Origin of the sequence: Kocuria sp. HSID16901, assembly GCF_003989425.1 — a bacterium.
Classification (GTDB): Bacteria; Actinomycetota; Actinomycetes; order Actinomycetales; family Micrococcaceae; genus Rothia; species Rothia massiliensis.
This window is the reverse complement of the sequence record NZ_RBLM01000009.1, coordinates 1-57,671: the sequence shown is the minus strand read 5'-3', so window position 1 is coordinate 57,671 and position 57,671 is coordinate 1. Positions and strand designations below refer to the sequence as shown.

Below are 57,671 nucleotides of genomic sequence, written 5' to 3'. Positions count from 1 at the left end.
AGTTCGGCGGCGGCGTCGAAGAGAGCCACCGACGTGGGCGCGAGATATCGGATGGCCGGTCGAGTTCCATTGATCGCCGCGTGCATGCGCAAGGCGTTGGATTCGGTCAACTCTCCGACGCGTGTGTAGTCGCCAGCGGTGAGTGCGGTCTGCATGTCGTCGAGGTCTGCCGTCGTGCCCGAGACCCATCCGTCAAAGAACGGGGAAGATTCCGCGGTGAGTTTCATGGCGACGCGCGAAGAGATCGATTTCTGGGCTGCCGAAACCACGGCAATAACCATCGCGAGCCGTGGCCCGGGCACCTGTTCCGCGTACGACGTCGCGTCGGCGGCGTGGCCCTCACCGTCGCCGGCGTGCCACACCGCGAGGTCCGCGATCACCGAACGGCAGGCCGAACCGGAACCGCGTCGGGCCAATCGGGAGAGGGCCGTGCTGTCCGTGGGAAGGCCATAGGCGGAGCTGGCGGCCGTCGCTAGTGCGGCAAAACCCGATGCGCTCGAGGCGAGGCCTGCGCCGGTAGGCACGGAGTTTCGGGACTCAACGTGAGCGTAGGCAGCCTGACCCGACCTCTCCCGGACGATGTCCAAAAAGGAACGAACCCGCTCGAGGGCATTTCCGGTGACCTCTTCCTCGTTGAGGATCAGGCGGTCGTTCGTGAGCTCCGGGTCGAGCCGCACGCTGGTGCGCGTCGGAAAGACGTCGAGGGTCAGGGAAAGACTTCCCGTGCAGGGAAGCACCAGGTCGTGATCGCGCTTGCCCCAGTACTTGATGAGGGCCAGGTTCGGGTGGGCGACGGCGGTCGCGTGCGGCGAGGTCACTTCTCGAACTCCTCAGGGTTCAGAATCCAGGTTTGGAGGGCTCCGGCCTGCTCCATGCTTCGCGCGAGATCTTGCCCGTGCTGGGCATCACGTGCGAGGGCTATGATGCATCCGCCACGACCTCCACCGGTCAGCTTGGCACCGAGGGCACCTGCTTCACGAGCGGAATACACCAATTGGTCGAGATGCGGACTCGACACGGACAACGAGCGCAAGGCTTCGTGTACCTCGTTCATGCGCCGGCCCAGCGTGGCTCGCTCATCCTTGAGCAAGTTCTCGCGTGCCGCGATGGTGTGATCACGAATGGTCGCGAAGTATCCGGCCACTTCTTCCGGATTGGTGCGCATCATGGCCGTCACTGCGCCCACGGCGGAGTGGGTATCGCCGGGTTGCCCGGAATCGGCCACCACGATGGGCGCGCCGAGGTTCACCTCGATGTTTTCGGCCTGTCCGTCTTGGAACCAGATCGGCGATCGGCTGAGAACGGTGTACGCATCGAGCCCGGACGGATTGCCGTGGGCCACTCGCTCGCCGGTTTGCACCAGGCTGTGACGCACAGGACGGGAGAGGTCATCGCCGGTGAGATCGGCGATCGCGTTGACAATACTTGCAGCGCCCGCGGCGCTGGATCCTAAGCCCCGTTCCAAGGGGAAGTCCCCGATGCACGTGACGTGCAGGTTCCGAGGTTCGCGGCCGATGAGGTCCAGGGTCGCGATGATCGTCGCTCGCAAGGGCGCCAGCATCGGGGGCGCACTGGCGAGGGGCCCATCGTAAATGTCGACGGTGAGCCACAGGGGTCCTGGCGACGGCGTCGCCGTGGCAGTCAGGCCAACCTGAGGCAGGGGGAAGGCGATGGCCGGATGGCCATGCACCACCGCATGCTCACCGAAGAGAATGACCTTCCCCCAGGCAACCGACTGGCCGACAGTCGAGGCCTGCAAGGATTCATCCTCTTTCAACTTGTGCAAAATTCAGTACTCCGATGGACAGGAATAGATACTTTCCGAGACGGGTCAAGCATATTCCGTGTTCCCCAAGAGTCACATTTGCGTGACCTCGGTACGAGCCCCGACGCGGACCTCGGTGGTTGACGGTGACATACGAAGCCGTCCTGGCTGGTCCCTACCGCGACGGGTCGACGTCGTCGTCGATGGGCGACCTGGCGCGGCTCTGTTCAGGATATCGAACTTCGGCAGAGACGGGCTCCATGATTCTCGCGAGATCGGCTCAACCCACACGACGCGTGGCCGTTCTCATAGTCCTCAATGTCCCGATGAGGCCGTATCGCCTAGGCCGGGACCACGAGGTTCAACAACAACACCCCACCGAGGCCCAGGACGGAGAGAACCGTGGTGTAGGTGGTGCGAGCCCGGATTGTCTCCATCACACTGAGGTTGAAGTATTCCTTGAACATCCAGAACCCGGGGTCGTTGACGTGACTCACGGCAATCGATCCACACGCCGTCGCCAGGACCATGAGCTCCGGCGACACCCCGCTCGAGGCCACCAGCGGTGCAGCGATGCCTGCCGCCGTCGTCACGGCGACCGACGCCGAACCAAGAGCCACACGAAGGATCACGGCGGTCACCCAGACCAGGATGATCGGGTGAACGGGCCAGCCCGAGGTCATATCTGCGATGTACTGAGCAATACCCGTCGAGACGAGGACTTCCTTGAACGCGCCGCCGGCGGCGATCACCATGATGATCATGGCCATGGCTCGCGCGGATTCCGACATCGACGTCGCCACCTCGGCCAGCGGCCGGCCGCTCATCGGTCCGAACACCACGATCGCCACCAAGAGCGTGATGAGGAGCGCCACCATCGGAGAACCCACAAACGTCACCACTTTCATGAGGGTGCCTTCGGGGCCGACCATGATGAAGATTTCGGCTCCCGCGATCATGATGACGGGCAGCAACGCCACGAGGAGCGAACGGCCCATGCTCGGCATCTCATGGTCCTCGAATTGCTTATCCGAGATCATGCCCTGAGGGATACTCGGATTCATCTTCTTGACGAAAGCCAGGCGCGGCCACAGCATCGCAACCAGCGCGCCCGCCGGCACCGCAATGAACAAGCCGTATAGGAGCGCCAAACCGGGCGAGGCTTCGTAGATGCCTGCCGCGGCCGTGGGGCCGGGGTGAGGAGGCAGAAAAGAATGCATCGTGGACAGCGAGATCGACATCGGCAGGCCAACCCAGAGCAGATTCGTTCGGGTCGCACGAACCAAGGTGAAGGCGATCGGGACCACGATCACGAAGGCCGCCTCGTAGAACATCGTCACGCCGATGAGCATCGAGGTGATGACCATGGCCCATTGGACGCGCTTCTCACCCAAAACATCGACCACTCGGAGAGCTATGCGCTGCGCAGCGCCGGCGTCACCCAGAATGCGGCCAATCATGGCACCGAGACCGATCACCGCAAGGGTCTCTTCAAGCTGACCCCCGATGCCGGATCCGATGATCTTGGGAATATCGGCGATCGTGGCCGGTTTGTCCTCCAGCGTCAGCATTCCCGTGGCGGCACCCCAGCTTGCGACGAGCACCGAGACGACCAGCAACGAGACGAACCCGTTGAGTTTGAACCTCGTCATCAAGACGAGCAAGAGGGCCACGGCCAGCGCGACAATAAAGAGGGGCATCGGTTTCTCCTTCGAACCCAGAATGGCGGGAACAGATTCGCGACGCCCCACAAAAGGTTCGCCGTGTCCTGCTTCACATCGACTGAGCCTATGAGCCATGTTTCAATATTGTCTATAACTAGGTTTGCATTTTGTAATACCTAATCTGCATCAATCGTTTGGGGACGCATGTACACCTTTGACCAGCTACGATGCTTCATCGCCGTCGCAGATCATCTGCACTTCGGACGGGCAGCCGAAGAACTCGCCATGACGCAGCCGCCTCTTAGCCGGCAGATCCAAAAGCTCGAGAAGTCGGTGGGCACCCAATTGATCGCGAGAACTCACCGAAGGGTCCAGCTCACCCCGGCCGGCCAGGCATTTTTACAACAGGCTCGAATTGTCCTCGAGTCAGCTCAACGGGCTGGGGAATTTGCCGTTGAAGCATCCAGGGGTCGACAAGGGCACTTAAGTCTGGGATTCACGGCGGCGGCCGGTTATACCGTCCTTGGTCCATTACTGTCGCTCGTCCACGAACACATGCCGGCGGTCGGCGTCGAGCTCCACGAAATGGTCACCGCCCAACAGCTCGAGGGGCTCAACGACGGCCGCATCGACATCGGCCTGGGTCGCCTCGCCGCACCCCCAGAGTCGTACACCGCGACCTTGCTTCATTCCGAGGGCCTTGTACTGGCCGCACCCGAGGGGCATCAGCTCCTGTCCCAACGCCATCTTCACCGAGAAGATGTCGAAGGGCATCCCATGATCATGCACTCACCGCAGGGTGCCCGATACTTTTATGACCTCGTCATCAAGAACTTCACGATCAACCATGCAGACGTCTCGCATTCCCTCAATCAAGTAGCAACCATGATCAGCTTGGTCGCCGCGGGCCACGGCATTGCCCTGGTCCCCCACTCGGCCTCAAAACTCAGCATCCCCGGGGTGCAATACCGGGCCTTCGACGACCTTCGCAAGGACTTGGTGGAGCTCCACGTCATCACCTCGCAAGAGTCCATGGGGCCCACCGCTCGGAGGCTCAGCTCGATTCTCAGAGAATTCCCCGAAGGTTTGAGTCTCTGACGGAGGAAACTCAATTCATGCTTTATCAGTATCAATACATGCAGAATATAACTTAGACAGGTATGAGACCTGGCTCATAGACTCCGAATAGTCTCAGTCACTTGACCACTAAGGAGTCCACATGGCCCGGTATTCCCCACGGGAGTTGGCAACGCACCTCAAAGACGGGCTGCTCTCATTCCCCGTGACGGCCTTTCGCGCCGACGGCGAGCTCGATGAATCCGCCTACCGCCAACACATCGAATGGCAGTCAGCACATGGAGTCACCGGCCTCTTTGCGGCCGGTGGAACCGGCGAGGGATTCAGCTTGACCCCCGAAGAGAACGCGACGGTGACCGGTTGGGCCGTCGATACCAGCAGGCCCGAGGTTCCGGTGCTCGGCTCGGCATCGGGTTCGACCCGCCAGGCCGTCGAATGCGCGCGAGGCGCGGAAAAGGCCGGGGCCGAAGGCATTTTGCTCCTACCGCCATACCTGACCGAATGTAGCCAAGAGGGACTGCTCGCGCATGCCTCCGCGGTGTGCGCATCCGTCAACATTGCCGTGATCGCGTACAACAGGGCGAACGCGATCTACAGCGCCGAAACCGTTGCCACGCTGGCCGAACGCCACCCCAACTTCGTCGGCTTCAAGGACGCGGTCGGAGACATCGAGCACCTCGCCAAGGTGACCGCCCTCAATGGCGATCGGTTGTTCTACCTCGGTGGCCTGCCCACCGCCGAGACCTATGCGCTACCCCTCCTCCAAATGGGGATGAGCACCTACTCTTCCGCGATCTTCAATTTTGCGCCCGAGTTCGCTCTGGCCTTCTACCGGGATGTGCGGCGTCAGGACGGCGCCGCGGTCCAAGAGAAACTGCGCCGATTCATCCTCCCCTACCTGGACATCCGGGATCGCGGCCGGGGATACGGCGTATCGATCATCAAGGCAGGCCTTCGGGCAGTGGGCCGGGATGCCGGTCCAGTCCGGCCTCCCCTCAACGATCTGCCCGCCGCCGACTTCGAGGACCTACAACGCCTCATCGAAACATCGGGCGTCGCCAAATCACTCACGAAAGGTGCGACTCAATGACCATCACTCTCACTGGAACATCCCTCATCAACGGCCGGTCCACACCGGGTGCCGGCGCAACGACCCGCGCCATTAACCCCGCAACCGAAGAACCCCTCGACCCCGCATATTCGCTGGTCGACGCGGCCCAGTTGGACGAGGCGACCTCGGCCGCCGAAGAGGCCTTTCCCAGCTACAGCGCCCTGCCCCCGACGCAACGCGCCGATTTCCTCGACGCGGTCGCCGCGGGAATCGAGGACGCTAGGGAAGCCATCGTCGATCGGGCACGCTCAGAGACAGGGTTAACCGAGGCTCGACTCAACGGCGAGGTTTCGCGAACCGCCGGGCAGCTGCGTCTGTTTGCCACCGTTGTGCGCTCCGGTTCGCACCACCGCGTTCGGGTTGACCCCGCGCTCCCTGACCGCTCGCCAGCCCCGCGTGTGGACATCAGGCAACGCATGATCCCACTCGGCCCGGTCGCGGTCTTCGGGGCCAGCAATTTCCCCCTCGCATTCTCAACGGCCGGAGGCGACACGGCGTCGGCCCTCGCCGCGGGGTGCCCCGTGGTTTTCAAAGCGCACAACGCACATCCAGGAACCGCGGAGCTCGTCGGTCGGGCAATCATCGACGCCGCCGAGGCCCACGGCATTCACCCCGGGGTCTTCTCCCTGGTCTACGGCACCGGAGCCGAGATCGGTCAACGTTTAGTTGCCGACCCGGCGATCCACGCCGTCGGCTTCACGGGCTCGCGATCCGGTGGCCTTGCCATCGCGAGAACCGCCTTCGAACGGGAGACGCCGATCCCGGTATACGCCGAGATGAGCTCGATCAACCCGGTCTTCGTTTTCCCTGGCGCGTTGGACAATCCTCAGCCGCTTGCGGAGGCATTTGTCGGCTCGGTGACGGGTTCCGCCGGGCAGCTGTGCACCGAACCGGGAATCATCTTCGTCCCCGAAGGCTCGGCGGGTGACGACTTCATCGCGGCCGCCGCCAGCGGCATCGACCAGTCGGTCGGACAGACCATGCTGACCCCGTCGATCGCCCGCTCCTGGCACGACGGCGTCGAACGCTTGGCCGCCCAGAACGGTGTGACCATCGCGGCCCGAGGAACGGACGGCGAGGGCCTGAACGCCCCCGGACCGGTGCTCTTTGAGGCCGACCTGGATACCTTCCTGACCAATGGCAACCTTCAGCAGGAGATCTTCGGGGCGACCTCGCTCGTCATCCGGTACTCCTCCCCGGATCGGTTGGCGGAAGCCGCCGCAGGCCTCGAGGGACAGTTGACCGCGACGATCCACGCCGCGGCCTCCGACCACAGCGACGTCGTCTCGCTGCTCCCCCGCCTCGAAGGCATCGCCGGACGAATTCTCTACGGCGGCTGGCCGACCGGTGTCGAAGTAGGCCACGCGATGGTCCACGGCGGGCCTTTCCCCGCCACGAGCGACTCCCGCACGACGTCGGTCGGAACGCTCGCGATCGAACGATTCCTCCGGCCCGTCGCCTACCAGTCCTTCCCGCAAGACCTCCTGCCGGAACCGGCCCGTGACGACAACCCCTGGAACGCCACCCAGTCCATCGACGGTCAGTAGCCCGGAGAAACGAGGAACGCATGTCTACGAACACCCAACCGACCATTGACAAGATTGAGGTCGTGCCGGTCGCCGGTCACGACTCAATGCTGCTCAACCTCTCCGGCGCTCACGCGCCGTTCTTTACCCGCAACATCGTGCTGCTGACCGACAGCGATGGCCGCATTGGCCTGGGCGAGGTGCCTGGCGGCGAACCGATTCGCTCGACCATCGAGCAGGCCACCGAGCTCCTCATCGGGCAACCTGTATCCCGCTACAAAACCCTGTTGCGCCAGGTCTCACAGCGGTTTGCGGCCCAGGATGTTGCCGGGCGCGGAAACCAGACCTTCGACCAGCGCGTCACCATTCACGCCGTCACGGCGCTCGAGTCCGCTCTGCTCGACGTGACCGGACAGCGCCTCGATGTCCCCGTGGCCGAGCTCCTGGGCGATGGCCAACAGCGTGAGAGCGTCCCCATGCTCGGATATCTCTTCTACGTCGGCGATCCCGATCGCACCGACCTTCCCTATCTTCGGGAGCCGGATGCCAACGGGTGGGACCGCATTCGTCGCGAGGAAGCCGTGACCCCGGAAGCCGTCGTGCGCTTGGCTCAGGCAGCCCACGAGAAATACGGATTCAAAGACTTCAAGCTCAAGGGCGGAGCCCTGGCCGGAGAGGATGAGGTCGAGACCATTAAGGCTCTCAGCCGAGAGTTTCCCGACGCCCGCATCACGTTGGATCCCAACGGGGGTTGGCTGCTCGAGGAAGCGATCCGGTACGGACGCGAAATGGCTGGCCACATCGCCTACGCCGAGGATCCCTGCGGAGCGGAGGGACGCTTTTCCGGGCGCGAGGTCATGGCGGAATTCCGCCGGGCCACCGGTCTCAAGACCGCGACCAACATGATCGCGACCGACTGGCGGGAAATGGCCCACGCCATTCGCGAGGCGTCCGTGGACATTCCCCTGGCGGATCCGCATTTCTGGACGATGTCCGGCTCGACCCGCGTCGCGCAGCTCTGCCACGACTTCGGACTGACGTGGGGATCCCACTCGAATAATCACTTCGATATTTCCCTGGCGATGTTCACGCACGTCGGCGCGGCGGCGCCCGGCAACATCACGGCATTGGATACGCACTGGATCTGGCAGGACGGCCAACCCCTCACCGAAAAGCCATTGGAGATCCGTGGCGGTCAGATCGAGGTTCCTCGCGAGTCCGGCCTGGGCATCCGCATCGACCGCGAGCGCCTCGAGGAAGCTCATCAGCTCTATCTCGAGCACGGCCTGGGTACCCGTGACGACGCCGTGGCCATGCAATACCTCGTCCCCGGCTGGACCTTCGACCCCAAATGCCCCGCCCTGGCCCACTAGGAGAAACCGTGAATACCACCCCCGATTCCATCCGCCACGTCGCACTCTCGACCGTCCGGCTCCCATTGGCCGTCCCCATTTCGGATGCCAAGGTCTTCACGGGCCGGCAGAAACCCATGACCGAGGTCATCTTCCTGTTCGCTGAGATCACCACGGAACAGGGCCACGAGGGTCTTGGCTTCAGCTACTCCAAACGCGCCGGCGGTCCGGCGCAGTACGCCCACGCCCGGGAAGTGGCCGAGGGCCTGATCGGCCACGATCCGTCGGACATCGCCAAGATCTACACCCAGTTGCTCTGGGCAGGCGCTTCCGTGGGGAGATCCGGCGTCGCCACACAGGCTCTCGCCGCGATCGACGTCGCCTTGCACGATCTCAAGGCAAAACGCGCGGGGCTCCCTCTGGCCAAATTGTTGGGAAGCCACCGCGACTCGGTGCGGACCTATAACACCTCCGGCGGGTTCCTCAACGCTTCGATCGAAGAGGTCAAAGACAACGCCACCCGGTCCCTAGAGGCCGGAATCGGCGGGATCAAGATCAAGGTGGGCCTTCCGGACACCGCGGAAGACCTTCGGCGCGTAGCTGCGGTGCGCGAGCACATCGGGCCCGACGTTCCCCTCATGGTGGACGCAAATCAGCAGTGGGACCGCACGACGGCCCTCCGCATGGGCCGTGCCCTGGAGGAATTCGACCTGACGTGGATCGAGGAGCCCCTGGACGCCTACGACGTCGAAGGCCACGCCCGCCTCACCCGATCCCTCGATACCCCCATCGCGACCGGCGAGATGCTGGCTTCCGTCGCGGAACACGAGCGGCTGATTGACGAGCGCGCCTGCGACATCATTCAGCCAGATTGCCCGAGGGTCGGGGGAATTACGCAATTCACCCGCCTGCTGACTCTGGCTGACCGTGCCGGTTTGGATCTGGCGCCGCATTTCGCGATGGAAATCCACCTTCATCTGGCTGCCACCTATCCGCGGGAGCCCTGGGTCGAGCACTTCGACTGGCTCGACCCTCTGTTCAACGAAACCCTCGAGACCCGTGACGGTCGCATGATCTTGCCGGAGCGCCCCGGGTTGGGAGTCACCTTCAGCGATCAAGCGAGGGCTTGGACCACCGACGCCGTGGAATTCGGAATTCGGTAGACCATTACATCCCATAACTCCTCAAGAACGGGGGCCGCCTATTCCGGGCGGCCCCCGTTCTGCGTTACCGGACGGCCCGCGGTCAATACGGCAATGGTGATGTACTAATTTTTATCAATATTTGTTCGAATTTACGGAGATATTCACGGATCGTTCCAGAGCAAAACCTTATAGCTTTAAATTTTGAGATAGCGTGGGGTGACCGATGGCAAGACATTTATATGTCTTCTGGCGATTCACAGGCCTCATTCCAGGGGAAACTGTGCACCCTTCTCGGGGTCGGCAGCTGGAACTCGCCAGGCCTCTTTTCGTCTCGTCTCAGAAACAGGAACACAGTGAAGAAATCCACACCTTTCTCCGCCGCCGCCCTGGCCGGCCTTCTCGTCGTGGGCGGATCAGCCGCCGCACATGCCCACGGGTATATCGGAAATTCGAAGTCCGACGTCGTCGCCCGGGCCGCTATGACGTCCAACACCAACCTCGGGGCGGTGCAATACGAACCCCAGTCCATCGAGGCGCCCAAGGGCTTCAGCCTCGACCCGTCGACCGGTGGCCCAGCCGACGGCAAGCTCGCCTCCGCGGGTACGTCCCTCGCCAAGAATTTGGACGAGCAGTCTCCCGAGCGTTGGCACGAAAACGAGGTCAACGTCGGCCAAAATCTGAATCTCGGCTGGAAATACACCGCCAAACATCCGACCTCGAAGTGGCATTACTACATCACCAAGAACGGCTGGGATCAGAACGCCCCGCTCACCCGATCGGAGCTACAGCCCCTCGCGACGGTCGACCATGACGGCTCTCTTCCCACCGACGACACGGCCCACCAGATGAAACTCCCCGAAGACCACACGGGCGACCACGTTATTTACGCGGTATGGGACGTAGCGGACACCTCGAACGCCTTTTACAACACCGTTGATATCCACATCAATGGCGATGCGAAGCCCGAAGATCCGGACACCGAGGCCCCCTCAGCACCGGGGAATCTGCACGCCGAGACCGTCACATCACAGGGTGTTAACCTCGCTTGGGATGCTTCCCAGGACAACATGGACGTCGACCACTACGACGTCCGGCGCCGCACGCCCGGTGGAGATTTCACCAAGGTGGGATCCGTTGCAGGAACCTCGTTCAAAGACAAGGATCTGACGGCTTCCACCGAGTATGAGTACCAGGTGACCGCCGTGGACGCTGCGGGGAATTCCTCCGATCCGAGTTCAACGAAGGCCACCACCAAGGCCGAGGACGCCAACCCCGGCCCCGACTCCGAGGCCCCAGAAGCGCCCAGCCACGTACATTCGATGGAAACGACGCCTCACTCCGTGGACCTCATGTGGAGCCCGGCCGATGACAATGTCGGCGTCGACCACTACGAGGTGCAGCGGGCGACGAACGGAAAGCCTTTCGAGACGGTTGGCACCACGTCATCGACCTCGCTTCTGGACGACGGCCTGACCGCATCGACTAGCTACGACTATCGGGTCATCGCCGTCGACGCGGCCGGAAACCGCTCGGACGCCAGCGACGTCTTCACCATCCGTACGCACGACGAATCGGAGCCCGACCTCAAGGCGTGGTCACCCACCGCGGCCTACACCAAGGGCGACCGCGTCACTCACGACGGATCAACCTACGAGGCCGTGCAGGATTACCAGGGCAAGGGTGACCCCACCTGGATCAACTCGCAGTCCCTGTGGAAGAAGATCGACTAGCTTCCGGGCGACCTGCCACCGTTCGATGCTCCATCACGGTCCTCGAACGGTGGCGGGTCGCGGCCCCACCCCGGACGCGAGACCTCCTCGCCGACAGTCCGAACGGCCCCCTCATGATTGCCACGGTCCTGGCAAGAAAATCCTTGATTCATCAAGTATTGAATTTTTGCGATGGTATCCGTCGCCCGAAAATACGTAAATAGCTCCTCGCATTTTTACATCGTGAAATTTTCGTAAACCGCGACACACTGCACCTTCACAAGCGGCAATCATCCACTGGTACTAATTCTTTATGGCGCTCGATCGCCACCAGAATAGCGCTCTAACATACCCATGGCCCATCTGGTTATATATTCCATCGAGGCACCTTCCGGGCGGGATCCCATACAAAATTGAGATTAAGCGCCGCAACGGTGATGACCAGATTTTTTAGAGGAATCGTTGACCTCCCATTGCGGGAATTCATAACGTTTTTGTTGTCCGAGGCACACCAAAACAACTGATAAAGGAGTCAAGGATGACCTCGATCAAGAACAAGCTCATTGCAGGTACCGCCGCCGCATTTGTGGCGACCGGTGCGATTGCGGGCACGGCCACCGCCGCGACCGCCGCACCCCAGAGCGATGGCGTTCAGGTGCAGGAGGCTGCCCAGAAGGAACACAAGTTCCAGTACATCAGCCAGGTTCAGGGACAGGATACGCAGTACTATGACTGCGCCCAGGCTTCGATGCTGATGGCCATCCTGCAGAACGGCGGCGACTTGCCGAGCAAGTACAGCGACTCGGATCAGTCCGCGGCCATGTCGCAGCTTCGCGCTGAAGCCGGCGGCGGGACCGGAAATATTCAGAGCAGCGCAATCCCCGGCGTCTTGAGCAACCACGGCGTTAAGGGCACCGAATACGTCAACGGCAATGCCTCCAAGGTGATCGACCAGATCAAGGACGGCAAGCAGGCCATCATTCTGACTCAGACCGGTGTGATCTCCGGCGAGGATGCCAACCCGGGTTACGGCCACTTCGTCTACGTCTCGGACTACAACAAGGACAAGGGCACCTTCACGGTCAATGACCCGCTGCAGAAGTCCAAGAAGTCCTACCAGGCCACCAAGGCAAACATGGACGCGATCATCAACAACCCCGCCCAAGGCAACACCCCCTGGGCCTACGCGGTCTAATGAATTGACCGTTCAGCGGTTCGCGCACGACGCCGGCGTTCGGAGCTTTCCGGACGCCGGCGTCGTCATGTTTTCCCACGCTGACTAGTCTGAAGTCATGGCTGAGCAAAAATTTCACGCAGAACACAAGGTATCCGGCGGCAAGCTGGTGGTCGCGGATATCGCCACAGACGGCGAGCGCATCACCGAGGCCAAGATTTCTGGTGACTTCTTCCTCGAGCCTGAGGAGGCGTTCTTCGAGATCGCACCGGCACTCGTCGGTTCATCCGTGAACGACGACGGCACCACCCTGACGGCACGGCTCAACGCGGCCCTCGCACCATTTGGGGACGAACTCAACCTCCACGGGTTCTCCACCGACGACGTCGCCCTTGTGGTCCGCCGAGCCGTCACCGACGCCCGAGACTTCGGGGACTTCGAGTGGACCATCATGAGGCCCGGCCCCCTCCCGACGAATCTCAACGTCGCCCTGGACCAGTACCTTCTGGACGAAGTTGCGGCAGGTCGTAGGGGTCCGACGGTCCGTTTTTGGGACTGGAATGACAAGGCCACGGTCATCGGCTCCTTCCAGTCGTACGTCAACGAGCTCCATCCCGAGGGGATCGCGAAGCACGGCATTGACGTGGTGCGTCGAATTTCCGGGGGCGGGGCGATGTTCATGGAGGGCGGCAACTGCGTGACCTACTCGCTCTATGCTCCGGAATCCCTCGTGGCGGGGCTGAGCTACGAGCAGTCGTACGTATTTCTCGACCAATGGGTCCTTCAGTCGCTCAGCCAACTGGGCGTGAATGCTTGGTATAAACCGATCAACGACATCACCTCCTCCGGCGGAAAGATCGGAGGGGCCGCCCAGAAGCGGGTTCGCGGCGCGATCTTGCATCACGTGACGATGTCCTACGACATTGATGCCGACAAGATGACCGAGGTCTTGCGTATCGGTAAGGCCAAGATTTCCGATAAGGGTATCCGGAGCGCCAAGAAGCGCGTCGATCCACTCCGTCGACAGACCGGTGAAAGTCGCGAAACGATCATCCACACCATGATTGAGACCTTCCAGGCGCGGACGGGTGCAGCTTGGGACGAGCTGACGCCAGCTGACTTAGAGGCCGGCCGGCGCTTGGTGAAGGAGAAATTCGGCACCGAAGAGTGGACGCATCGTGTCCCGTGACGTGCCGGGTTATTGTCCACAAGCCCACGGAATGACGCGGTTTTAAGGCCCACGCTGAGTAAGCTAGTGAAGCGCCCATCAGCATCTTGATGGGATCCGAGATCCGTTCGACGAACCACATCTGAGGAATCCGATGACCCAGAATCCCCACGGGCCACAACGCGGTAATCCGCAGTTTGGCCACGATGCACACACGTACGGCGCCCCGGGAACTCACCGTCCCGAGGAATCGATTCCTCCTCAGCCGCTCGCCGACGACGTCAGCAATGGTTGGATACCCGAGGATTCTCGGCAGAAGGCTCATAGCCCGCTTCCTCAACCAACGCTATTTTCGCCCCAGTCCCTCCTCGACGAAGGACTCCGTAAGAAACTCCGTCACCCGGGGGAACTCCCGTGGCTGATCGTCGGTATTTGCTTCACGTTCGCGGCGTACACCTTCGCGTTCTGGGTGCTTTTCATCCGGACCTTCATGCCGATGATGACGACGCCCACGAGCTACGCGGAAGCCGATACGGCGTCGACCATTGATCAGCTCTTGGCGATCCTCTGCATCTTGCCGATCATCATCTTCTTTAGCCGCGGCATGCTTTACGGACAAATGCGCCTGACCGGCGTGCGCATCACGCCGACGCAGTTCCCCGAGGCCTACAAAATGCTCGTCGAGGCCGCTCGCGCTCACGGGTTGCGCAGGGTTCCGGACGCGTACGTCGTCTTGGGTAACGGCATGATCAACGCTTTCGCTTCGGGTCACGGTCATCGCCGTTTCGTGGCGATTTACTCGGACCTCTTCGAAATTGGTGGCGAGGCACGAGACCCCGATGCGTTGCGCTTCATCATCGGCCACGAGGTGGGCCACATCGCCGCGGGCCATGTCTCGTACTTCCGACTGCTGGGCATTTCGGCGTTCCAGAACGTTCCGTTCCTGTCCTCGATCCTGTCACGTGCCCAGGAATACACCGCAGATAACTTTGGCTTCCGCTACTGCCCGTCAGGTGCCGAGGGAACCATCCGCACGTTGTCTGCCGGTAAGTACCTGAACAAGGAGGTCAACTTTCAGGAGTTGGCCGACCGCGCCGTTTACGAGCGCGGCCTGTTCACGTGGCTGGCCAACCTCAATATGTCGCACCCGGCCACCACCTGGCGCGCCCACGCCCTCCGCGATCGCACCCGTCCGGGCCGTCTCATTTGGCGGCCGCGGACCAATCCGGAGAACACTCCGTTGTCGATGGTTCCCGCCGCCGAAGCCGCGGCCTTGTGGCCGGATCCCCTGCAGGGCACCTCCTTCATCTCGAACTACCCGGAGAAGGCAGAGAACCAGCACTGGGGCGTGAACATCGTGGAAGACAAGGCCAATACCGAGAAGCGCGACCGGAAGATTCCGGACCTGCTGGACATCCAATGGGCTGGCCCGGGACGCCGCGGATTCCCGGGAACCAACGGCCCGCAGGGACCTGGTTCACATGGTGGGCCCCAGAACTTCGGCCCACAGAGCGGCGGTCCTCACGGCGACGCCCCCTTCGGCGGCAATCCATCGAAGCAAGCTGATGGTGGCCAGAGTTGGTCCTCTTCGCATCAAGACGGCCCGTCGTCATCTGAGGGGCAGACTTTCCGTGGGTCTCACGGAGCGCAGAGTGGCTACGGCATCAACCCGGATCGCACCCGGGGCAGTTATGGCATTGATCCCGAGCCTCGGGAAGGCGACGAGAATTCGTCCACCAAGGACTAGCTCTCGCTCCATAGGGAGAACGGCCGGATACCTCGCTGAGGGGTATCCGGCCGTTCTGTTTCTGCTGCAACCGGGTCGGCCTACGCGACTCGACGTCGGCTGCCAGAAGGACCGTTGCGGCAAGTGGGGGGGGTGCTGGCCCTGGCCGGGTACGGGGGCAGTTGCCGGGTTCGGGGTGGTTGCCGGGTACGGCGGCGGTTACCCAATTCGGGGGCGCGCACCGCCGTTAGGTGGCGGTCTAGCCACCACCTAACTGGGTTAATCGCCTCCAATGACGGGAACCACCACCAAACAGCACTGCTTTGCCACCCGAAAAATGGCGATAAATGACGGTAAGGGCCACGCATACGGGTAACCGCCACCTGAGAGGCGTATTCCGCCGTCGTCCTACTGGGTAACCACCCCTTAAGAGCCCGATTCCGACCTCCACACCGACGACGGCGCCCACTCCAACCGGGCAACCGCCCCCTGAGAGCCGGATTCCGCCGGCAAGTAGCCCACTTCCGCCCTCGTCCACCCGGTAACCGCCCCCGAATCGGGCAACCGCCCCACCTGATCCACCGTCCGCCCCGATCGAAAGCCCCCCCCGGCCGCCAACCACCACCCAAGAGCCCCCAACCCGCTCCTGTGCTACGGTGGACGCGTTTCTGTCGCCGAACATGGGATCCTTCGTGAAGAGTGCATTCGTCTCCGCCATCAGCTGAGTGAGACGCCGCGTCCGCTCAGCCGCCATTCACGCTGAGAAGGATGCATCATGCCTACCCAAGTTCATATTTCTTTAACCCGTATCGGCCTGACCTGGCCTAACGGCGCCGAATGCCTCACCGACATCACCGCGACGTATGGTCCCGGACTGCACGGGGTGATCGGCTCCAACGGCTCCGGAAAATCGACCCTCGCTCGCCTGCTGACGGGGGATCTCGAACCGTCGACGGGCTTCGTTCGCGTTCCCGGCCGAGTCTCGATCCTTCGTCAGGATCTGGGGATATCCTCCTCCACCTCAGTGGCCGAGTTGCTCGGAATCGCCCAGATTCTCCAAGCCATCGACGCCGTGGCCAGGGGCGACGTCGCCGTCGAAACCTTTGAAACGATCGGCTCCGACTGGGATATCGCCGAGCGGGCCGAGGCCGAATTGCACCGGGCTGGTTTGGACGACGTCGCACTCGACCGACTCGTGTCCACCCTTTCGGGTGGTCAAGCTGTGCGGGTGGCACTCGTCGGTCTGAGATTGGCTCACGCAGAAGCCGTCATCTTGGACGAACCCACCAATAATCTCGACGGACCCGCGCGGGCACAATTGTTCAGTTTCCTGGAAGAGCTACGGCAAACGACTCCGACGCTGGTCATCAGCCACGACCGTGAACTCCTCAACCATTGCGCCACGATCAGCGAATTGCGTCCCGCTTCGCCGCATTCGTCCGCATCGACCCTGACCCACACGCCGGGAAACCTCTCCGAGTGGGAAGAAGCCGCTGCGGCCGCCGAAGCCGTGGCCCAACGCCACCTCCGCGAGGCCGAGGCCGCATTCGCCCGGGAGAAGCGCGAGCGCATCGCCCAGCAGACGAAGCAACTCAGGGATGAGCGACGCGGCAGAAAATTCCAAGAAAACCATCGCAAGCCGCCCATCGCGATGAACAACGACAAGATGGCCTCCCAAATCTCCGCAGCCAAAACCCGAGCCACGCTGGCCGCCAGGGAACAGGCCGCTCACGCGCAACTCGTCGAAGCGGAAGACTCTCTCAGAAACGATGCATCGGTGTACCTCGATCTCCCGGACACGGCGGTCGGTCACGGCTCCACGACATTGGAATTACAACTTATCGAGGACCAACAACCGCACGACGGCGACGTTCTAGGGACCGAGGAACGCCACGTCATCGTCACGGGTTCAGAGCACGTGAGAATTGCCGGCCGCAACGGGTCTGGAAAGAGCACACTGCTGCGCACGATCGTCGAGGCCCACGGCCCGGGCCCACACCTTCCCACGGTCTACCCCGGGATGGAACGCACATATCAGGTGGTTCGGCGGATAACCCCCGTGGGGTATCTCCCGCAGAACATCGAACTCGAGCCTCACCACACGGTGCTCGACGTCGTCGCCGCTGCCAATCCTGGAGCCACGGAACAACGATTGAGAGACGATTTAGCTCGCTTACTGTTCCGCCGTGACCGAGTATTCGCCCCCGTCCAGGAACTCTCGGGCGGTGAACGTTTCCGGGTGGCCCTGGCACGGATCCTGCTCTCCGCGCCGGCCCCGAAACTTCTCTTACTCGACGAGCCGACGAATAACGTGGACATGGCGACCGTGGACTGGCTCGTGGGTGCCCTGGATTCATTCCACGGTTGCCTCGTCGTCGTCAGTCACGACGAGGCGTTCCTGGAACGAATCCGCGTGGATCGCACGATCGAACTCTCCCCAGCGGATCGGAGCCCGTCGGGTGGTGAAGCCTCAGACCACTCCTAGTTCATGGCTTCCAAGGCGGCGTCCACCGCAGACACCAACGCAATGTGGGCCAGAGTCTGCGGGAAGTTGCCGGTCATGCGATCACCGCGCACCGAGTATTCCGCGGAGAAGAGGCCGAGATCGTTGGAGCGGTCCAAAACGGCGTCGAGCACGGCCCGGCCCCGCTCGACCTCACCGGCTCGGAAGTGCTGTTCCGCGAGCCACAACGACGACGCGAAGTGGGGGTTGTCTTGCCCCTCGAAGCCATCCAGGCCATCGGCGTTGCGGTACCGGTAGATGAGTTCCCCACCCGCGGCGAGCTCCTGCTCGATACGCTCCACCGTGCCGCGTAGTTCCGGGGAGTCAAATTCGACGAAACCGGTGTGGCCGATGTTCAGGAGTGCGGCATCCACGGTCGTGCCACCGTAGTACTGCACAAAGGAATTCAATTCACGGTTGAATCCGTGGGCCCAAATCTGGTCCGCCAGACGGTCTCGGGCGGCCTCCCAGCGTTCGGCGTCGCCTGCCAGGCCATGGACCCGAACGCCTCGGATTCCCGCCTGAAGGGCTGCCCACAGCATGATCTGGGAATGCGTATATACGTGGGTCCCTCCGTGCATCTCCCAGATCCCTTGGTCCTCTTCACCCACATGTTCCACGGCCGAACCCAGCAAAGCCTGCTGAAGCGGCCAGGAGAGGTGGTCTTCGGTGTATCCCAGTCGGCGTAGCTTTTCCAGAGTGATCATGAGCTGGCCCATGGCATCTCCCTGGAGCTGCGTCGCCGCACCACTTCCCCGGCGCACGGGCGAAGAACCTTCATAGCCGGGAATCTCGATCTTGCGCTCGAAGTCATCGCTTTCGCCCGCCACGCCGTACACGTTGTGCAAGCGCGTCGGATCGTTGGCGATCGCGCGCAGTAGCCAGTTGCGCAATTGCGAGGCTTCGCGGTCGTGGTCGTGCGTTATGGCCACTTCCACGGCCTGCGCGACGTCGCGCAACCAGCAGAATCGGTGGTCCCAATTGCGCTGTCCGCCCATGACTTCGGGGAGGGACGTCGTGGGCGCGGCAACGAGCCCACCGGTTTCGCGATTAATGAGCCCACGAATCACCAGCAAGGAACGCAACCGAGCCTCACGGTACTCCTGGAGTCGCTCCTGTTTTTCGTCGTCGACGGCGCCCATCGGTACCGCTCCGGTGGTGGCGCTGACCATCGGCATGGCCGTGGTGGTGGGCACAGGGCCGGTGCTGACCTGAACGGGTTCCGTGGGGTCATTGAACTGGTCCGACCATTCGCTCCACTGATCGGCAGTCCGATGCAAGGAATCGTTAAAGTCCACGGGCGGCGGCGGGTTCCGATGGGACGCAAAGTAGGAAAGGGAGAAATCCCGCACCTGACCGGCGGAAATATCGAACTGCCCAGCATGGCAGCGATGCACCGCCTCGGGAATGGGGTCGCCTCGGTACACGAGGGCGTCGGGTCCGGCCATCGCGACGAGCATGCCTTCGTCCGGATTCGGGTAGCCGGTTTGCGGGTCCGGGGCGCCGTCGTACCTGGTCACCCACGGGACGGTGCGCCCAAAATTGAAGCGCAGGGCGAGCTCCTGGTGCATCGTGACCTCGCCCGTCAGCCCTTCGACGCGTCGGGAAATTTCGGCCCGGTTGCCCAGCGGCATGAAGTCCGTGACGCGCACGGAGCCCGTCTCGGTCACCCACACGGTGTGGAGCACGAAGGAGTTTTCCCCGTAGAAGCGTTCCGCGACGCGGGCGGCCGGTTGGTCGCCCTGAGTCGCGTCGCTATCCGCAGGAGGAAAGACCGCGGCGGCTGGGGCCATGAGCCACCGTCCGTGGTCGTCGTTGCCGAGGAGTGCGGCAAAGGCCGCCTCGGAATCGAACCTTGGCGGGCAGAACCAATCGACGGATCCCTCACGGGAAACGAGCGCGGCGGTGCTCATGTTGGTGAGCAGAGCGTAGTCCTCAATCTTTGAAGCCATGGGTCAACTCTCCCACAAAGACGGCTCCGCTTCTCTCCGACCGGGGAAGACGCCGTGTTCATCCCAGTTTTTTACACTTTTGACCGATACCCCCTGGGGGTATAAGTTGGCCCTATGAGCGAAACCGATAACCAGACCATCGCCGACGCGACGACCGCCCCTCACGGGTACACGCATGACAAGCAGGCGTACCTCAAGCGGCTGCGTCGCGTGGAAGGTCAAGTGCGCGGAATTCAACGGATGATCGACGAAGACCAATACTGCATTGACGTCCTCACCCAGATATCCGCGATCAATAAAGCGCTCAATGCCGTTGCGGTCGGCTTGCTGGACGAACACCTCGGCCACTGTGTCGTCGGAGCAGTTCGGGCGGCGTCGGAAGGCGGGGACGAGTCGATCATCGACGAAAAAATTGCCGAAGCCACCGCGGCCATCACCCGCTTGGTTCGTAGCTAAGCCCTCTCTCAGAAAGGAATCTCCATGAACACCACCGATATTTCCGTCCAGGGCATGACGTGCGGCCACTGCGTCGCTTCCGTCACGGAGGAACTCCAGGAGATCGGCAATGTCACCGACGTCACGGTGGACCTCAACGCCGGCGGGGTCTCCCCCGTAACCATCACTCACGAGGGACCCCTCGATGAGGCCGCAGTTCGAGCCGCCGTCGACGAAGCCGGGTACTCCCTCGCCTAGTCCACACCTTTTTCTCACCCCCTCGGGAAGGCACCATGTCACCCCAAAACTCCTCCTCCACAGAACCGTTCGACCGCACAGGAACCCGCGTCCTTGATCTCTCGATCGAGGGCATGACCTGCGCTTCGTGTGTGGGACGCGTGGAACGCAAACTCGGAAAGCTCGACGGCGTCGAGGCCAGCGTCAACCTTCCGCTCGAGTCTGCCCGTGTGACCGTCCCGGAGGATCTTCCCGACGAGGAGGTCCTGGAGGCCGTCCGCAAGGCCGGGTACATCCCGTCCTTGCGGCGCCCCGGTGGGCATGGTTCGCAGTCCACCTCTGACAACGACGACGCGCCACGGGATGAGGACACCCCCAGCAGCTCCGGCCATCATGAGAATCACCAAGGTCACGCCATGGCCATGCCCCCGGAGAAGGTGCTCAAGCGTCGCATCTGGGTAGCGCTGATCTTCACCGTCCCCCTGTTTGCGATCTCCATGATCCCGGGACTCCAATTCCCGCACTGGGGGTGGGTCGCAGCGCTCCTCGCCCTGCCGGTCTCCACCTGGGCGGCCTGGCCCTTCCACGTCACCGCGGCACGTTCGGCCCGCCACGGCGCCTCCACGATGGACACCCTGGTTTCCCTCGGCGTCGCCATCACGTACATCTATTCGCTGGTTCGCCTCGTGGCGGACCCCATGATGACGGCGCACGCGCACTTCGGCGAGGCGATGAGCATGTCCTCCCACCAGGTGTACTTTGAGTCGTCCGCGGTGGTCACGCTGTTCTTGCTGCTGGGTCGGTTTCTCGAAACGAGGGCGCAGTCCAGATCGAGCGAGGCACTGCACAAGCTCCTCGATATGGGGGCGCGCGACGTCGAGGTCCTGCGGGATCAGAACGATTCCAGCGGAACCCGCCTCCCGATTGACCGGCTGAGCACCGGCGACCTCTTCGTAGTCCGCCCGGGCGAGAAGGTCGCCACGGACGGCACGGTGGTCCTCGGCGATTCGGCGGTGGACGAATCCATGCTGACCGGGGAGTCCGTACCCGTGGAGGTTTCGCCGGGGAGCGACGTCACCGGCGCGACCCTCAATACCGGCGGCCGCCTGGTGGTTCGGGCCTCTCGCGTCGGTTCCGAGACGACGCTCGCTCAGATGGGTCGTCTGGTCGCCGACGCGCAATCTTCGAAGGCCCCCGTCGCCCGTTTGGCAGACCGCATTTCGGCCGTCTTTGTGCCTGTGGTGCTCGCACTGTCCGTCGTGACCTTCGTTCTGTGGTGGAGCATCGGCGGCGAGTTGACCCCGGCCTTCATCGCCGCCGTCTCCCTCTTGGTCATCGCGTGCCCTTGCGCCCTAGGTCTCGCGACGCCGACGGCGTTACTGACGGGCACCGGTCGCGGCGCGCAAATGGGCATCCTCATTAAGTCTGCGCAGGTTCTCGAGGACACCCGGCGCACGGACACCATCCTGATGGACAAGACCGGCACCGTGACCCGCGGGGAACTCTCGTTAGGTTCGGTCCATGTCACCGAGGGTGCGTCGTTCGACCGCGACGATCTCCTCACGTTGGCCGGCGCCGTCGAGAATGCCTCGGAGCATCCCATTGCCCGCGCGATTGCCACTTCCGCACGGCAGCTCACCGACAGCTTGCCGGCCGTGGAAGGCTTCGAAAGTTCGGCAGGGGGCGGCGTCCACGGCTTCGTCCCACTTCACGGCTCATTGCACGACGTCGCCGTCGGCAAACCCTCGTGGCTGCGCTCGATGGACGTCGAAGTCACGGAGGTCGTCGAACACGAGCTCACTCGCCGTCAGGAAGAGGGGTCGATCGCCGTCATCATCGCCGTGAATGGCCTGGCGGCCGGTGTGTTGTCACTGCGGGACGAGCCCAAACCCGATTCCGCCCGCACCATTGCCGAATTGACGTCGCTGGGGCTTCGCCCGATCCTCCTCACCGGCGACGCCGACCTGGTGGCCCACACTGTGGCACGTGAAGTCGGCATCTCTCCCGACGACGTCATTTCCGGGGTCTCACCCGAGATGAAGGTCGAGCAGGTGGCACGTTTGCAGGAGGAAGGCCATGTGGTCGCCATGGTGGGCGACGGCGTCAACGACGCCGCCGCTCTGGCCCGCGCCGACCTCGGCATCGCGATGGGTGCCGGCACCGACGTCGCTCTCGAGGCTGCGGACATCACCCTCATGCGCAACGAGATGGGTGCGATCGTTCAGTCGATCCAGCTCTCGCAGGCCACGTTGAAGGTCATCAAGTCCAGCCTCTTCTGGGCCTTCGGATACAACGTCGTGGCGATTCCGGTCGCTGCCCTCGGCTTGTTGAATCCGATGATCGCCGGTGCCGCCATGGCATTCTCTTCGGTGTTCGTGGTGCTCAATTCGCTGCGACTTCGCAGGTTCGGGAGATAGCCCTGGTCGGGAGGGCATCGCCGGCTGAGTAAGATCTCTCCTTATGGACCACGACCCCCAACCGCAATTGCGGAATACCCTGACCAACCGCCACGTCACGATGATCGCACTGGGAGGCGTGATCGGCGCTGGCCTCTTCGTCAGTTCGGGGGCGGTCCTGAACACGGTCGGACCAGCGGCGTTGCTCAGCTACATCCTCTCCGGAGTACTCGTGACGTTGATCATGCGAGCCGTCGGAGAGATGGCGGTGCTCCTTCCGGAAGCTCGCAGCATCGAGAACTACCCGCGCATCGGTTTGGGCCGGTGGGCGGGTTTTTCTGTGGGCTGGATGTACTGGTACTTCTGGGTGATCGTCGCCGCCGTGGAGGCCGTGGCAGGCGCGGGAATCGTGGGAGCGTTCCTTCCCGACGTGCCCAACTGGGCGCTCTGCCTGGGGTTGATCGTGGTCATGACCTTGCTCAACGTCATCTCGGTTCGCATCTACGCCGAAACGGAATTCTGGCTCGCCTCGATCAAGATCGTCGCGATCGTGTTCTTCCTGGTCGTGGGCGTCGTGTTCCTATTGGACCTCTTCGGCCATTCACCGGGCCTCAGCCACCTGACGCATCACGGAGGGTTCTTCCCCGCTGGCGGCGGAGCTGTGGTTGTGGGGTCCGTGACCGTGCTGTTTTCCTTCGCCGGTGCGGAGATCGCAACCATCGCGGCGGCCGAATCGCGGGACCCAGCCAAGTACGCTGCCCGAGCGACCCGACAGGTCACCTACAGAATCCTCTTTTTCTATGTGCTATCCATCGCGGTCATCATTTGCCTCGTCCCCTGGAACACACCCATGTCGGGAGCGCAGGTCAGGAGTCCTTTCGCGCTGGCTCTGAGCGCCGTCGGAATCCCGTATGCCGACGTCGTGATGGAGGTCGTGGTGCTGACGGCCGTCCTGAGCTCCCTGAATTCGTGCCTGTACCTGACCTCGCGCGTGCTCTTTTCGCTCTCCCGACACGGCGATGCCCCGACGTTTCTCACGAAGGTTAACCGGCGTAAGGTTCCGGCCCGAGCCATCGTCGCGGCAACGATCGTCAGCTACCTATCGGTGATCGCTAACTATTTCTTTCCCGAGCAGGTGTTCCTGTTTCTCATCAATTCCTCGGGCGCCGTCTGCCTGATCTATTACTTTTTGCTCGTATTAGCGCAGGTCACCGTGCGACGGCGGTTTTCGAAGCGAGGAATTGAACCCAAATTTCGCATGTGGGGGCATCCCTGGCTGAGCTATCTCACGATGGCGTGGATCGTCGGGGTCCTCGTCTTCATGGCGATCAACCCGGACACACGCTGGGAACTCTTACTTTCGGGGTTGAGCTTTGCGGTGGTTCTTGCGGCGTACCAGATCGTGCGTCGTCGTACGACGGGACGCCCAGCCCCTGAGGCCTAGTTGTGCTCTTCGGGGTGGGCGCGCTTGCCGTATTGCGGGCCTGACTCTTCCGAGCCGCTGGAGCTCGAGGATTCCTCACCGCGCTCCTTGGCCTCCCGTTCCCGGGCTTCCCGCTCACGGGCGTCCTTTCGGGCCTTGGCCGCGGCGTAGAGATCGGCGGAACGTCGGTTGACGCCCGTCCCCTGACCCAACTCCTCATCGTTGGGCTTTTCCACGATGATCAGTGTCGCGCACACCACGAGGGTCACGACGAATACGCATCCGGCCACCGAAAGGGCCAAACGGAATTCGGGCTGGTTATTGGTACCACCGGTGGCGAAAATCGTGACGGCCACGAATGCGACGACGGCCAGGACCGCCGCGATGATGAGGGGTCCCTTGATATCGGCCTTGATTCCGCGCTTGGGGCGCTGTGCCACGTGTGTTCCTCCTGCTTCGTCGCGATGCTCCTCCAGTCTACGGTGCCGATCAAGCGGCCCGGACGTGCAACGGGGGTTTCGGCTAGGTGTCGAGCTTCGCCGAATCCGCGCTGGCGGCGTCGTGCCGGAAGGTCAAGGCCGCCAAAACCATGAAGATTCCCACGATGATCGCGCCACCTCCGGTGATCCCGAATGCGGCCTTGGGACCGAGATCACCGATCATGAACAGGACGATGCCCGTTAGGAATGTCACCACACCGGCGATTTTCCAGTCCCTCGCCATAGCAGAGGCGCCGGCGGCCCGGAATCCTTGAAGCAACTCTGTGACCCCACCGATCGAGAAGATCAGTCCGACCACGAGGACCAGGATCGGCAACGATCCCGAGAAGGCCGTGGTCGCGACCCCGCCCACCAAGTACAGGATCGCGTAGGACTGAATCACCCGGCTGTGTGTATTCCCATGTCCCCAGGCTCGTTCCGTAAGGCTGCGCTGCATGTAGATCAGCGCGACGCCCTGAAGGATCATGAACAGTCCGATCCCCCAGCGCACGACCGTCAGCGTGGGCTCCTGCCAAAAGACCGTCGTCAGTCCGAAGGCCAGGTAGATCACGGCGCGAAGAAGCACCGGGCCAAATAGGGCACGGAGTTCTTGAACGGACGGGGTGGGCGCGGGAGCGGACATTCGGCGGGGAGCCTTTCGACGGACCGGGAACACGACGCCGTAAGCGAATTAGGTCAGGTTCTCACGCATAGACGGCGGGATTTCAGCTTATCCGTCCACGCCGGACACGGAAAACGACGCCGCCCACATCAGTGATGTGACCGGAGGACTCCCCGCAGAAGGATCAGGGCCCGGTGTAGTCGGGCTTCACTCAGGCCGCCGAAGCCCACGACGAGCCCGGGACGTTTACCCCCGTGGTTCCAATATCCACTCAGCCCCGAAACCGCCACGCCCTGTCGCCGCGCCGCATCGACGAGGGCTTGCTCGTCCGCATCGGCGGGCAATTCCAAGACCGCATGGAGGCCGCCGTCCATCGGCCGGACGGTGGTCTCAGGGGGAAGCTCCCCGGGAGCAAGAACGTGGGCCAATAGGTCACGACGTCGTCGATATTCGCGCCGCATCCGAGCCGTGTGACGCCGCAAACCATCGGCGGCTAAATACTGTGTCATCGCGTCCTGCACGATTCCCGAAACGGGCGCTCCGGCGTCGTGCTTCAGGCTCAGCAAGTCGTCACGAATTTGCGGCGTCATCAGCACAAACCCCAAGCCCAACCCGGGCGTCAGAATCTTGGCGAAGGAGCCTAGCGTCACCACGCACCCACCACCTGCTGCATCCTTGGTATCCAGGGCGGCCAGAGCCGGCAGAGGGTCACCTACATAGCGAAGTTCGGAATCGTAGTCGTCCTCGACGAGGATCGCCTCGTGCTCGCGTGCCCACCGAATCAATTCCAAGCGACGAGCCACCGGCATGGACGCTCCTAGCGGGTATTGATGCGATGGCGTGACCAGGACGATGTCCGGCCTGGCGCTGCCATCGGATGCCGAGACGGACCCCGTCGGCAGGTAGGTGGGATTGAGGCCCTGCCCATCCAAGGGAATCGGAACCACTCGATGCCCGAGCGCTTCGGGAACGCGGTGCAGGGACGGATAGCCCGGATCCTCGACGGCGACCGTCAACCGGCGCCCTAAATTCCTGGAGAACGCGGTCAGCAACAACCGTAGGCCGTCGCGCGCGCCAGCGGTGACCAGCACGTCTTCGGGGGCCGCCGTCACGGAACGCATGGTCCGTAAATATTCGGTGAGCCGCCAGCGCAATTCCGCCGAACCGTGGGCGCCGTATCCGAGACTCGGCGAAGCGGCGGCCGAACGCCACGCGGCCCGCCACGTCGTCGTCGTCAATGCTGAGGTGTCGGGGGTCCCGGGCCGGATGTCGAATTCGATCTCAGGGAGGTCCCCAGACTTGCCGTCTCGCGGGACCACCGAAGTACCGGGGATCCGTGGGGGCTCGCTCGTCGTCGGGCTCGGAAGGTCGGGGGTGATGTAGGTGCTCCCGTGATCGGCCACGAGATATCCTTCGCCGGCCAGCTGATCATAGGCAGTGCTGACGGACCCTCGGGAAATGCCTAGTCGGTGAGCGAGAGATCGGGTCGAGGGCACCGGATCCCCCGGTCGCAACCCGCCGGAAGTCACCAGCGCGCGCATTTGCTCCACGATCTGAGTGGGAAGAGGACCAGAACCGCGGCGGATGCGAAGCGGTAGATCGGGCGTAGCGCGAGACCGAGGCATGGAGCCATTCTAGGAGGACAGCGAACGGCTCCCTCGATTTTCTTCAAAAACTCTACCTGTACTTCAGTATTGAAGATTATGATGATTTGTACTGAAGGCATCAATGGAGAGGCTTCGGCATGACAAGGGACAGCACGGCTCGTTCGGCGCGAGCTACGAAATATCAGTATGTGCAAGCCGCCATCACGTCCGACTTCGGTCGAGAGGCCGCCGGAACGCCGTTGCCTCCCGAGTCCGCACTCTGCGAGCGCTACGGCGTGAGTCGAATTACTGTCCGACGGGCCATTCACGAGCTCGTCCAGCAAGGCATCCTCACGCGCCAGCAAGGCCGAGGAACGTTTGTTTGCGCCCGCGACGGCGACACCAGTCATCCGAATGAACTCGTCGATTCCCGCGGCTTATTCACTCAAATGCGTGACCAAGGGTTCCATGTGTCCTCCAGCGTGTTGTTCCAGGACGTCGTCGTCGCCTCGGCTCGAATTTCCCAAACTCTTCATGTGCCCGCCGGATCCGAGGTCGTGCGTTTGGACAGGCTTCGAAGTATTGAAGGCCGGGTGGACCACCTCACGCGGTGCTGGCTGGATGCTCGGAAATACCGCGGCCTCTTAACGTATGACCTCGCCGATCAGTCTTTACAAGCCGTGCTGTCCCACGACTTCGCGTTCACTCCACGCATTGGGCAAGCGACCACTCGCATCGTGGAAGTTTCAGGCAACGATGCTGACCATTTGGGACTGGTGCCTACCACCATCCGGCTCAGTACGTTCATGAGGATCTACGGCGACGCCGCCCACCCGGAAGTCTGTACCGAGACCATCTACGCGGACGCGCAGGCCTCCCCCACCTTCACCTATATCAGTCACTCTTCTGCTGGAAAGGACCAGCCATGATCCACGACATTCTCACCCCGGATCGCATTTCCGTCGCCGAATCCCTCACGTGGGAGGAAGCCATCCGGCACGCGGCTGCACCCCTGGTGGCCGATGGGTCCGTCCTCGAGACCTACGTAGACCGGGTCGTCCAGTCCGTTCAGGAACCGGACGGCACCTATATGGATCTCGGGTTTGGTGTCACCCTCGCCCACGCCAGGCCGGAGGCGGGCGCCCTCACCACCAGCCTCTCGATCCTGACGCTGAGACAACCCACATTGTTGGCCGATGCCCCGGACCACCCGTTGAGCACGGTTCTTTTTCTGGCGGCAGCCGACGCCACATCGCATCAAGACGCACTCCGCGAACTGGCCGCGGTCCTGATGGATCCCCAGAAACGCGACGTCCTGACCGGCGCCTCCCAAGCCGAGGACATCATCGCCCTCTTTGAAGCCCCCTAATTCAAACCATCCAACGAAAGGTCATCTCATGAAATTCATGGCACTGTGTAGCTCCGGCTTGGGGAGTTCCTTCATGGTCGAACTAAACATCCAGAATGCGCTCAAGACGATCGGCGCCCAAGGCGTCGAGGTCTCCCACGCCGACTTGGGGTCCGCCTCGCCCGAGGACGCGGACGTCTTCTTCGTCGGCCGCGATCTCGAGAATTCCGTGTCCGGTTTCGACGACGTCGTCATTCTCGATTCGATCATCGACCAAGACGAATTGAATGAGAAGGTTCGCCAGACCTGCGAACGGCTCAACATTTCCATGAGCAACGAATGACGGCGGGGGTATAGGTCATGGCAAGCGCACTTCAGGTTCTCGTACAAGTCTTTTCCCAACCCGCGATCCTCGTCGCACTGATAGCCCTCCTGGGTCTTGTGCTCCAGAAGAAGTCCGGCACCGATCTGATGAAAGGCACGATCAAGACGTTCGTCGGCTTCCTCGTGCTGTCGGCCGGCGCGGCAGTCATCGTCGATTCCTTGGACCCCTTTGGTCGGATGTTCTCCGAGGTCTTCGGCGTCCAAGGGGTCGTGCCAAATAACGAAGCCATCGTGGGCCCGGTCCTGCAGGAATATGGCACGGCCGCCGCATTGATCTTCTTCTTTGGAATGATCGTCAACGTCGTGTTCGCGCGAATCACTCGGTTCAAGTACATCTATCTCTCGGGCCACGTCGCGCTCTATCAGTCGGCGATGATCGCGGTAATCCTCATCGTGGCTGGGTTCAGCACCTGGGAAGCCATTCTCTGGGGCTCGATTGCCGAAGCGGTGATCACCACGGTTTCGCCCGCAATCGTCCAACCCTTTATGCGGCGGGTCACCGGTAACGACACCGTTGCTCTTGGCCACACGGGTGGTTTCGGCATTGCGTTGTCCGGACTCGTCGCATCGATTACCGGTGGAAATCCGGAACATTCCACGGAAAAACTCAAGGTTCCCAAGTCCCTCGGTTTTGTCCGCGATTCCACCGTGGTCGTTGCACTCTCGATGGGGCTAATCTTCGTGATCGTCGCGTTGTTTGCTGGTCCCTCATACGTGCAGGATGAGATTTCCGACGGTCAGAACTACATTCTCTGGGCGATCATCTCTGCCGGAAAATTTGCCGCGGGTGTTTTCATCATCCTGGCGGGCGTGCGAGTGATCTTGGCGGAAATCGTGCCGGCCTTCAAAGGCATTTCGGAGCGCATGGTCCCGAATGCCAAGCCCGCTCTCGACGTGCCCATCACCTTCACCTTCGCTCCGAATGCGGTGATGGTGGGCTTCTTGTCCTCCCTCGTAGCGGGCCTGCTGGGCATGGGCCTCATGGGCGCTTCGGGCACGGCGGTCATCATTCCCGGCATCGTCGCGCACTTCATGACGGGCGGCGCATCCGGTGTCATCGGCAACGCCGTCGGCGGTCGCCGAGGGGCGGTTCTCGGCTCCTTTGCGAACGGCGTCTTGATTACCCTGGTTCCGCTGTTGCTCCTGCCCCTCCTGGGCGATATCGGAACAGCCAATGCGACGTTCGGCGATTCTGACTACGGCATCATCGGTCTCTACCTGGGTTGGCTCGGACTCGGAGGCGGCAAGGCCCTCATCATCGCGGGCATTGCACTCTCCGTCGTGGCGCTCTTCCTCACCAGCTACGCGTTGGACCGAAAGGCCCGGCGAACCGCCACGGATCAGGAGGCCCACACTTCCGCCGGGGCATAGCGCTGAGAGGTCGGAATTCCCGTGGTGTGTTGGTCGATGGCCCCTTGGTCGACCGACCACCACGGGAAGGCCCACGCGGGACGACGACGCTCGCGCCACCGGCAACTGGACCAATTTTTTCTTATAAATCTGGCCCTTTCTTTGGTCCATCGGGGAATGAAAGATGGATCGCATGACCGAAACGCAGACTTCTCAGACTTCCCGTACCGGATCGCCGCTGGTTAAGCGCGGTTTGGCAGACATGCTCAAGGGAGGCGTCATCATGGACGTCGTCACCCCCGAGCAGGCTCGCATCGCCGAAGATGCCGGCGCCGTGGCCGTCATGGCCCTCGAACGCGTACCCGCAGACATCCGTGCCCAGGGCGGCGTCGCCCGTATGTCCGACCCGGATTTGATCGAGCAGATCATCGATACGGTCTCGATTCCTGTGATGGCGAAGGCTCGCATCGGCCATTTCGTGGAAGCCCAGGTTCTGGAAGCGCTGAAGGTTGACTACATTGACGAGTCCGAGGTCCTTTCCCCGGCCGACTACGTCAACCACATCGACAAGCAGAATTTCACCGTGCCGTTTGTGTGCGGAGCCACCAACCTCGGAGAGGCCCTGCGTCGCATCGCCGAGGGCGCGGCCATGATCCGCTCCAAGGGCGAGGCCGGCACCGGCGACGTTTCCGAAGCCACCAAGCACATTCGCACCATCAAGGCACAAATCGCGGAACTCCAAGCGGCCTACGCGTCGTCGCCGGATTCCCTGTTCGTCAAGGCCAAAGAGCTGGCGGCTCCATACGACATCGTTCTGGAAGTCGCACGCACCGGCTCCTTGCCCGTGGTCCTCTTCACCGCGGGCGGCGTGGCCACCCCCGCCGATGCCGCGATGATGATGCAGCTCGGCGCCGACGGCGTCTTCGTGGGCTCCGGGATCTTCAAGTCCGGCAACCCTGCCGAACGTGCGGCCGCGATCGTTAAGGCCACGGCGTACTACGACGACGCCCAAGCCGTCGCAGACGCCTCCCGGGGACTCGGCGAGGCGATGGTGGGCATCAACGTTGGCGACCTGCCCGCGCCGCACCGGTTGGCCGAGCGCGGCTGGTAACGACGATGCGTCGTCCCACAGTAGGGGTCCTGGCTCTCCAGGGAGGGGTGGCCGAGCATGCGGATATGCTCGGCCACCTCGGCGCGTCCGTCACGCTGGTGCGGCGCCCCGAACAACTCACGGAGGTGGATGCGTTGGTTCTCCCCGGGGGAGAGTCTTCGACCATCGACCGCCTGACCAGAATTTTTGGCCTGCGAGACCCCTTAATCGAGGCGATTCGCAACGGCTTGCCAACCCTCGGCACATGCGCCGGCCTCATCATGGTCTCCACGACCATTGACGACCCAGCCCCAGGCCAGCAGTCCTTGGGCGTGCTCGACGTCGGGGTCTCCCGCAATGCCTTTGGCTCGGAGGTCGAATCCGCCGAAGTCACCGTGAAATGGAAGGGATCCGCCGCCGACTCCGTGCGGGCCGCCTTCATTCGGGCCCCGATCGTGACACGCGTGGGGCCGGGAGTAGAAACCCTCGCCGAACACGAGGGCGAAATCGTTGCCGTGCGCCAAGGAAAAATCGTGGGGATTTCCTTCCACCCCGAGCTCACGGGAGACACCACCGTGCACCAAGAGCTCATCGACTCCATCGGCTAACGGCGGAGGCGCTTCCCTTCGCCCCTGGTGCGTGGCCCCCTGCCGCTGTGTACCCTGAAGTTAGCAAGCAAAACGATGTATCTGCATCGAATGTGCTTGCCACACACCGGGGCGAGGAGAATAACGTGGCACTTCAGACGGACGAAACAGCGAGCGAACGAGGCCAACACGACGGACCTTTGAGCCGGGAAAACGCCGGGCGAGACAGCGGTAAGGTCGTCACCACCATCAATCGCAACGGCGAACAGGGCCAGTTCGGCTACGGGCCTCGCACCAAGAGGCCCTACTCCCAGGAGGACTACGAGCACCCGGCCGCCGCATGGGGTGCGGCACGCTCCGTGGCAAACGTTCTCATGACGCAACGTGAGCCGGTCCTCGGCACGCGCGCGATGTTCACCATGAATCAGGAAAATGGTGGATTCGACTGCCCGGGTTGTGCCTGGCCCGACGATCAGCACGGACTCAAGCTGGATCTCTGCGAAAACGGCGTCAAGCACACCACCTGGGAAATGACGCGCAAGCGCACCACCGCGGAATTCTTCGCCCAGCACACCGTCACCGAGTTGGAAGGGTGGACGGACTACGCGCTGGAGAACGTCGGCCGCCTGACTCAGCCGATGGTCTACGACGCCGAGACCGACCACTACGTCCCCATCGAATGGGACGACGCCTTCGCTCTGGTGGGCGAAACGCTCCGTGGCCTCGACTCCCCGGATGAGGCCTCCTTTTACACGTCAGGGCGCCTCAGCAACGAAGCGACGTTCCTCTATCAGTTATGGGCCCGTGAATTCGGCACGAACAACCTGCCGGACTGCTCCAACATGTGCCATGAGGCCTCCGGCCGAGCCCTGCAAGCATCCCTCGGAACCGGCAAAGGGACCTCGGACCTCGAGGACTGGGACAAAGCTGACCTCATCTTCATCATGGGCAATAACGCCGCGTCCAATGCGCCGCGCATGCTCACGGCCCTGGCCGACGCCGAGCGTCGGGGCGCGAAGGTCGTCCACATTAATCCCCTCGTCGAAGCCGCATCCAACGGAACCATCGTGCCCCACGAAATCGGGCAGATGGCGATGAATAAGGTCACCGACACCACTTCGATGAACGTTCAGGTTCGTCCGGGCGGAGACCTCGCGTTGATGCGCGGAATCGCCAAGGCCCTGTTCGAGCGCCTCCCGAATGATGCTCAAGCCATCGATCGGGAGTTCATCGACAAGCACACGCACGGCTTCGAGGAATACCAGCGCATCGTCAATGAAACGTCCTGGGACGAGCTGCAGCGCCAAACGGGACTGTTGAAGGCTCAGATCCTCCAGGTTGCGGAACTGTACCGTAACGCCGAGAAGACGGTCATCTCGTGGTGCCTGGGCGTGACGCAGCATGAACACGGCGTCGACGCCGTCCGCGAGATCGTCAACCTCTTGCTCATGCGCGGCAATATTGGCCGCGAGGGAACGGGCCCCTCACCGGTTCGCGGCCACAGCAACGTGCAAGGTAACCGCACCTGCGGTATCGATCACCGACCCACCGCCGAATTCCTCGATAAGCTCGACGACGTCTGCGGCATCACGTCTCCGCGCGAACACGGCCTGGATACCGTCACCACCATCGAAGGGATGGTCGAGGGCAAGGTCAAGGTGTTCGTCAGCATGGGCGGAAATTTTGTCTTGGCGGCACCGGATACCGAGCTGACCGCGCAGGGCCTGCGCAACACTGATTTGACCGTCCAGGTCAGCACCAAGCTCAACCGTAGCCACATCGTCCACGGCAAGAACGCCCTCATCCTCCCCTGCCTGGGTCGCACCGAGAAGGACATTCAAAAGTCCGGGGAACAGTGTGTCTCGGTCGAGGACGCGATGTCGATGGTTCACCATTCCTTCGGCATGAAACGCCCGGCTTCGCCGTACCTCATGTCGGAGCCGGCCATCCTGTCCGGAATGGCCCGTGCCACGCTCCCCAATTCCGCAACCCCGTGGGAAGAGTACGCGCAAAATTACGACACCATCCGAGACACCATGCAGGAGGTGCTCCCCGGTTTCGAGGACTTCAACCGCCGGGTCCGCCTGCCGCACGGATTCCGCATTCACCAGCCGGCTCGAGAGCTAGATTTCTCCAAGACGTCCACCGGCTACGCGAACTTCTCTCACGCTGAGATGCCCGACGTCGTACCGGATGGCGAATCGCTGATTCTGCAAACCATGCGCTCTCACGATCAGTGGAACACCACGATCTACTCGAATAACGACCGTTACCGAGGCATCAAGAACCTGCGCACGTTGATCTTCATGAACCCCGACGACATGCGCTCGCGGGGTATCCAACAAGGCGACCTTGTGGATATCACCGCGACCTCCAAAACGGGAGTGCACCGGCGGCTCGAAAAGTACCATGCGCTGGCCTACAACCTGCCGCAGGGTAGCGCCGCGGGATACATGCCCGAGATGAATGTGCTGATCGGCATCGAAGACTACAGCACGCAGAGCGAGCAGCCCTTGATGAAGAACATCCGCGTCACCGTGGAGCCGAGCGAGGCCCAGGCGACCGCCTAACATACGCTCATACGGCCGGGTCAGGAGGCTTTCAGAAGCTCCTTGGCCCGGCCGTATTTCACCGCCAACCGTTCTCGCGTTTCCTTGCCGAGCAGGGCGGTGCGTTGAGGGTCGGTGTTGTCTTCCACATCCGACTCCTTAACGACGACGGCTGCGGGCACGGAACGGACCTTGGCGAAGTACTCCTCGGTGGTTTCGCCCGGAAGCTTGGTCACGGCCACGACGGCGTCGACCACGTGCTCCGGGAAAAACTCACGCAGTTGAGCCTCGGTCACGGAAGTATCTTCCACGACGTCGTGGAGCCACGCCGCGGCCACAGCAACGTTGGCCTCATAGCCAAACACGCCCCGCTCCTCGCACCTTCTGGCCACATACCCGGCGACTCTCCGGGGATGATCGATGTACCTATTCCCAGCCTGGTCTTTCTGCCCCTCGTGCGCCGCAGTTGCTAAGGCCTCTGCGCGCGATACGAGAGAAAGATCCTCAATGCGTGCCCAGATGGATTCGTCGACATGGCGTTGGCTCATCATGGTCCAGTCCTCTTGCTCGATGGTCTGTAGGAGGTATTCACCAGCCTAGAAACCTCGACTGACAAGTTAAGGAACCGCGCCCGTTGAGGCGAGTCGTCGTTCTTCTAGCCCGCCAGGTTCCCCCGCAACGTTGAGGCTTGATACACGTCTCGGAACCGGCCACGACGTCGTAATTCCGGAATCACCAGCTCCACGAAATCGTCCAAGCTCTGGGGAAGCTGAGGCGGCATCAGGTTGAATCCATCGGCCGCGCCTTCGTCGAGCCACTGCTCGATTTGATCGGCAATGGTTTCCGGGGTGCCGATCATCGTGCAGTGCCCACCACCGGCCGCCAGCCGCCCCAGAAGTTGGCGTACGGTCGGTTGCTCCACCTCGATAATCCGCAGAATCGTTGCGTAGCGCCCCTGCGGACCGGTGAATTCCTCGAGCGGCGCCAGTTCGGGAACCGGCTCGTCGAGATCCCAGTCGGAGCAATCGCGATGGATGAATCCGCCCAACTGCTGGAGCGAGGCTTCCACCGGTAGAAGTGCGTCGAGACGATCTCGCGTGCGTTCGGCGTCGTCGAGGGTCCGTCCCACGTACGGGACGAGCCCAGGCATCACGACCAGTTCATCAGGGTTCCGCCCCGCGGCCTCGGCTCGAGCGCGCACGTCAGAGCGGTATGCCTTCCCCTGCTCGAGGTCGTAGGCGACGGCGTAGATCCCCTCTGCTCGCCGCGCCGCCAGGTTTCGCCCGGGATCCGAGGATCCCGCCTGAAAGAGCACTGGCCGTTCTTGCGGGGGTTGGGGAACGTTCAGTGGACCGGCCACGGTGAAGTACTCACCGCGGTGGTCAATTGAGTGGATCGCTTCCGAGTCAAGATACTTGCCGTTTCGATCCGCACGAATCGAGGTATGGGGCCACGAATCCCACAGGGCTTGCACGGCATCGATGAACTCTTCGGCCCGGGCATAGCGCTCCGCGTGCTCCGGAAGCCGTTCCTTCCCGTGGTTTCGAGCTTCGGCGTCGAACATGGACGTCACGACGTTCCAACCGACGCGCCCGGAACTGATGTGATCCAGGCTCGCAAGCAACCTGGCGGCGTGAAATGGCTCGTAGAAGGAACTCGAGACGGTGCTGACCAGACCGATGTTCGAGGTAGCCCGCGCCAACGCCGTCAGGGTGGTGAGCGGTTCCAAGAACCACGACGGCGTGCGTTCCGCCGAATCCGCCCGGAGCGACTGACCGTCGGCGAAAAACACCGCGTCCAAGGTGCCTTTTTCGGCAAGTCGTGCAAGCTCCTCGTAGTACTCGATGTCACCGAGCCGTTCCACCGCCGAATCGGGAGTTCTCCACGCTGCGTTGTGGTGACCGCAACCGTAGATGAAGAGGTTTAGGTGCACCTGTTTCTTGGCCACGCTCATCCTTTGACCAAGCCCCCGTCCACCATCAAGTTTTGTCCGGTAACGGCCCGGGCCCACGGGGACGCGAAGAAGAGCACGGCGTCGGCCAGCTCTTCCGGAGTCGTCACGCGTCGCAACGGGGTGCTCTGGGCGATCGCGTCGAAGACCTCCGTCGGTGTTGCCGAACTCGCGTCGGTTTCGCGGAGTAGTCCTCCGGAGACCATGTTGACGGTGATGCCGTCGGGTCCGAGATCGTGTGAGAACGTACGGGTCAGAGAGAGCAACGCCGCCTTGGCCGCGGTGTAGTCATGGTAAGGAACCACAGGGTTCTGGAACAGATTCGTCCCGATATTGACGATGCGGCCCCACCCTCGTTGCGCCATGCCGGGGTACAGGGCTTGAATCATGGCCAGCGGGCCCATCACCGAACCATCCACCTGCGTTTGGACGACGTCGGGAGTGATGTCAATGGCTTGAGGCCGAGCGTCGCCGTTGAAGCTGAAGTCGAGAAGCGCGTTATTGACCAACGTGGTCGGGTCGTCCGAGAAGAGTCCTCGGATCTCCTCGGGAAGGGCAAAAGCTCGCTCACGATCACGCACGTCGAGATGCACCGCTCGCGCGCGTTCCGGGAATTCTTCGGCCAGGCGATGTGCGGCGTCGCCACTTCGGTGATATCCCACGACCACGCGCGCCCCTTCCCGAAGAAAGGCCCTGCTGATCGCGAGGCCGAGGCCCCTGGCCCCTCCCGTGACGACGACGACCTGTTCGTTCAGGGGTATCGACGTACCACGCACGGTCTCGGATGTTTCGGTCATAATGCTCTGCCTCTCGGATCGAGGCGAAGGCCCGCGACATGAACGAGCGCTCATGTCGGGAGTGCAGGGCATCGAATGCCCCACGGACAATCCCTTCGCCAGTGCTAACTGATGCAGGTTCTACGGGTCTTCTCTCAGCCCCGCCGTGGGGGCACCCCGTGTCCTGCGCAACATGCTAGCAGCGCAAGGGGAGTGTTTCGCTAGACCACATCATGCAGATGGTCCACGAATGGACCATCTGACGAGGCAAAAAGCTTCTGCTCGACCATCGCGCCTCCCTGCAGGTCACCGGAGGAGCTGAGCAGAAGATCGTCCTTCGAAGCTGCGGATACCTACTCAGGCAGGAGCTCGCATTTCGTCGACTGGGCGCATTCTTGCGATGACTTGCCCATCCGATCCTCTTATCGAATGACTCCCGCAACGCGAGACATCAACCCGCTGAGCGCATTGATAGCACCGGATAATTCCTTCTGTTCCGCCGTGTAGTCCCCGGGCTGTGGAACCTCACCAGCCTCTTCCTGCACCTCGGCGATCGATCGGTAGTCCACGTACTTCACCTTGCCGTCGGAGGTTGTGCCATCCGTGTGACGCTGGAGAATATCGTTGACAGCCTTGAACCCCTTTTCGACCTGCTCGGCGAGGGTTTTATCCTTCGCCTTAATAATGTCTTCGACGTTCCCGTAGACCACCTCGGCTCCCTCGACGTTGGCTTTGAAGTTGTAGAGGTCCGTGTGCGAGAAGGTTTCCTCCCCACCGACGATCTTGGCGTTGGCTACTTCTTTCAGTAGCTCCGCCGCTCCGGAGGTTATCTCGGTGAGCTCGAGCTTGAACTTGCCGTCACTGCCCTTGATCTTTCCGTACACGAGGTCATAGAGCTTGTGGGTCGAGCCCTCAAGCTGATCCGCCGCAGCCTGGCGCTCCAGCTGGGATCCGAAGCTGAAGGGTGAATTCGGTGCGGAGTAAAGGTCCGCCTCGATGCGGTGCCAGCCGGTCCAACCGTCCAGACGCTGAGGGCTCCAGGGCTTGTCCCCCGGCTGGCTGGGGCGTTCCTGAAGGCGGAGGTCGAGTGCTTGGGCGAGATCTCCGGTCCCGTCTATGCCGAAGGATCCGGCCGTAGGCTCGATCCGTTCGTAGTACTGCCGTGCCAGCGGGTACAGCTCACGGGCACTCTGGATATTGCCGTCCACGTAGGCATCGATAAAGTCCCGAGTCGCTTTCACGAGCTGACCCACCTGGTCTTTGACGTAGGAGGTGTAATTCTGGACGGCCTTCTTCTCTGCGCCCTTCTGGTCTTCGGTCTCCTCTCCGCCTTGGCCAGGGGTCACCTCAAATTTCGTGAGACCCACGAAGTCACCCACCATGTTGGGCTTGCATGCCGTGAAATAGATGCCCTCTTTCAGGCTGGTCGTCAGGCTCGCGAAGCTTCCCGGACCGATGTTTTCCTTCTCGGACTCGATCTTGAGCTTGTCCTCCGAGAGCACCTCAAATTCATTGGGTGTGCTTCCGTCGTTCTTGATCTCGAAGGTCACTTTTCCAGCCGGAATCGAAGCGGAATCGGTCTTACACGAGTCATCTTCCATGGTGACGTGCACCGTTTGACCTGAGTTGTTCCCCAGGTGACCACCGATCAAGTTACTGGAGCAAGAGGCTAAAACCAGTGCGAGAGCAATACCCGTGGGGGCGCCAAGGTATTTCGTGATTTTCATGCTGTCCTCGTGAAAAAAACTGATGGCCGGAACTGGATGATCCGACCCGTGGAAGAAGAGACTGATCTCAACCGAAGAAAATGACGGCTCTAGAGCGGCCCGACCAACGTGCGACGAGCGGCGTCAGCGGCACACCACACGATGGCCCGTCATGCGGTCGGCTGAAGATGACCTTGAGAAACTGTCTGGCCTTCACGACGCCGGCCACCAAAGTGCCGACACCAAGCGACGGTTCCGAACCCTCACGCACTGCGATCAACAGATGGGCAACGAACACGGATGGCCTCCCCGACTGCCCATCCGGTGTTCACCCGCGGGTCTTCGATTCAAATCTGAAGAAAGTATATCCACGACCATTTCATAAGTTAAGAACTATGCATTGGTGATCTCGACGACCCTGACGTCGCCGCGTCAGCGCGTCACGCGCGAATCCACACATCGGTTCGGGAACGCCACCCGAGCGTCAGCGCGCGGAGCCCCATGAACCCGCCGGCATATGCAATCCAGATCCACAGGAAGCCCCACGTGTCCATCGACAGATCAGCATCCGCGCTCGCCCAGTAGACCGCACCGAGGATGGGCGCATACACCACCAAGGAGATCGTCGAGGCCAGAGCAAGGTACCGGGCGTCTTGGGCGCCGATGAGGACGCCGTCGAGAATAAAGACGTACGAAGCCAGAGGTTGCCCGATCGCCACGATGATCATGGCCAGCGCAAAGAGATGCCGCACTTCAAGGTCGGGGGTGAAGGCCCAGCCTAGACCGAAGCCTATGATCGGGCAGATCAACCCGGTGATCACTCCGAATCCGAGGGCCCACCGAATAAGCCGGTTCATCAGATGACGCACCTGCCGCCTGCCGGCTTCTTGCGTCACATCGCGGGCGCCCATCTCCTTGCCCAGGAGCGCCTGAGCGGCAATGGCCAACGCATCCAAGCCGAAGGCCATGAACCCGAACAGCGACATCGTCAGCTGATATGACGCCAGATTCGTCGGCCCCTGGTGGGTCACCACGAAGATGGTCAGCATCATGGCCGCCCTCATCGCAGCCGTTCGGAGCATGAGCCACGAGCCCACGGACAAGATCGAACCGACGCCGGCCCACGACGTGCCCCAGCGGACGCCGTGCTTGCGAGAACCGCCAACGATCATCACCAGATAGACGGCCGCCATTCCCCACTGCACCAGCGAGGTCCCCATCGCGGAACCGGCAACACCCAAACCACCGGGGAAAACGAGCAACCAGTTGAGCACGACGTTGACGGCCGCCCCTACGCCCGCGACGTAGAGCGGCGTCTTGGTGTCCTGGAGTCCACGAAGGACCCCCAGGGACGCCAAGACGATCAGCATTCCCGGTAATCCCGGCATCGACCAGCGCATGTAGTCAATCGCGTGGTCGAGAGTTGCCCCCTCGGCTCCCATTGCGGCCAACACGGTCGGGGCCAGAATCCAACCCACGACGGCGAGGACGATGCCCAGCGCCAAGGCCACCCAGAGCCCATCCCGACCCTTCTCATAAGCCGCGGCGAGCTTCCCGGCCCCGAAAAACCGGGCGACGGCCGGCGTCGTGGAATATGACAGGAAAATCATCAGGCCGATCACGGTCTGAACCACTGTTCCCGCCACGGAAAGGCCAGCAAGTTGATGAGTACCCAAATGGCCCACGATCGCGGTATCCGCGAGGATAAAGAGGGGTTCCGCAATCAAGGCGCCGAAGGCCGGTAGCGCCAGACGCACAATCTGACGATTCAGGCCCGGCCCGGTGCTCGCAGCGGCGGAGGGCTCGGAGGTCGCGTCGGACTGTGGGTGGGAAGGCTCAGGATTCACCTGACTAGTCTAAAGAATCACGCTAGCCGGGTGCCTCCACGGTCCATCTCGCATTACGGTTTGCCCGACGCAGTGCCAAGTAGTTAGCTTGCTTATGCATTTAACTCTTTGACCTCCCACACATCAGGAGAATGAGTGACCACTCCCCAAACGCTTTCCCTAGTTCTCCTGCTCGTGGTGCTGGTGCTGGCCATCTGGAAAAAGGTCAACATTGGGACGCTCTCCTTGGGAGCCGGGCTGATTCTGGTGCTAGCGGCGGGCATCCCGACCAAAGAGATCTATCAGGACTTCCCCGCGAGCCTCGTGGTGCTGATTATCGGCGTCTCCCTGATGTTCAGTCACCTCGAAATCAGCGGGTCGATTCGATGGGTCATCGACGGCGCCTTCCGTGTGGTCGGTGAGCGTAAGGCTCTCATTCCCTGGGTCGGTTTTGTCCTGGGCGGTTTTCTCTCAACGATTGGGATCTTCAGTTCTGGTCCCGTGGCAATTCTGGTGCCGCTGATCGCGTTTATCTCCGTGAAGTATCGGGGAACGTACTTGATCAACGCCTTGGGCGTCATCATCGGTGCCGTCAGCCTGGGAATGTCCCCGCTCAATCCCACAGGGGCCACGGTCCAAAAACTTGCCGCCGACGCCGGGGTGACGTACTCCGGCTGGGGCTTGTGGTTCGTGACCTTGATCGTGACCATCGTGACCCTCGCCGCTCTTCAAGTCATCTTCGGAATCCTCGGTCGCCGGGGAAAGCTGCTGGTGGAACCGCAGGCGTCACATGTGGAGGAGAGAAACGCTACCGGAGGGCGAGTCGAAAATGTTCCGTACGCCGTCGCCTCTCTGGTGGGCTTGGCGGTCTTTATCCTGTGCGTGGTCGTGTTGACGTTCGACGTCGGACTCACCGCCATGGCTGTGGCCGCGCTTCTCCAACTGATCTTCCGACCGTCACAAAAGGCCATGTTCTCCCAGGTCCCGTGGGGCGCGGTGCTCTTGATTGGGGGCCTCCTGACCTATCTGGGCCTGCTCCGCTCCGTCGGGACCCTCGATGCGATTCAATCCGCCATGGACGGAGCCGCCTCTGGCGTTCTCGTCCTTATCGCTCTGGCTTATCTCACGGCCCTTCTCTGCAACGTGGAATCTTCAGCACTGGGGGTGCTCAGCATGACGATGCCGCTCGTCTTTGGTGTCTTTGCGGATTCCCCAGCGATCTTCTGGATCGTTGCGGCGGTCGCGATCCCCTCCGGGCTGATGGTCATGAACCCGATCCACATCGCGGGCACACTGGTGGTCGGTAATGCCGAGGAGGAACGCCAGAACGACGTTTTCCGCGCCTTTCTCGCAACCTCACTGGCCCTGACCGCTGTGGTTCCGGGACTTCTTGCGCTTTTCCCCCTCGTCGTCGGCCTCTAAGGCTTAAGGTATTCCTCCCTATCAGGAGCTCATCCGTCGTGGTTAGATCGACACATGAGCAACGACACTGCCCCGCATCCCGCCGATACCCACGACCTCATCCGCGTGCAGGGTGCGCGCGAAAATAACCTTCGCGACGTCAGCGTCGAACTGCCCAAACGGCGGCTGACCGTGTTCACCGGTGTCTCGGGTTCCGGCAAGAGTTCCCTAGTGTTCGGAACCATCGCCGCCGACTCGCAACGCCTCATCAACGAGACCTATAGCGCCTTCGTTCAAGGATTTCTCCCGACTCAGGCGCGGCCCGAGGTGGACTTCCTGGACGGGCTCACGACGGCGATCATCGTGGATCAGGAACGCATCGGCAGCAACGCGCGATCGACGGTCGGAACGGTCACGGATGCGAATGCCCTTCTCCGCACGCTGTTCAGTCGCATCGCCGAGCCTCATATTGGAGGCCCCAAGGCTTACTCCTTCAATACCCCCACGGTCACGGCGTCGGGAGCCATGAAGGTCGAGAAAGCCAACAGTCGGGCCGTCAAGAAGACCTTTTCCGTGACGGGCGGCATGTGCCCTCGATGCGAAGGCATGGGAAACGTGACCGACGTCGACCTGGCGGAGGTGTTTGACGAGGAAAAGTCTCTCTCCGAAGGAGCCATTAAGGTCCCGGGATACACCGGTGGCGGCTGGAATGTGCGGCTGTTCAGCGGGTCGGGGTTTGTGGATCCGGACAAGCCCATCAAAAAGTATTCCAAGCGCGAGATGCACGATTTCCTCTACCACGAGCCGGAACGCATCAAGGTTGAGGGCATCAACATGACCTATGAAGGCCTGATTCCGCGCATTCAAAAGTCGATGCTCTCGAAAGATAAAGAGTCCATGCAGCCGCACATCCGTGCCTTCGTGGACCGAGCCGTCACCTACGTGACATGCCCGGAATGCCACGGCACTCGCCTGACGCAAGGCGCACTTTCCTCGAAAATTGCGGGAAAGAATATCGCTGACCTCTGCCAAATGCAGATCAGCGACCTGGCCGAGTGGATTCGCGATCTGAAGGAGCCTTCGGTTGAGCCTTTGCTGAAGGCCCTCCGCGACTTGATGGATTCCTTCGTGACGATCGGCCTGGGGTACCTCTCCCTCGATCGCGCCTCGGGCACGCTTTCTGGCGGCGAAGCACAGCGCACCAAGATGATTCGCCACCTCGGATCCTCGCTCACCGACGTGACCTACGTTTTCGATGAGCCCTCGATCGGCCTACACCCGCACGACATCGAAAGGATGAATCAGCTTCTCCTGCAGCTGCGCGACAAGGGCAATACGGTCCTTGTGGTCGAGCACAAACCGGAGATGATCGAGATTGCCGACCACGTGGTGGACCTCGGGCCTGGAGCTGGAACTTCCGGTGGCCAGATTTGCTACGAGGGCGACGTCGCAGGCCTGCGGGCATCAGACACCGTCACCGGACGGCATTTGGACGACCGGGTACGCCTCAAGGAATCCGTACGTAGCTCTACGGGGTCGCTCGAAATCCGTGGGGCCCACCGCAACAATTTGCAGGACGTGGACGTCGATATTCCCTTGGGCGTTCTGACCGTCGTCACGGGCGTGGCCGGTTCGGGGAAATCGTCGCTCCTCGAGGGGTCTTTGCTGACCGGTTCGCGGGTCGAGGAAGAGGGGCTTGTCGCGATCGACCAGACCCCCATCAAGGGATCGCGACGCAGCAATCCGGCAACTTATACCGGGTTGCTGGAGCCCATCCGTAAAGCATTTGCCAAGGAGAATGGCGTCAAGCCGGGCCTGTTCAGCTCCAATTCCGACGGCGCCTGCCCCACCTGCAACGGCGCGGGCGTGATCTTTACCGACCTGGGCATGATGTCCGGAGTGTCCACCACATGCGAAGACTGCGACGGCAAACGCTTCCAACCCGAGGTGCTGGAATATACCTTCGGCGGCAAGAACATCAGCGAGGTGCTGTCCATGTCGGTGGCCCAGGCCGAGGAGTTTTTCGGCGCCGGCGAGGGGAAACTTCCGGCCGCGCACAAGGTGCTACGCCGGTTGGCCGACGTCGGGCTGGGGTATTTGAGCCTCGGCCAACCGCTGAACACCCTTTCCGGAGGTGAACGTCAACGCCTCAAACTCGCCAGCCGAATGGGCGAAAAGGGCGGGGTATACGTCCTGGATGAGCCGACCACGGGTCTGCATCTGGCGGATGTCCAAGAACTGCTGAATCTTTTGGATCAGCTGGTGGACTCCGGCAAGACCGTGATCGTGATCGAACATCATCAGGCCGTCATGGCGCATGCGGACTGGATCATCGACGTCGGGCCAGGTGCCGGGCACGACGGCGGTCGGGTGGTTTTCGAGGGCAGCCCGGCCGAGCTCGTGGCCGCCGAATCAACGGTCACCGGCCGTCACTTGAAGAAATACCTCGAGTCAGGGGCGACGGCGAATTCATAGGGCGGAGCGCGCCGCTTCCGTTTCGCGCCCCTTAGCGTCCGCGAAGCTTTTCGAGTTCGCGCCGTTCCTTCTTGGTCGGTCGGCCAGCGCCCGGTTCACGACGCGGCACCGGCGCGGACAAGGCGCTGGGCTTCGGCGGGGAGTGATCGACGTAGCAGGTGCGCGCGACCGGGGCCCCGACTCGCTTGGTGAGCAATCGGGTGACCTCGAAGACGCGCTCCCACCCGGGCGTCCGAACCTTGACGACGTCGCCCACCCTGATCGACTGCGAGGCCTTAACCGGCTGATCGTTGAGCCGCACGTGACCCGCGCGGCAGGCGGTGGTGGCCAAGGAGCGAGTTTTGTATAACCGGACCGACCAGAGCCACGCGTCGAGACGGACGCTGGACGGCCCTTCGTGCGAGTTCTGGGGTTGGGAATTCATGCGTCCATCCTAGTTTGCGGGGTGGGGGTGGTGCGGGCTCCGCTCGTTGTGGCCCCTTGGTGGGCTCCGCTCGTTGCGGCACTTTGGTGGGCTCCGCTCGTTGTGGCCCCTTGGTGGCGGTTACCCAGTTCGGTAGAGATTACCCGCACCAAACCGCCGTCGGCGACCGTCCTTGCGCGCCAGTTGCGTGGCGGTTTCCGAGTTCTGTGGCGGGTTCCGTAGTTAGGTGGCGTCCAAAGCACCACCTAACTACGGAAACCACCACCAAACACGGTAAACGCGGATTAACACGAGAGCGCCGCTCGTCATGTGCTTGACCTCGGTTCACCGTTATCGGGCCTGATCCATTGCGACGGCCAACCGCATTCGTAGCCCTTCAGGGTCTCGCGTGACTTCGTTCCAATCGGTCCGCAGTATGGTCCAGCCCTCCGCCGCGATCAGTTTCTCCCGATGCCTCTCCTGAAAAACCACCTGCTCCGTGGGTGCGTAGTCGAAATACTTGGCCTTTCCATCGACTTCCAAGCCGATGTTGAATCGCGGCCACCCAAAATCCAGATATTTCATTCCCTCCCTGGTGGGAACCGGCAGTTGCGGAATGGCTCGAGGCAACCCCGGCGCACTCAGAACAAGTCGAGTCAGAGTTTCAGCAACCGATTGACAGCGAGGATCGGCAAGTTCAAGGACTTGTCGAGCCCTCCCAATCCCATGACGACGCCGCCCCTGCGCAACCAACGCCTCAACCGAAGACTTCTCCTCGCCTCGCGCCAGCACCTGGTCCATCACGACGAGCCCTTCCCGGAGCGGAAGGATCAAAGAACACTCGAAGGCCGTCGTCGCCAGCGGCGTTACATGCGGGCCATCTTGGAATCTGACCCAGTCATCCAGGGCATGTGAGCGGGTGTGGGCCAGGATTCGTGGGTTATGAGGATAGGTGCGCCGCGGCGTCGTGATGTGGATTCGGTCCGGCAGACGAAGCAGATTGATGCCATGAAGTAGCGCCGCCGACGCATGGGAGAAAACGAATGGGTACCGCGCCGTCTTCCACACCGCGAAGTGCCGGGCGATGGCCTTTTCGCGCTCGGTCGCGTGTTTCCACCGGTTCGTGATGACGTACACGCCACGTGAGAGCCGGGTGATCTCGCCTGACCGCGCCTTCTGAGTGAGAGACTGCTCCGTCGCGCCCTGCGCCAACAGGGATCGAGTCGTCATGACGTCCGCGGATGTCAGTGGGGGTCTGTATTGGTTCATGCGTCTACTATCGTCACGGCCGTTCGACGACGACGCCGCTCAGGAAAATGTGGACGACGGATGCGGGGCTTTCGCAGTAAGGACAGGCGACGTACGCGGGGCCTCCGCAGGTGGGGCAACGCCAACTAGGCGCCGGTTCCCCAGTCCGGTGGCGGTTTCCGCTGCTACATCGCGGATTTTACCGTCGCTCCGGATCGCGTCAGGAGGCGGTTGCCCAGTTAGGAGCCGGTTCCCGGAGTTAGGTGGCGTCCAAAGCACCACCTAACAGCGGCCGACGCCGCTCAATTGGGTATCCCCCACGCAACAACCGCTAGTCGCCACACCACAACCGCTACTCGCTACACGCCACAGCCACACGCGACAGCCACGACCACCAAGTCCGCCCCGCCCCACCTCGCCCATTAAAAAACCACCGGCCGGGAGTGGAGCTATAGGGAAAACGCTCCACCCCCGGCCGGTGGTCCGAGACGGATTCGCGGTCCGCCTCTTCATCAATCACTCGCACCTTATGAGGTACTTATTAAGTTAGTCAGCCGAACTGAAACACAACCCTATGGAGCCTGAAAGTCTGCTGGTAATTGTGCAACGAAACCGTCACGGAGCGCCGTATACGCCAGCGGCCGGCAGAAACAGGGCCGAGATGGGAAACGTCCCGCTCGGAACCGAGCGGGACGTTGGGCCTTCGCGGATCCCCCTGAGAAGGGTCGCGGCACGAGCCGCACGCCCCTTCGTCGCGAAGGCGACTTCCGGTCCCCATAGCCGACCGGAAGATGTTCGGCGACCAACCCGCAATCCTCTAAATACGGGGTCGCCATGATGGACACAGAAGGAAAACCTCTGTTTCAACGGCCATTTTAGCGAAAATTTGAATGAAATAGACATGATCATCGCGTTAATTTGGTGATATCAGTCACATATCACGAGGCCTCCACCCCCTCGCGCGAGGCGCGTAGTCTCGTACGCATGAGTGATTCGACTTTTTCCTCACCAGACACCGCCACCTTCTCCGAGATTCGCCGCTTGATCACACAAAACCCCGGTCAGCGCGTCATCGTCGTCACCGGCGCATCGGGCGGCATCGGTTCCCAGGTCGCCGAAGACCTCGCCCAGGATTCGCTCGTCGTCGCCGTCGGACGAAATGAGAAGCGCCTCCAGGAGGTCGTGGATCGTTCCCGCCCGGACGGCGTCGTCCCTCTCGTGGCCGACCTCAATTCCACGGAGACCACGGCGGAGATTTTTCAGCAGATCCCCCGTGTGGATGCCCTCATCAACGCGGCCGCCATCGCATCGCGCTTCACCCTCGAAGATGCGCGCCCCCAGGACTGGGACCAGGCCTTCCACACCAACGTGACCGCTCCGGCGGAATTGACCCGAGCACTGCTCCCCCAGCTCCGGGAATCTCGCGGAACCGTGGTGTTCCTAGGGTCGGGCGCCTCGCGCTCATCGAATCAGTACAACGTCGTCTATAGCGCCACGAAACACGCACTCCAGGCGGTCGCGGATGGGTTCCGCCGCCAGGTCGCCAACGACGGCGTCCGAGTCGCAACCGTCGCCCCCGGGCCTACCGACACCACAATGGTGCATTGGGACGACGATTACCCCAAGTCCGAGCCCCCGAAGTTCATCGAACCCTCAACCGTCGCGCGGTCTATCCGACATGTGGTCGATGCGCCCGAAGATACTCAAATTACGGAAGTTTGGGTTCGACCCCGAATTGAGGCCTGAGAACAAATTCACCCGTACTTATTGGAGCACCTGACAATATCGCCCCATGTCCTGGTAGGGTTGTCTATGTACACGTCGAAGAACTGGCGCGGCAATGGAGCCCGTGAGTAACCTCGGCAATTTTCATCGACATTGTCGACCGTTATCTCTTATCGGGTCGGCCATTCCTGGCGGCGATGCATAGGTTCCGCCAACAACCCCACAGATTTTTTGAGTTCTTTAAAGCAGCACCCCTGCGTTCAGCAGCTCAAGAACCGCGTCGGCAGAATCGACGTGGAACACATAGCCGCCGCAGGCGGTGAACACGAAGGAAAGAAATAATAATGGCTAAAGGCACCGTGAAATGGTTCAACTCCGAAAAGGGCTATGGCTTCATTGCCCCGGATGACCAGTCGGACGATCTCTTCGCTCACTACAGCGCCATCGAAGGCACCGGATTCCGCGGACTCGAAGAGGGCCAGACCGTCGAGTTCCAGGCTGAGCAGGGCCCCAAGGGTCTTCAGGCCACGAACATCCGCGTTCTCTAAACGCGATATTCCCGGTAGGGAATAGCCCGAGGGGCCGACGACGAGCGAAAGTTCGTCGTCGGCCCCTCTTTTTTCCCCAGAATTCCGCGGAACTTAAAGGTCGGGCAGGCTTACCTAAAATAAGACGATGCACACCTGAACCAATTCTGAGGAAAGGCTCTGCACTGCTGACAATCCGGCAGTTCCGTCTTATTGTCGGAGACATGAAGATGTCTACAGACCTTGAAAAGAAGTTCCAGGACCAAATTACCCTCGAGTTTGAAGCGTCGATCACGTATCGTCAGCTCGCCATCGAGGCCGACGAGCAGGACCTCCCCGGTATCGCCGCGTGGCTCCGCCATCAGGCCGACGAGGAGATCGTTCACGCCAACAAGTTCATCGATCACCTCTCCGACCGCGGCAATCACGCCGAAATCGGCCAGATTAGCGCCCCTTCGATCTCCGCGGGCCTGTCGGTTCTCGAGATCTTCCAGGCCGCACTGGCCCATGAAGAGAAGGTTTCCGAGTCCATCCGCGATCTCTACCGCGAGGCCGAAGCCGAGGCGGACTTCGACTCCCGTCCGTTGCTCAACTGGTTCGTGGACGAGCAGATCGAGGAGGAGGCCACCGCTTCCGAAATCATCGGTCGCCTCAAGATGATCAACGGCGAAGGCTCCGGCCTGCTCCGCCTCGACGCCGAGCTCGGGCAGCGCCCCGAAGAAGGCACCGAGGACTAATCGCCAACGTTCCGCCGCATCCCGCGACGGAATACTCGACGGGCCACGAACCTCACAAGGTTCGTGGCCCGTCGTCGTGAGTGGGCCTATTCCGCCGCGGCGGCCGGCGGAGTCACGGTCGAGACGGCGTCGTGCTCGTCGCTGTACCGCAAAAAGCCAAGATGGCCTTCAAACCGGTCGAGTACGTCGTCGATAACCTGTTGCTGGCTCAATCCCATGAGGTCGTACCCTTGGGAGCCCGTCTGGGTGAAAACTTCGAGGCGGTAGTACACGTCCGTTTCCCGTGACATGCGGCCGCCAAACATCGGGACCGGCGCCTCGACCACGCCTACGCGATAACGGAAGCTTCGACGATCCGGGATTTCGACGAAGAGATTTTGCTCTTCAATGCCGCTCTCGTCGTCGACAGTGGTCGCGAGGCTTGAAGCGTAGCCCTGTTCCTGGAATTCTTTCTCCACGACGACGAGCGCAGGCCCCACGACCTCCGCCGCAAAACGTGCCACGGAACGCTGCGACGGGTAAGAGCGCATCCTAGCCAACCGCTGGCGCCACGTCTTCTCCGGGGCGCCACCGCCGTCGGCCGCTGCCAAGGACCGGCTCAAGAGCCGGCCTTCGCGTTCGGCGCGTTCCATGCGAAGGACCTTCGAGAAGGAAGCCATCACAAGGTAGGCCACGACCGTAACGGGCAGCGCGAAGATCAAGGTCGCATACTCCATGGTGGTGACGCCACCGGCAACGAGCATTGCGATGGTGAGCAACGCCGTCAAGATTGCCCAGAAGATGCGCAACCATTTGGCCCCGTCTTGGGACGGATCCGGAATTGTGGACGAGAAATTAGACATGACCATCGCCCCGGAGTTAGCGCTGGTCAGGTAAAACAACAGCCCCGAGAGGGTAGCTAGGCCGATCAAGAATGCCGCTCCGGGAAAGTTCTCGAGCAAGGCGTACCAGCCCGCCTCCGGAGAATCCATGGCCAGTTGGGCAAATTCGTGGTCACCGCTCATCACTCGGGACAGTGCGCTATTGCCGAAGATCGTCACGATGATGAAGTCGCACAGCACCGGAGCCGTGATCGCCGCGATGACAAACTCCCTCAGGGTTCGCCCTCGAGAAATGCGCGCGAGGAACAGACCAACGAACGGCCCCCAGGCTAACCAAAAGGCCCAGAAGAACAGGGTCCACGTGGACATCCAGCCCGAGCCGCCGTCGTCGTAGGCCATGGTTTCCATGGTCCGTTCAGGCAGAGACCAGATAAACCGACCGATGTTTTCGACCATGGCGTTCAGCAAGAAGGCAGTCTTACCTGTGACGAGGATGTAGACCATCATCGCACCGGCCGACCACAAGTTGAGTTCGGAGATCCAGCGGATCCCCTTGTCCACACCCGAGGTGCACGCGGCGATCGTCATGATCACGGCCACGAGCACCAAAGCAATCTGTAGGGCTAGCCCTTCGGGCAGGCCGAAGAGCCAGGCGAAGCCCACGTTCAACAATACGACGCCAATTCCCATGGAGGTCGCGACGCCGAACACTGTTCCCACCAGCGCAAAGATGTCAATGACATCGCCCGTCGCGCCACGGACACGCTTTCCGAGCAAGGGGTACAACACCGCGCGGATCGATAGCGGCATCCCCCATCGGTACGCAAAGTACCCCATGGCCATGCCCAGCAAGGAATACATGGACCAGCCGGTGACGCCATAGTGGAACATCGTCCACACCACGGATTCCTTGGCGGCTTCGGTGCTCTCCGGCGTTCCGTCGAGCGGCTGCAAGTACTGAGTTACCGGGCCTGTGACGGAGTAGAACAACATGTCGATACCCACGCCCGCGGCAAAAAGCATGGAGACCCAGGTGAAGAGCTTATATTGCGGCCTCGAGTGGTCCGGGCCGAGCCGAACGCTACCTTGCTTGGAGAATGCCACCCAGAGTACAAAAAGGATCACGCAGGTCACGGTCACCACGTAGAACCACCCGAGGTTTTCGGCAATCCACGCGACCACGGTCTCCATAGTCGACGCGGCGCTGTCCGGAACGATCATGGCCCACAGCGAGAAGGCGACGACGATGGCCGAGGAGACCCCCAGCACCTTCCAGTTCACCTGGGGCCCCGGAGCCTTTTGGAGGTCTTCAGGGCCACGGCTCATCTCGTCGCTCGAGCGGGGCGGGCGGTTTTCGCGCTGAGCCGTTGCTTCGGCAGCGGTCCGATTGGATCCGCCAAAGCGTTCACGCTGGACCTGCCAGGGAACCGCCTTCGTCGGCCTACTAGCTTCCTCGGATTCGTTCATTCGCTCTCCTCGTCTCGACCACTCGCGTTCAGTCCATCGGAACGACGACGCTCCCCTTTGGGCACGCATTGCCCAGATCTGCCGGGGATTCCGGGAATACACGCCGAGTTCGGGGCGCACTCATTAAGGCTGATGAGGATTAGACCGCGCCCTTCGGCGGAAGCGCCCACAGTAACGGGCACCGGCGTCGTGACCTGACGCGTCTTACCGATGGAGTCGTGGGGCTCGCCAACTTGCCTCGTCGTCGCACTTCATTCGGGACACATCCGCCCTGTGCGCGAGCCCACGCTGCCCATTCACCCTAGCCGACTGGGAATTTCCTGGCAATTTCCAGGGCCTCGGCAGGGACAATCGAAGCCTAGTCCAGGGCCGGTTCACGCCCTTGAAAAACCAGCCTCCCGCTGGTCGTCGCCCCAGGTTCGAACCACCATGTCGGATGGGTCGAACCCCGGCTCCAAACCGCAAACCTCAATAGTTCGGCTATCTCCCGGCGCGAGGTCGAAGTACGCAGCGTCGAATCGGTTGTCGGGGCTGAGCGGTTGCACACGAACCGCATACGCGAACGATTCACCGGCCCGAACAGTGACGTACGCACGCCCCGCTGCGATATCGGCGGATTCCGCCCGGACGTCCCAGGTCACAGTTCCCTCGATGGGCAGGTTCTTCAGGTGGTCGAGAAAGAGCCGCGCCGTAGGTATGTTCCCCTTTTCGTCTCTCACCTCGGCATAGACCGTTTGTGGGTCTTCGGGAACGGCCAGTTCAGCAACCTTCCAGGACCCTCCTGCCGGGATCTGGACCTCCACTTCCCGTTCGCTGTCCGTTTCGCCCGAAAATTTCCGGAGCCTCGCCGTCAACGTGCCGGCCCATTCTCGAACAGCCGAGTTGGTGACCCACACTTCCACCGGAGCGCCGGAGCTCTCTTGACGGAGCGACGCGACCACTGGTGCGAATGCATCACGAACCGCGTACCACGCCGGCTTCGGGAGGCCCTCGAAGTCGATCAGCGACCAGCTCAGGCCCGGCCACGGCTCATTGAGTTGCCACACCAAGGTTCCGGAGCAGATCGGTTGACGACGTCGATAATGTGCAATGCCGTACGCCAGACCCTCCGCTTGGACCATCTGAGAAGCGATGGTCTGAGCGGCCATCCCATCCTGCGACGTCGTTCCGGCTTCGAAGGACAGCAACCCCATGATCTTGTCCTTCGGGTTGTCCTTGACTCGGTGGAGGAACTGCTGGTCCCACGGTTGGATCGGCTCGGTGACCCACCGATCCAGGGTCACCATCTCGGGGATCGAACAAATTCCGAATTCGCTGATGAAACGGCCCTGATCCTGGCTGTAGCGCCAAAAATGATTCTTGCCAGCCTCTCCCAGTTCTTCCGGAGCCGGGCCCGCGCCGATGTCCTCTCCGTGCCAGACTTCCCACGCGTGCCGGTCGCCGTCGAGCACTCCATTCGTCGAATCGATCGATCCATCCGGGCTACCGCGACGGTAAGGTACGCCGGCGCCATGTTCGTTGACGGTCCTGGGCAATAAGTCGTCGTAGAAGTATCCGCCCCAACCGGACCTCTCTTCCCCCTGCCAGATCATGTCGTGCATCGCGTGTGCTTCGTTATTGCCAGCCCATACTGCCAGGCTCGGGTGGCTGCTCAAGCGCTTGACTTGATACGAAGCCTCCGCCTCGACTTCGGCTCGAAGATCGGGGTCGTCGTCGGGGTATTCGACCGAGGTGAACATGAAGTCCTGCCAGACGAGCAGGCCCAGCTGGTCACAGAGTTCGTAGAACTCGTCCGGCTCGTAGTATCCGCCGCCCCACACGCGGATCATCGTCATCCCGGCGTCTCGGGCGAGGGTCAACAGGTTTTCGCGGATCTCCCGGGTGACGGAGCCCGTGAGCATGTCGGCCGGGACCCAGTTGGCACCGCGGGCGAAGGTTGGCTGGCCGTTAAGGACGAATTGGAACCGGCGGCCGCCTTCTTCATCAGGGGTTTCGTCGATGCGGATGGTTCGGATGCCCACGGTCAAGGATCGGGTATCGGCGGTTTTGCCGGAGTGTTCAAGTTCGACGTCGAGCTGGTAAAGCGCCGGGGTGCCAAGATCGTGAGTCCACCAGAGGTCGGGGTCCGGAACCTCGACATCCGCGACGATCTCACCCGACCCGTTGGCCTTCGCCGCCCCCTCTGCCGCGACCGACCCGGCGGGTGACGTCAGGCGATAGCACACTCGGTCCTCCGCACCGAGCCCTTCGCCTTCAACCGTGAGGCGACAACTCGCGGAGTCTTCAGTCAGGGAAAGGGTTTGCCAGGAGGCATGGTCCAGGCGAGGTGCGGGCCGGACTGTCAGAAACACCTCTCCCGTGAGGCCGATGGAAGGAACGCGCGGAGCGAAGTCCCAGCCCCAGGAATCAAAGGCCTTGCGGCGGAGCGTCATCGAAAGATCCTCGGGAAGGGTGTCGCTGATGCTTTCACCGTCTTCCCGATCGCCGCCTGTCATCTGCTGGAACTTTCGAGCAGCCTCGACGGTGACCTCTGGCTGCGGCAGGCCGTGGAGGGGCGGGTCACAACGGACCAGGATCTCGACGACGCCACCCGTTGACGCCAGCGGAACCTCGAGGGGGCGAAACTGTGAGGCATGCTCGGCGACTTGACGCCCGTTGATCCACACGGTCGCCACGGTGTCGACGCCGGTGAAATCGAGAACGACGTCGCCGTTTGCGGAGGGCTCGGGAGCTTCACACTTCGCCCGGTACCACCAAGACCTCTCCTCGACCCACGCACAGTCCTTCTCGTGGAGGTCGCGGTAAGGATGGTCCAGCTTGCCAGCGGCTATGAGGCTTTCATGGACGCCACCGGGAACCACGGCTGGTATCCAGTCGGCATCATCCGGCGGAGACGCCGCACCGATGGGGCTGTCCACGAGGTCGAATTCGGCAATATTCCAGCGACGCCGTTGCGTCTGATCGAAACCTGATGGTGCTGACATGGCAAATTCCCTTCGGCGAGATTCGGGAGTGCGAGTCCAAGGCCGACCCTATACCTAGCGTCACCAGGTTTCTACTCGCCGGTACGCCTTCGAAGTGAAGATATGGTGAAAGGTAAACACACAGAGGCCCCCTCATCCGCCGGACGAGGGGGCCTCTATAGAGTTCTTACGATGCACCTAATTCGTATACTTCACCTGGTAGGTGTCCATTTCCGCGCTATACGCCTTGAACTCGAATGAAACGTCGGACGTATTTTCAACTTCGTATCCCAGATTGAGCACTAGATCCTGGCCGGGATGTATATCACTAGGGATATAGTTCGAAAGATGTTGCTGATCGTCAACAATGGGCAAAGCGTTACTGGAGCCGGAGCGAGCCTTAAGGTGCACCTGTTGAGATAAAATCGTCTGATCCGTCCCATTATGAATTGTCACGGTCATTTTCACCGGTGTGCCACCCTCAACGAAAGCATCCTCTGAAGGTTTGAATTTTGTGGGCTTGGTGGCCGTGACAGATAAACCGTCATCCCAGGTCTGCTTGTCGCCGTAATGGGCCGTTGCATTCACGGCTTTGCTACTCGAGGAAGAGGATGACGAAGCGCTTTGCTCTTCTTCACCCACGGCATGTCCAATTAGGGCAACGAGGATAATCACGCCGACGAGTGTCCCGATAACCGCCAACGCAATGCTCACGATGCCCATCCACTTGAACTTCACCTTCTGGAACAGCGAGATGATGCCGAGAACAAATGCCGCGAGCAAAAGAATCCAGACGAAGAAAATGACGCCGGGAATGCAGGCCAAGATAAATCCAATCGCACCCAGTGCCAATCCGATAATGCCCAGGATGTTGGTCTTCTTTTCCTGAGTCTGCTGCCCATATTGGCCGCCCGGATACTGCTGGTTATAGGCGGGCCATCCCTGGCTTTGCTCGGAACCAGACTGCGGATACTGCTGCTGCTCATCCTGATGCTGTTTGTTCTCAGGATCGTGGCGATTCGGTTCCTGAGGATCGGGAGTGGAATTCCCGGCGGCGTGGCTCATGAAGTCTCCAAATATAGTGCAAGCATTGAATACCCTGATCGTATCCTTGGAATTCCGTCATCGCGAGGCTTGCGAAGAACTTTTGCGTAGCAAATTAACTCAAAATCGAGCTATGGAGCTTCGGAAGGGTCGCTAAGGTAAACACTTAACGTCTCTTGGGGTTGGATTTTACGTTCGCATCGTTCCGAACACGCTCGCGTGTGCCACGATGGGCTCCAAGGCGGCACATCACCCCGCCACAACTTCGAGGAGCCACATGGAATCGCCGCACTCACTCACGAATCATCGAGTTCGCCGCCACCCAGGCACCCCGGCGAAACTCACTGTCGGGCCGGCCGACCGGCCGGTGGTCCGCGATGCACGGTCAGACACCCAAGCCCTACCAGGTGACCTCACGAGCGTCCTCAAGGTCATCCACATCACCGATTTCCAGCACGGCGACCTGGCCTCCCCCACGCGCAACGACTTCTTGCAGAAATACGCGGGCCAGGATTATTGGGCGCGTCTGCTTCCTGCGTATCGCCCCCAGGAATTCCTTCAGTGGCATGCACTGGCCTCCATCATTCGGACTATCAATGCGGCGCAAGATGATCCGAGCCTCCAGGCCGACGTCCTTTTGTGCACCGGTGACGCGACGGATTCTTCCCAGGTCAACGAGCTGAAGGATTACCTCACGCTCATGGACGGAGGGACGGTCGAGCCCGGTCGCCATACGGCCGACCTCACCGAGGCGCCCAGCTTTGGATCCGATTCCTCGTTCTGGCTGCCTGAGTCGGTCCAGCCGGACGCATGGAAAGAGTCCTGTGGGTTGCCTCGAGTTTCTGGAATCCGCTCCGTCGCGGCGTCGTCGTTCGCTCATGAAGGCCTCAGCATCCCGTGGCTTGCCTGTTTCGGCAATCACGACCAGCTCATTCAGGGACGCCACACGATCCTCGACCCGGCGACCAACCGCGACGTCGATGCGTTGCTCACCGCCTCGGAGAAACCCTGCGGTACCCGCGAGCCGTCCGCCGAGCCCGGAGATGCGATGGACCAATACCTCCAGGACCCGTTGGTTCACACCGCCGGCGCTCAACAGGCCATCACGGCAGACACTGAGCGACGAATCGTGTCACGACGCGACTACATGCAGGCTCACCTCGATGCCCCCGGGGTCCCGACGTCGATTCCGGGTCGCGGATTTACCCCGGAAAACGTCCGCACCGATACGGCCTACTACGTGTATGACGGTTTCCCCGGGATCCGATTCATCACCCTAGACACCACCAACACCCGTGGTGACGTGGACGGATGCCTCGGCGAAGAGCAGTTCCTCTGGTTCAGAGAACGCCTCGAGGAAGTCCATTCCACGTATCGGCTCCCCGACGGATCGGAAGCACGGCAGGATGTTGAAAATCGCTTGGTCGTGCTGGTTTCACACCACGGGAGCCGCAAACTGACGAACGACTTCGGTCAAGAGCGCGTCTACCTGCGCGACGACGTGCTGGACCTCCTGTCCCGTTTCGACAACGTCGTGTTGTGGCTGAATGGGCATACTCACGTCAACGAGGTCGAGGCTCGTGGCGCTGCAGGTCATGCGTTCTGGGAAGTCACCACCTCCGCCGTCGCGGAATGGCCGGTCCAACTTCGCCACCTCGAGATCGCCTGTTCTCCCGAGGGCAGCGTGGAGATTCGCACCCGGATGGTCGACTCCGCGGTCCCAGCGGAACCGGAGCTCCCCCTTCCGGAAGACCTCGACGATCCCGTGGCCTACTGCGCGAGCCTTCACCGATGGGTCGGCGCCAACGACGCCGGCTCGGTCGGCGGCCTCTCGGCGGACGGCGATGTGCCACACCGCACCGCACGTCTGCTCACCACTGTCCCCTCCGAGACGGCCAGAGACGTTTTGACGAGCTAAGCCGGTTGCCGTCCGGCGCTCGACTCGTCAGTTGGTGTTGAGCACGGCCATCCATCCGCCGAGCACAATGCCGGCGATCATCAGAACGACCAAGACCACCCAGATGGCCAAGCAAATACCATTGAGCGCGATGCCCCAGGCGGCTCGCCCCTGAGCCATAGGCTCACGGCGGCGCGACTTAACGCCCAAGACCAAACCGGCTCTTCACAGATGAGGGTGTAGCTGTGGTGCGACCTGGGGCGGCGCGTCGGTGTCGGGGTGAGGGTCGAGGTCTTCCGATGATGGGAGTTCTCACACAACCCGTCCGGAAGACCTCGACGTGCCT

At 61.8% G+C, this 57,671-nt stretch carries 45 protein-coding genes and 1 riboswitch (1 of these 46 running past the window's edge); of the genes, 27 read left to right on the top strand and 18 right to left on the bottom strand.

Annotated features, from left to right (window positions below; translation table 11 throughout):
* The 3 genes from mvaD to D8M21_RS10280 form a co-directional block, all read right to left on the bottom strand.
* Positions 1–818, bottom strand: partial view of a diphosphomevalonate decarboxylase gene (gene mvaD, locus D8M21_RS10290; RefSeq protein ID WP_048683142.1) — the 5' portion only. It extends 175 nt beyond the left edge of the window; only the first 818 of its 993 coding nucleotides appear in the window; it begins with the start codon at positions 816–818; its stop codon lies off the left edge, out of view.
* Positions 815–1,759, bottom strand: coding sequence for a mevalonate kinase (gene mvk / locus D8M21_RS10285; protein ID WP_065424329.1), 945 nt, complete (start codon positions 1,757–1,759; stop codon positions 815–817). Before mvk ends, mvaD begins: the two co-directional genes overlap by 4 nt.
* Before the next feature lie 347 nt (positions 1,760–2,106).
* Positions 2,107–3,465 (bottom strand): gluconate:H+ symporter, encoded by a 1,359-nt coding sequence (locus D8M21_RS10280; RefSeq protein ID WP_048683148.1) that lies wholly within the window; start codon positions 3,463–3,465, stop codon positions 2,107–2,109.
* Positions 3,466–3,633: 168 nt separating this feature from the next.
* On the opposite strand from D8M21_RS10280, the gene D8M21_RS10275 reads away from it, so the two are divergent.
* The 10 genes from D8M21_RS10275 (at position 3,634) to D8M21_RS10230 (ending at position 17,902) form a co-directional block, all read left to right on the top strand.
* Positions 3,634–4,527: a LysR family transcriptional regulator gene (locus D8M21_RS10275; RefSeq protein WP_048683151.1), complete on the top strand. Its 894-nt coding sequence runs from the start codon at positions 3,634–3,636 to the stop codon at positions 4,525–4,527.
* 121 nt (positions 4,528–4,648) lie between these two features.
* The gene (locus tag D8M21_RS10270; RefSeq protein WP_048683153.1) at positions 4,649–5,596 is read left to right on the top strand and encodes a 5-dehydro-4-deoxyglucarate dehydratase; all 948 of its coding nucleotides are present in this window, start codon (positions 4,649–4,651) and stop codon (positions 5,594–5,596) included.
* Positions 5,593–7,164: an aldehyde dehydrogenase (NADP(+)) gene (locus D8M21_RS10265; RefSeq protein WP_048683156.1), complete on the top strand. Its 1,572-nt coding sequence runs from the start codon at positions 5,593–5,595 to the stop codon at positions 7,162–7,164. Before D8M21_RS10270 ends, D8M21_RS10265 begins: the two co-directional genes overlap by 4 nt.
* Before the next feature lie 20 nt (positions 7,165–7,184).
* Positions 7,185–8,516 carry an enolase C-terminal domain-like protein gene (locus D8M21_RS10260; protein WP_048683159.1) on the top strand — a complete coding sequence of 444 codons (1,332 nt, stop codon included), beginning with the start codon at positions 7,185–7,187 and terminating at the stop codon, positions 8,514–8,516.
* Between the two features lie 8 nt (positions 8,517–8,524).
* A complete protein-coding gene (locus tag D8M21_RS10255; protein ID WP_238651358.1) occupies positions 8,525–9,658 on the top strand; it encodes an L-talarate/galactarate dehydratase in 1,134 nt (377 codons plus the stop codon).
* 335 nt (positions 9,659–9,993) lie between these two features.
* Positions 9,994–11,370: a lytic polysaccharide monooxygenase gene (locus D8M21_RS10250; RefSeq protein ID WP_048683165.1), complete on the top strand. Its 1,377-nt coding sequence runs from the start codon at positions 9,994–9,996 to the stop codon at positions 11,368–11,370.
* Positions 11,371–11,887: 517 nt separating this feature from the next.
* The gene (locus D8M21_RS10245) at positions 11,888–12,544 is read left to right on the top strand and encodes a C39 family peptidase (RefSeq protein ID WP_048683168.1); all 657 of its coding nucleotides are present in this window, start codon (positions 11,888–11,890) and stop codon (positions 12,542–12,544) included.
* A 97-nt stretch (positions 12,545–12,641) separates the two neighbouring features.
* A complete protein-coding gene (locus D8M21_RS10240; protein WP_048683170.1) occupies positions 12,642–13,712 on the top strand; it encodes a lipoate--protein ligase family protein in 1,071 nt (356 codons plus the stop codon).
* Positions 13,713–13,845: 133 nt separating this feature from the next.
* Positions 13,846–15,438, top strand: coding sequence for a M48 family metallopeptidase (locus D8M21_RS10235; protein WP_053090030.1), 1,593 nt, complete (start codon positions 13,846–13,848; stop codon positions 15,436–15,438).
* Between the two features lie 754 nt (positions 15,439–16,192).
* Positions 16,193–17,902 carry an ATP-binding cassette domain-containing protein gene (locus tag D8M21_RS10230; protein ID WP_126855849.1) on the top strand — a complete coding sequence of 570 codons (1,710 nt, stop codon included), beginning with the start codon at positions 16,193–16,195 and terminating at the stop codon, positions 17,900–17,902.
* Here D8M21_RS10230 and D8M21_RS10225 read toward each other — a convergent pair.
* A complete protein-coding gene (locus tag D8M21_RS10225; RefSeq protein ID WP_048683394.1) occupies positions 17,899–19,872 on the bottom strand; it encodes a glycoside hydrolase family 15 protein in 1,974 nt (657 codons plus the stop codon). The genes D8M21_RS10230 and D8M21_RS10225 overlap by 4 nt on opposite strands.
* A gap of 114 nt (positions 19,873–19,986) precedes the next feature.
* Here D8M21_RS10225 and D8M21_RS10220 point away from each other — a divergent pair, with 114 nt between their 5' ends.
* The 4 genes from D8M21_RS10220 to D8M21_RS10205 are packed head-to-tail and all read left to right on the top strand — an operon-like array spanning position 19,987 to position 24,384.
* Complete coding sequence (locus D8M21_RS10220) at positions 19,987–20,328, top strand: metal-sensitive transcriptional regulator (RefSeq protein WP_048683176.1); 342 nt, start codon at positions 19,987–19,989, stop codon at positions 20,326–20,328.
* A 24-nt stretch (positions 20,329–20,352) separates the two neighbouring features.
* Positions 20,353–20,565 carry a heavy-metal-associated domain-containing protein gene (locus tag D8M21_RS10215; RefSeq protein WP_048683179.1) on the top strand — a complete coding sequence of 71 codons (213 nt, stop codon included), beginning with the start codon at positions 20,353–20,355 and terminating at the stop codon, positions 20,563–20,565.
* A gap of 35 nt (positions 20,566–20,600) precedes the next feature.
* Positions 20,601–22,961: a heavy metal translocating P-type ATPase gene (locus tag D8M21_RS10210; RefSeq protein ID WP_126855848.1), complete on the top strand. Its 2,361-nt coding sequence runs from the start codon at positions 20,601–20,603 to the stop codon at positions 22,959–22,961.
* 43 nt (positions 22,962–23,004) lie between these two features.
* Positions 23,005–24,384: an amino acid permease gene (locus D8M21_RS10205; RefSeq protein WP_048683184.1), complete on the top strand. Its 1,380-nt coding sequence runs from the start codon at positions 23,005–23,007 to the stop codon at positions 24,382–24,384.
* Here D8M21_RS10205 and D8M21_RS10200 read toward each other — a convergent pair.
* The 3 genes from D8M21_RS10200 to pdxR all read right to left on the bottom strand — a co-directional run bounded on the left by D8M21_RS10200 (position 24,381) and on the right by pdxR (position 27,089).
* Positions 24,381–24,803: a hypothetical protein gene (locus tag D8M21_RS10200; protein WP_048683187.1), complete on the bottom strand. Its 423-nt coding sequence runs from the start codon at positions 24,801–24,803 to the stop codon at positions 24,381–24,383. The genes D8M21_RS10205 and D8M21_RS10200 overlap by 4 nt on opposite strands.
* 82 nt (positions 24,804–24,885) lie before the next feature.
* Complete coding sequence (locus D8M21_RS10195; protein WP_048683191.1) at positions 24,886–25,485, bottom strand: DUF308 domain-containing protein; 600 nt, start codon at positions 25,483–25,485, stop codon at positions 24,886–24,888.
* Positions 25,486–25,613: 128 nt separating this feature from the next.
* A complete protein-coding gene (pdxR, locus tag D8M21_RS10190; RefSeq protein WP_048683193.1) occupies positions 25,614–27,089 on the bottom strand; it encodes a MocR-like pyridoxine biosynthesis transcription factor PdxR in 1,476 nt (491 codons plus the stop codon).
* Between the two features lie 119 nt (positions 27,090–27,208).
* On the opposite strand from pdxR, the gene D8M21_RS10185 reads away from it, so the two are divergent.
* The 7 genes from D8M21_RS10185 to D8M21_RS10155 all read left to right on the top strand — a co-directional run bounded on the left by D8M21_RS10185 (position 27,209) and on the right by D8M21_RS10155 (position 34,379).
* Entirely contained in the window at positions 27,209–27,979 is a 771-nt protein-coding gene (locus D8M21_RS10185) for a GntR family transcriptional regulator (protein WP_082156889.1), read from the top strand.
* Positions 27,976–28,419 carry a PTS sugar transporter subunit IIA gene (locus D8M21_RS10180; protein ID WP_048683198.1) on the top strand — a complete coding sequence of 148 codons (444 nt, stop codon included), beginning with the start codon at positions 27,976–27,978 and terminating at the stop codon, positions 28,417–28,419. Before D8M21_RS10185 ends, D8M21_RS10180 begins: the two co-directional genes overlap by 4 nt.
* 28 nt (positions 28,420–28,447) lie before the next feature.
* Complete coding sequence (locus D8M21_RS10175; protein ID WP_048683201.1) at positions 28,448–28,741, top strand: PTS sugar transporter subunit IIB; 294 nt, start codon at positions 28,448–28,450, stop codon at positions 28,739–28,741.
* A 17-nt stretch (positions 28,742–28,758) separates the two neighbouring features.
* Positions 28,759–30,153: a PTS ascorbate transporter subunit IIC gene (locus tag D8M21_RS10170; RefSeq protein WP_048683203.1), complete on the top strand. Its 1,395-nt coding sequence runs from the start codon at positions 28,759–28,761 to the stop codon at positions 30,151–30,153.
* A 163-nt stretch (positions 30,154–30,316) separates the two neighbouring features.
* Positions 30,317–31,243 carry a pyridoxal 5'-phosphate synthase lyase subunit PdxS gene (pdxS, locus tag D8M21_RS10165; protein ID WP_425432059.1) on the top strand — a complete coding sequence of 309 codons (927 nt, stop codon included), beginning with the start codon at positions 30,317–30,319 and terminating at the stop codon, positions 31,241–31,243.
* A gap of 5 nt (positions 31,244–31,248) precedes the next feature.
* Positions 31,249–31,830 carry a pyridoxal 5'-phosphate synthase glutaminase subunit PdxT gene (gene pdxT / locus D8M21_RS10160; protein ID WP_048683206.1) on the top strand — a complete coding sequence of 194 codons (582 nt, stop codon included), beginning with the start codon at positions 31,249–31,251 and terminating at the stop codon, positions 31,828–31,830.
* A gap of 125 nt (positions 31,831–31,955) precedes the next feature.
* A complete protein-coding gene (locus D8M21_RS10155; RefSeq protein ID WP_238651338.1) occupies positions 31,956–34,379 on the top strand; it encodes an FdhF/YdeP family oxidoreductase in 2,424 nt (807 codons plus the stop codon).
* A 20-nt stretch (positions 34,380–34,399) separates the two neighbouring features.
* Here D8M21_RS10155 and D8M21_RS10150 read toward each other — a convergent pair whose 3' ends face one another.
* The 5 genes from D8M21_RS10150 to D8M21_RS10130 all read right to left on the bottom strand — a co-directional run bounded on the left by D8M21_RS10150 (position 34,400) and on the right by D8M21_RS10130 (position 40,638).
* Positions 34,400–34,909 carry an HD domain-containing protein gene (locus tag D8M21_RS10150; protein ID WP_238651336.1) on the bottom strand — a complete coding sequence of 170 codons (510 nt, stop codon included), beginning with the start codon at positions 34,907–34,909 and terminating at the stop codon, positions 34,400–34,402.
* Between the two features lie 104 nt (positions 34,910–35,013).
* A complete protein-coding gene (locus D8M21_RS10145; RefSeq protein WP_048683208.1) occupies positions 35,014–36,312 on the bottom strand; it encodes an LLM class flavin-dependent oxidoreductase in 1,299 nt (432 codons plus the stop codon).
* Entirely contained in the window at positions 36,309–37,106 is a 798-nt protein-coding gene (locus D8M21_RS10140; protein ID WP_048683211.1) for a 3-oxoacyl-ACP reductase, read from the bottom strand. Before D8M21_RS10140 ends, D8M21_RS10145 begins: the two co-directional genes overlap by 4 nt.
* A gap of 72 nt (positions 37,107–37,178) precedes the next feature.
* A riboswitch (TPP riboswitch) is annotated at positions 37,179–37,275 on the bottom strand.
* A gap of 232 nt (positions 37,276–37,507) precedes the next feature.
* The gene (gene efeO / locus D8M21_RS10135; protein ID WP_048683214.1) at positions 37,508–38,812 is read right to left on the bottom strand and encodes an iron uptake system protein EfeO; all 1,305 of its coding nucleotides are present in this window, start codon (positions 38,810–38,812) and stop codon (positions 37,508–37,510) included.
* Positions 38,813–39,231: 419 nt separating this feature from the next.
* Entirely contained in the window at positions 39,232–40,638 is a 1,407-nt protein-coding gene (locus tag D8M21_RS10130) for an MATE family efflux transporter (protein WP_082156890.1), read from the bottom strand.
* A 135-nt stretch (positions 40,639–40,773) separates the two neighbouring features.
* Between D8M21_RS10130 and D8M21_RS10125 the strand changes: the two genes are divergently transcribed.
* The gene (locus D8M21_RS10125) at positions 40,774–42,039 is read left to right on the top strand and encodes an SLC13 family permease (protein WP_048683225.1); all 1,266 of its coding nucleotides are present in this window, start codon (positions 40,774–40,776) and stop codon (positions 42,037–42,039) included.
* A gap of 54 nt (positions 42,040–42,093) precedes the next feature.
* Positions 42,094–44,493, top strand: coding sequence for an ATP-binding cassette domain-containing protein (locus tag D8M21_RS10120; protein WP_048683227.1), 2,400 nt, complete (start codon positions 42,094–42,096; stop codon positions 44,491–44,493).
* 31 nt (positions 44,494–44,524) lie between these two features.
* Here the strand turns inward: D8M21_RS10120 and D8M21_RS10115 are convergent, their stop codons facing one another.
* Together D8M21_RS10115 and D8M21_RS10110 are read right to left on the bottom strand one after the other, a co-directional pair.
* A complete protein-coding gene (locus D8M21_RS10115) occupies positions 44,525–44,917 on the bottom strand; it encodes an RNA-binding S4 domain-containing protein (RefSeq protein WP_048683229.1) in 393 nt (130 codons plus the stop codon).
* A 330-nt stretch (positions 44,918–45,247) separates the two neighbouring features.
* Positions 45,248–46,165, bottom strand: coding sequence for a hypothetical protein (locus D8M21_RS10110; RefSeq protein WP_126855847.1), 918 nt, complete (start codon positions 46,163–46,165; stop codon positions 45,248–45,250).
* Between the two features lie 963 nt (positions 46,166–47,128).
* On the opposite strand from D8M21_RS10110, the gene D8M21_RS10105 reads away from it, so the two are divergent.
* From D8M21_RS10105 to D8M21_RS10095, 3 genes are all read left to right on the top strand, one after another.
* The gene (locus tag D8M21_RS10105) at positions 47,129–47,890 is read left to right on the top strand and encodes an SDR family oxidoreductase (RefSeq protein WP_082156891.1); all 762 of its coding nucleotides are present in this window, start codon (positions 47,129–47,131) and stop codon (positions 47,888–47,890) included.
* A gap of 323 nt (positions 47,891–48,213) precedes the next feature.
* The gene (locus D8M21_RS10100) at positions 48,214–48,417 is read left to right on the top strand and encodes a cold-shock protein (RefSeq protein WP_048683237.1); all 204 of its coding nucleotides are present in this window, start codon (positions 48,214–48,216) and stop codon (positions 48,415–48,417) included.
* Between the two features lie 203 nt (positions 48,418–48,620).
* Entirely contained in the window at positions 48,621–49,133 is a 513-nt protein-coding gene (locus D8M21_RS10095; RefSeq protein ID WP_048683239.1) for a ferritin, read from the top strand.
* Positions 49,134–49,219: 86 nt separating this feature from the next.
* Here the strand turns inward: D8M21_RS10095 and betT are convergent, their stop codons facing one another.
* The 3 genes from betT to D8M21_RS10080 form a co-directional block, all read right to left on the bottom strand.
* Positions 49,220–51,421, bottom strand: coding sequence for a choline BCCT transporter BetT (betT, locus tag D8M21_RS10090; RefSeq protein ID WP_126855846.1), 2,202 nt, complete (start codon positions 51,419–51,421; stop codon positions 49,220–49,222).
* A gap of 374 nt (positions 51,422–51,795) precedes the next feature.
* Positions 51,796–54,405: a beta-mannosidase gene (locus D8M21_RS10085; RefSeq protein WP_048683241.1), complete on the bottom strand. Its 2,610-nt coding sequence runs from the start codon at positions 54,403–54,405 to the stop codon at positions 51,796–51,798.
* Between the two features lie 177 nt (positions 54,406–54,582).
* Positions 54,583–55,449, bottom strand: a complete 867-nt coding sequence (locus tag D8M21_RS10080; protein ID WP_048683244.1) for a DUF308 domain-containing protein — start codon at positions 55,447–55,449, stop codon at positions 54,583–54,585.
* A gap of 256 nt (positions 55,450–55,705) precedes the next feature.
* Between D8M21_RS10080 and D8M21_RS10075 the strand changes: the two genes are divergently transcribed.
* Complete coding sequence (locus tag D8M21_RS10075) at positions 55,706–57,346, top strand: metallophosphoesterase (protein WP_048683248.1); 1,641 nt, start codon at positions 55,706–55,708, stop codon at positions 57,344–57,346.
* Positions 57,347–57,373: 27 nt separating this feature from the next.
* On the opposite strand, the gene D8M21_RS11285 is transcribed toward D8M21_RS10075, so the two are convergent.
* Positions 57,374–57,535, bottom strand: coding sequence for a hypothetical protein (locus D8M21_RS11285; protein ID WP_153245887.1), 162 nt, complete (start codon positions 57,533–57,535; stop codon positions 57,374–57,376).
* Between the last annotated feature and the right edge of the window lie 136 nt (positions 57,536–57,671).

Bases quoted from the DNA above. Each gene is read 5' to 3' on its own strand.
- D8M21_RS10220 (WP_048683176.1), top strand. From the start codon at position 19,987: ATGAGCGAAACCGATAACCAGACCATCGCCGACGCGACGACCGCCCCT.
- D8M21_RS10095 (WP_048683239.1), top strand. From the start codon at position 48,621: ATGAAGATGTCTACAGACCTTGAAAAGAAGTTCCAGGACCAAATTACC.
- D8M21_RS10210 (WP_126855848.1), top strand. From the start codon at position 20,601: ATGTCACCCCAAAACTCCTCCTCCACAGAACCGTTCGACCGCACAGGA.
- pdxS (WP_425432059.1), top strand. From the start codon at position 30,317: ATGGATCGCATGACCGAAACGCAGACTTCTCAGACTTCCCGTACCGGA.
- pdxR (WP_048683193.1), bottom strand. From the start codon at position 27,089: ATGCCTCGGTCTCGCGCTACGCCCGATCTACCGCTTCGCATCCGCCGC.
- D8M21_RS10235 (WP_053090030.1), top strand. From the start codon at position 13,846: ATGACCCAGAATCCCCACGGGCCACAACGCGGTAATCCGCAGTTTGGC.
- pdxT (WP_048683206.1), top strand. From the start codon at position 31,249: ATGCGTCGTCCCACAGTAGGGGTCCTGGCTCTCCAGGGAGGGGTGGCC.
- D8M21_RS10215 (WP_048683179.1), top strand. From the start codon at position 20,353: ATGAACACCACCGATATTTCCGTCCAGGGCATGACGTGCGGCCACTGC.
- efeO (WP_048683214.1), bottom strand. From the start codon at position 38,812: ATGAAAATCACGAAATACCTTGGCGCCCCCACGGGTATTGCTCTCGCA.
- D8M21_RS10110 (WP_126855847.1), bottom strand. From the start codon at position 46,165: ATGAACCAATACAGACCCCCACTGACATCCGCGGACGTCATGACGACT.
- betT (WP_126855846.1), bottom strand. From the start codon at position 51,421: ATGAACGAATCCGAGGAAGCTAGTAGGCCGACGAAGGCGGTTCCCTGG.
- D8M21_RS10140 (WP_048683211.1), bottom strand. From the start codon at position 37,106: ATGACCGAAACATCCGAGACCGTGCGTGGTACGTCGATACCCCTGAAC.
- D8M21_RS10100 (WP_048683237.1), top strand. From the start codon at position 48,214: ATGGCTAAAGGCACCGTGAAATGGTTCAACTCCGAAAAGGGCTATGGC.
- D8M21_RS10245 (WP_048683168.1), top strand. From the start codon at position 11,888: ATGACCTCGATCAAGAACAAGCTCATTGCAGGTACCGCCGCCGCATTT.
- D8M21_RS10115 (WP_048683229.1), bottom strand. From the start codon at position 44,917: ATGAATTCCCAACCCCAGAACTCGCACGAAGGGCCGTCCAGCGTCCGT.
- D8M21_RS10105 (WP_082156891.1), top strand. From the start codon at position 47,129: ATGAGTGATTCGACTTTTTCCTCACCAGACACCGCCACCTTCTCCGAG.
- D8M21_RS10075 (WP_048683248.1), top strand. From the start codon at position 55,706: ATGGAATCGCCGCACTCACTCACGAATCATCGAGTTCGCCGCCACCCA.
- D8M21_RS10180 (WP_048683198.1), top strand. From the start codon at position 27,976: ATGATCCACGACATTCTCACCCCGGATCGCATTTCCGTCGCCGAATCC.
- D8M21_RS10145 (WP_048683208.1), bottom strand. From the start codon at position 36,312: ATGAGCGTGGCCAAGAAACAGGTGCACCTAAACCTCTTCATCTACGGT.
- D8M21_RS10240 (WP_048683170.1), top strand. From the start codon at position 12,642: ATGGCTGAGCAAAAATTTCACGCAGAACACAAGGTATCCGGCGGCAAG.
- D8M21_RS10275 (WP_048683151.1), top strand. From the start codon at position 3,634: ATGTACACCTTTGACCAGCTACGATGCTTCATCGCCGTCGCAGATCAT.
- D8M21_RS10120 (WP_048683227.1), top strand. From the start codon at position 42,094: ATGAGCAACGACACTGCCCCGCATCCCGCCGATACCCACGACCTCATC.
- D8M21_RS10195 (WP_048683191.1), bottom strand. From the start codon at position 25,485: ATGTCCGCTCCCGCGCCCACCCCGTCCGTTCAAGAACTCCGTGCCCTA.
- D8M21_RS10280 (WP_048683148.1), bottom strand. From the start codon at position 3,465: ATGCCCCTCTTTATTGTCGCGCTGGCCGTGGCCCTCTTGCTCGTCTTG.
- D8M21_RS10080 (WP_048683244.1), bottom strand. From the start codon at position 55,449: ATGAGCCACGCCGCCGGGAATTCCACTCCCGATCCTCAGGAACCGAAT.
- D8M21_RS10230 (WP_126855849.1), top strand. From the start codon at position 16,193: ATGCCTACCCAAGTTCATATTTCTTTAACCCGTATCGGCCTGACCTGG.
- D8M21_RS10085 (WP_048683241.1), bottom strand. From the start codon at position 54,405: ATGTCAGCACCATCAGGTTTCGATCAGACGCAACGGCGTCGCTGGAAT.
- D8M21_RS10270 (WP_048683153.1), top strand. From the start codon at position 4,649: ATGGCCCGGTATTCCCCACGGGAGTTGGCAACGCACCTCAAAGACGGG.
- D8M21_RS10150 (WP_238651336.1), bottom strand. From the start codon at position 34,909: ATGATGAGCCAACGCCATGTCGACGAATCCATCTGGGCACGCATTGAG.
- D8M21_RS10265 (WP_048683156.1), top strand. From the start codon at position 5,593: ATGACCATCACTCTCACTGGAACATCCCTCATCAACGGCCGGTCCACA.
- D8M21_RS10175 (WP_048683201.1), top strand. From the start codon at position 28,448: ATGAAATTCATGGCACTGTGTAGCTCCGGCTTGGGGAGTTCCTTCATG.
- D8M21_RS10170 (WP_048683203.1), top strand. From the start codon at position 28,759: ATGGCAAGCGCACTTCAGGTTCTCGTACAAGTCTTTTCCCAACCCGCG.
- D8M21_RS10260 (WP_048683159.1), top strand. From the start codon at position 7,185: ATGTCTACGAACACCCAACCGACCATTGACAAGATTGAGGTCGTGCCG.
- D8M21_RS10205 (WP_048683184.1), top strand. From the start codon at position 23,005: ATGGACCACGACCCCCAACCGCAATTGCGGAATACCCTGACCAACCGC.
- D8M21_RS10225 (WP_048683394.1), bottom strand. From the start codon at position 19,872: ATGGCTTCAAAGATTGAGGACTACGCTCTGCTCACCAACATGAGCACC.
- D8M21_RS10185 (WP_082156889.1), top strand. From the start codon at position 27,209: ATGACAAGGGACAGCACGGCTCGTTCGGCGCGAGCTACGAAATATCAG.